The 54,047-nt window shown below is 68.5% G+C and carries 57 protein-coding genes, 1 other RNA gene and 5 pseudogenes (1 of these 63 running past the window's edge); 29 read left to right on the top strand and 34 right to left on the bottom strand.

All coding sequences use genetic code 11. From position 1 onward, the window contains the following. From psmA to dapA, 11 genes and pseudogenes are all read right to left on the bottom strand, one after another. A protein-coding gene (psmA, locus tag ACP99_RS13245; RefSeq protein ID WP_049987057.1) for an archaeal proteasome endopeptidase complex subunit alpha crosses the window boundary here: on the bottom strand, window positions 1-608 show its 5' portion. Its footprint begins 160 nt before the window's first position; 608 of the gene's 768 nt are visible here — the first part of the coding sequence; it begins with the start codon at window positions 606-608; its stop codon lies beyond the left edge, outside the window. A 4-nt stretch (window positions 609-612) separates the two neighbouring features. Further along, window positions 613-1,092: an Rpp14/Pop5 family protein gene (locus ACP99_RS13240; RefSeq protein ID WP_049987056.1), complete on the bottom strand. Its 480-nt coding sequence runs from the start codon at window positions 1,090-1,092 to the stop codon at window positions 613-615. 6 nt (window positions 1,093-1,098) lie between these two features. Continuing rightward, a pseudogene (locus ACP99_RS13235) lies at window positions 1,099-1,777 on the bottom strand (class I SAM-dependent methyltransferase). Continuing rightward, on the bottom strand, window positions 1,761-2,513 hold the full coding sequence (locus tag ACP99_RS13230; RefSeq protein ID WP_049987055.1) for an RNase P subunit p30 family protein: 753 nt from the start codon (window positions 2,511-2,513) through the stop codon (window positions 1,761-1,763). The pseudogene ACP99_RS13235 and the gene ACP99_RS13230 overlap by 17 nt, the downstream one beginning before the upstream one ends. Window positions 2,514-2,616: 103 nt before the next feature. Continuing rightward, window positions 2,617-3,105 carry a BGTF surface domain-containing protein gene (locus ACP99_RS13225; RefSeq protein ID WP_049987054.1) on the bottom strand — a complete coding sequence of 163 codons (489 nt, stop codon included), beginning with the start codon at window positions 3,103-3,105 and terminating at the stop codon, window positions 2,617-2,619. A 148-nt stretch (window positions 3,106-3,253) separates the two neighbouring features. Further along, complete coding sequence (locus ACP99_RS13220; RefSeq protein WP_049987053.1) at window positions 3,254-4,381, bottom strand: M20 family metallopeptidase; 1,128 nt, start codon at window positions 4,379-4,381, stop codon at window positions 3,254-3,256. Beyond that, window positions 4,382-5,284 carry a diaminopimelate epimerase gene (dapF, locus tag ACP99_RS13215; RefSeq protein WP_049987052.1) on the bottom strand — a complete coding sequence of 301 codons (903 nt, stop codon included), beginning with the start codon at window positions 5,282-5,284 and terminating at the stop codon, window positions 4,382-4,384. It abuts the gene before it with no gap. Further along, window positions 5,281-6,525, bottom strand: a pseudogene (gene lysA, locus ACP99_RS13210) (diaminopimelate decarboxylase). Before lysA ends, dapF begins: the two are co-directional and overlap by 4 nt. Continuing rightward, on the bottom strand, window positions 6,522-7,367 hold the full coding sequence (locus ACP99_RS13205) for a 2,3,4,5-tetrahydropyridine-2,6-dicarboxylate N-succinyltransferase (RefSeq protein ID WP_049987051.1): 846 nt from the start codon (window positions 7,365-7,367) through the stop codon (window positions 6,522-6,524). Before ACP99_RS13205 ends, lysA begins: the two are co-directional and overlap by 4 nt. Then, the gene (gene dapB / locus ACP99_RS13200; RefSeq protein ID WP_049987050.1) at window positions 7,364-8,194 is read right to left on the bottom strand and encodes a 4-hydroxy-tetrahydrodipicolinate reductase; all 831 of its coding nucleotides are present in this window, start codon (window positions 8,192-8,194) and stop codon (window positions 7,364-7,366) included. The genes ACP99_RS13205 and dapB overlap by 4 nt, the downstream gene beginning before the upstream one ends. Beyond that, window positions 8,194-9,108 carry a 4-hydroxy-tetrahydrodipicolinate synthase gene (gene dapA, locus ACP99_RS13195; RefSeq protein ID WP_049987049.1) on the bottom strand — a complete coding sequence of 305 codons (915 nt, stop codon included), beginning with the start codon at window positions 9,106-9,108 and terminating at the stop codon, window positions 8,194-8,196. Before dapA ends, dapB begins: the two co-directional genes overlap by 1 nt. Before the next feature lie 350 nt (window positions 9,109-9,458). Here dapA and ACP99_RS13190 point away from each other — a divergent pair, with 350 nt between their 5' ends. Together ACP99_RS13190 and ACP99_RS13185 are read left to right on the top strand one after the other, a co-directional pair. Next, complete coding sequence (locus ACP99_RS13190; RefSeq protein WP_049987048.1) at window positions 9,459-9,956, top strand: LabA-like NYN domain-containing protein; 498 nt, start codon at window positions 9,459-9,461, stop codon at window positions 9,954-9,956. Window positions 9,957-10,060: 104 nt separating this feature from the next. Beyond that, window positions 10,061-10,555, top strand: a complete 495-nt coding sequence (locus ACP99_RS13185; RefSeq protein WP_049987047.1) for a PUA domain-containing protein — start codon at window positions 10,061-10,063, stop codon at window positions 10,553-10,555. Between the two features lie 26 nt (window positions 10,556-10,581). Here the strand turns inward: ACP99_RS13185 and ACP99_RS13180 are convergent, their stop codons facing one another. Further along, entirely contained in the window at window positions 10,582-11,604 is a 1,023-nt protein-coding gene (locus tag ACP99_RS13180; protein ID WP_049987046.1) for a presenilin family intramembrane aspartyl protease PSH, read from the bottom strand. 58 nt (window positions 11,605-11,662) lie between these two features. Continuing rightward, on the bottom strand, window positions 11,663-13,471 hold the full coding sequence (locus ACP99_RS13175) for a cbb3-type cytochrome c oxidase subunit I (RefSeq protein WP_049987045.1): 1,809 nt from the start codon (window positions 13,469-13,471) through the stop codon (window positions 11,663-11,665). A gap of 166 nt (window positions 13,472-13,637) precedes the next feature. Between ACP99_RS13175 and ACP99_RS13170 the strand changes: the two genes are divergently transcribed. Both ACP99_RS13170 and ddh read left to right on the top strand, forming a co-directional pair. After that, entirely contained in the window at window positions 13,638-14,150 is a 513-nt protein-coding gene (locus ACP99_RS13170) for a molybdopterin-dependent oxidoreductase (protein WP_049987044.1), read from the top strand. Window positions 14,151-14,248: 98 nt separating this feature from the next. Further along, window positions 14,249-15,184: a D-2-hydroxyacid dehydrogenase gene (ddh, locus tag ACP99_RS13165; protein WP_049987043.1), complete on the top strand. Its 936-nt coding sequence runs from the start codon at window positions 14,249-14,251 to the stop codon at window positions 15,182-15,184. A gap of 28 nt (window positions 15,185-15,212) precedes the next feature. Here ddh and ACP99_RS13160 read toward each other — a convergent pair whose 3' ends face one another. Both ACP99_RS13160 and srp19 read right to left on the bottom strand, forming a co-directional pair. Then, window positions 15,213-15,440, bottom strand: a complete 228-nt coding sequence (locus ACP99_RS13160; RefSeq protein ID WP_049987042.1) for an H/ACA ribonucleoprotein complex subunit GAR1 — start codon at window positions 15,438-15,440, stop codon at window positions 15,213-15,215. 2 nt (window positions 15,441-15,442) lie between these two features. Beyond that, entirely contained in the window at window positions 15,443-15,724 is a 282-nt protein-coding gene (gene srp19, locus ACP99_RS13155) for a signal recognition particle subunit SRP19 (protein ID WP_049987041.1), read from the bottom strand. Between the two features lie 119 nt (window positions 15,725-15,843). Between srp19 and ACP99_RS13150 the strand changes: the two genes are divergently transcribed. Further along, on the top strand, window positions 15,844-17,037 hold the full coding sequence (locus ACP99_RS13150; protein ID WP_049987040.1) for a M24 family metallopeptidase: 1,194 nt from the start codon (window positions 15,844-15,846) through the stop codon (window positions 17,035-17,037). 68 nt (window positions 17,038-17,105) lie between these two features. Here the strand turns inward: ACP99_RS13150 and ACP99_RS13145 are convergent, their stop codons facing one another. Continuing rightward, window positions 17,106-17,609: a hypothetical protein gene (locus ACP99_RS13145; RefSeq protein WP_049987039.1), complete on the bottom strand. Its 504-nt coding sequence runs from the start codon at window positions 17,607-17,609 to the stop codon at window positions 17,106-17,108. Window positions 17,610-17,973: 364 nt separating this feature from the next. On the opposite strand from ACP99_RS13145, the gene ACP99_RS13140 reads away from it, so the two are divergent. The 3 genes from ACP99_RS13140 to surE all read left to right on the top strand — a co-directional run bounded on the left by ACP99_RS13140 (window position 17,974) and on the right by surE (window position 21,110). Further along, complete coding sequence (locus ACP99_RS13140; RefSeq protein ID WP_049987038.1) at window positions 17,974-18,735, top strand: prephenate dehydrogenase/arogenate dehydrogenase family protein; 762 nt, start codon at window positions 17,974-17,976, stop codon at window positions 18,733-18,735. Continuing rightward, a complete protein-coding gene (locus tag ACP99_RS13135; protein WP_049987037.1) occupies window positions 18,732-20,240 on the top strand; it encodes a small ribosomal subunit Rsm22 family protein in 1,509 nt (502 codons plus the stop codon). The genes ACP99_RS13140 and ACP99_RS13135 overlap by 4 nt, the downstream gene beginning before the upstream one ends. A gap of 66 nt (window positions 20,241-20,306) precedes the next feature. Beyond that, a complete protein-coding gene (surE, locus tag ACP99_RS13130) occupies window positions 20,307-21,110 on the top strand; it encodes a 5'/3'-nucleotidase SurE (RefSeq protein ID WP_049987036.1) in 804 nt (267 codons plus the stop codon). A gap of 20 nt (window positions 21,111-21,130) precedes the next feature. Here surE and ACP99_RS13125 read toward each other — a convergent pair. Further along, window positions 21,131-21,939: pseudogene (locus ACP99_RS13125) on the bottom strand (class I SAM-dependent methyltransferase). Between the two features lie 97 nt (window positions 21,940-22,036). Between ACP99_RS13125 and ACP99_RS13120 the strand changes: the two are divergent. Then, a complete protein-coding gene (locus ACP99_RS13120) occupies window positions 22,037-23,359 on the top strand; it encodes a HEAT repeat domain-containing protein (protein WP_049987035.1) in 1,323 nt (440 codons plus the stop codon). Window positions 23,360-23,419: 60 nt separating this feature from the next. Further along, a complete protein-coding gene (locus ACP99_RS13115; protein WP_049987034.1) occupies window positions 23,420-25,111 on the top strand; it encodes a phospholipase D-like domain-containing protein in 1,692 nt (563 codons plus the stop codon). Window positions 25,112-25,144: 33 nt separating this feature from the next. Here the strand turns inward: ACP99_RS13115 and ACP99_RS13110 are convergent, their stop codons facing one another. Then, a complete protein-coding gene (locus tag ACP99_RS13110) occupies window positions 25,145-27,070 on the bottom strand; it encodes a DHH family phosphoesterase (protein ID WP_049987033.1) in 1,926 nt (641 codons plus the stop codon). A 175-nt stretch (window positions 27,071-27,245) separates the two neighbouring features. Between ACP99_RS13110 and ACP99_RS13105 the strand changes: the two genes are divergently transcribed. After that, window positions 27,246-27,755, top strand: coding sequence for a Mov34/MPN/PAD-1 family protein (locus ACP99_RS13105; RefSeq protein ID WP_049987032.1), 510 nt, complete (start codon window positions 27,246-27,248; stop codon window positions 27,753-27,755). Beyond that, window positions 27,752-28,198, top strand: a complete 447-nt coding sequence (locus ACP99_RS13100; RefSeq protein ID WP_049987031.1) for an adenylyltransferase/cytidyltransferase family protein — start codon at window positions 27,752-27,754, stop codon at window positions 28,196-28,198. The genes ACP99_RS13105 and ACP99_RS13100 overlap by 4 nt, the downstream gene beginning before the upstream one ends. A 66-nt stretch (window positions 28,199-28,264) precedes the next feature. Here ACP99_RS13100 and coxB read toward each other — a convergent pair whose 3' ends face one another. Next, on the bottom strand, window positions 28,265-28,975 hold the full coding sequence (coxB, locus tag ACP99_RS13095; protein ID WP_049987030.1) for a cytochrome c oxidase subunit II: 711 nt from the start codon (window positions 28,973-28,975) through the stop codon (window positions 28,265-28,267). 135 nt (window positions 28,976-29,110) lie between these two features. On the opposite strand from coxB, the gene cyoE reads away from it, so the two are divergent. Together cyoE and ACP99_RS13085 are read left to right on the top strand one after the other, a co-directional pair. Further along, entirely contained in the window at window positions 29,111-30,517 is a 1,407-nt protein-coding gene (gene cyoE, locus ACP99_RS13090; RefSeq protein ID WP_049987029.1) for a heme o synthase, read from the top strand. Further along, window positions 30,518-31,200, top strand: a pseudogene (locus tag ACP99_RS13085) (DUF7546 family protein). A gap of 28 nt (window positions 31,201-31,228) precedes the next feature. Here the strand turns inward: ACP99_RS13085 and ACP99_RS20060 are convergent. Next, on the bottom strand, window positions 31,229-31,429 hold the full coding sequence (locus ACP99_RS20060; RefSeq protein ID WP_156105715.1) for a hypothetical protein: 201 nt from the start codon (window positions 31,427-31,429) through the stop codon (window positions 31,229-31,231). Window positions 31,430-31,547: 118 nt separating this feature from the next. Between ACP99_RS20060 and ACP99_RS13080 the strand changes: the two genes are divergently transcribed. Beyond that, window positions 31,548-31,778: a SelT/SelW/SelH family protein gene (locus ACP99_RS13080; protein ID WP_049987028.1), complete on the top strand. Its 231-nt coding sequence runs from the start codon at window positions 31,548-31,550 to the stop codon at window positions 31,776-31,778. A 38-nt stretch (window positions 31,779-31,816) separates the two neighbouring features. On the opposite strand, the gene ACP99_RS13075 is transcribed toward ACP99_RS13080, so the two are convergent. The 3 genes and pseudogenes from ACP99_RS13075 to ACP99_RS13065 form a co-directional block, all read right to left on the bottom strand. Further along, window positions 31,817-32,845 (bottom strand): aldo/keto reductase, encoded by a 1,029-nt coding sequence (locus tag ACP99_RS13075; protein ID WP_049987027.1) that lies wholly within the window; start codon window positions 32,843-32,845, stop codon window positions 31,817-31,819. 85 nt (window positions 32,846-32,930) lie between these two features. Beyond that, complete coding sequence (locus tag ACP99_RS13070) at window positions 32,931-33,335, bottom strand: OB-fold domain-containing protein (RefSeq protein WP_049987026.1); 405 nt, start codon at window positions 33,333-33,335, stop codon at window positions 32,931-32,933. After that, window positions 33,332-34,485, bottom strand: a pseudogene (locus ACP99_RS13065) (thiolase family protein). Before ACP99_RS13065 ends, ACP99_RS13070 begins: the two are co-directional and overlap by 4 nt. 150 nt (window positions 34,486-34,635) lie before the next feature. Between ACP99_RS13065 and ACP99_RS13060 the strand changes: the two are divergent. After that, window positions 34,636-35,058, top strand: coding sequence for a DUF7548 family protein (locus ACP99_RS13060; RefSeq protein ID WP_394324869.1), 423 nt, complete (start codon window positions 34,636-34,638; stop codon window positions 35,056-35,058). A 124-nt stretch (window positions 35,059-35,182) separates the two neighbouring features. After that, window positions 35,183-35,493, top strand: an RNA gene (gene ffs, locus ACP99_RS19345) — signal recognition particle sRNA. Between the two features lie 128 nt (window positions 35,494-35,621). On the opposite strand, the gene ACP99_RS13055 is transcribed toward ffs, so the two are convergent. The 3 genes from ACP99_RS13055 to ACP99_RS13045 form a co-directional block, all read right to left on the bottom strand. Continuing rightward, complete coding sequence (locus ACP99_RS13055) at window positions 35,622-36,854, bottom strand: DUF4382 domain-containing protein (RefSeq protein WP_081927467.1); 1,233 nt, start codon at window positions 36,852-36,854, stop codon at window positions 35,622-35,624. A 105-nt stretch (window positions 36,855-36,959) separates the two neighbouring features. Next, complete coding sequence (locus tag ACP99_RS13050; protein WP_049987025.1) at window positions 36,960-37,754, bottom strand: DUF2797 domain-containing protein; 795 nt, start codon at window positions 37,752-37,754, stop codon at window positions 36,960-36,962. A gap of 52 nt (window positions 37,755-37,806) precedes the next feature. Further along, window positions 37,807-38,760, bottom strand: a complete 954-nt coding sequence (locus tag ACP99_RS13045; protein ID WP_049987024.1) for an NAD-dependent epimerase/dehydratase family protein — start codon at window positions 38,758-38,760, stop codon at window positions 37,807-37,809. A gap of 144 nt (window positions 38,761-38,904) precedes the next feature. Between ACP99_RS13045 and ACP99_RS13040 the strand changes: the two genes are divergently transcribed. The 7 genes from ACP99_RS13040 (at window position 38,905) to ACP99_RS13010 (ending at window position 44,842) form a co-directional block, all read left to right on the top strand. Further along, a complete protein-coding gene (locus tag ACP99_RS13040; protein ID WP_049987023.1) occupies window positions 38,905-39,456 on the top strand; it encodes a tRNA (cytidine(56)-2'-O)-methyltransferase in 552 nt (183 codons plus the stop codon). Between the two features lie 64 nt (window positions 39,457-39,520). Beyond that, window positions 39,521-40,051: a transcription factor gene (locus tag ACP99_RS13035; protein WP_049987022.1), complete on the top strand. Its 531-nt coding sequence runs from the start codon at window positions 39,521-39,523 to the stop codon at window positions 40,049-40,051. Continuing rightward, complete coding sequence (locus ACP99_RS13030) at window positions 40,051-40,734, top strand: DUF2110 family protein (protein ID WP_049987021.1); 684 nt, start codon at window positions 40,051-40,053, stop codon at window positions 40,732-40,734. The genes ACP99_RS13035 and ACP99_RS13030 overlap by 1 nt, the downstream gene beginning before the upstream one ends. 56 nt (window positions 40,735-40,790) lie before the next feature. Further along, entirely contained in the window at window positions 40,791-41,585 is a 795-nt protein-coding gene (locus tag ACP99_RS13025; protein ID WP_049987020.1) for a DUF5803 family protein, read from the top strand. A 72-nt stretch (window positions 41,586-41,657) separates the two neighbouring features. Next, entirely contained in the window at window positions 41,658-42,353 is a 696-nt protein-coding gene (locus ACP99_RS13020; protein ID WP_049987019.1) for a competence/damage-inducible protein A, read from the top strand. Window positions 42,354-42,596: 243 nt separating this feature from the next. After that, complete coding sequence (locus ACP99_RS13015) at window positions 42,597-43,667, top strand: ATP-NAD kinase family protein (protein WP_049987018.1); 1,071 nt, start codon at window positions 42,597-42,599, stop codon at window positions 43,665-43,667. A gap of 143 nt (window positions 43,668-43,810) precedes the next feature. Next, the gene (locus ACP99_RS13010; RefSeq protein WP_049987017.1) at window positions 43,811-44,842 is read left to right on the top strand and encodes a phosphate signaling complex PhoU family protein; all 1,032 of its coding nucleotides are present in this window, start codon (window positions 43,811-43,813) and stop codon (window positions 44,840-44,842) included. A 28-nt stretch (window positions 44,843-44,870) separates the two neighbouring features. On the opposite strand, the gene ACP99_RS13005 is transcribed toward ACP99_RS13010, so the two are convergent. Beyond that, on the bottom strand, window positions 44,871-46,058 hold the full coding sequence (locus ACP99_RS13005) for an LEA type 2 family protein (RefSeq protein ID WP_049987016.1): 1,188 nt from the start codon (window positions 46,056-46,058) through the stop codon (window positions 44,871-44,873). Window positions 46,059-46,240: 182 nt separating this feature from the next. Between ACP99_RS13005 and ACP99_RS13000 the strand changes: the two genes are divergently transcribed. From ACP99_RS13000 to ACP99_RS12990, 3 genes are all read left to right on the top strand, one after another. After that, window positions 46,241-46,432: a DUF7525 family protein gene (locus ACP99_RS13000; RefSeq protein ID WP_049987015.1), complete on the top strand. Its 192-nt coding sequence runs from the start codon at window positions 46,241-46,243 to the stop codon at window positions 46,430-46,432. A gap of 49 nt (window positions 46,433-46,481) precedes the next feature. Then, a complete protein-coding gene (locus ACP99_RS12995) occupies window positions 46,482-46,706 on the top strand; it encodes a DUF7123 family protein (protein WP_049987014.1) in 225 nt (74 codons plus the stop codon). An 82-nt stretch (window positions 46,707-46,788) separates the two neighbouring features. Further along, window positions 46,789-47,217: an SRPBCC family protein gene (locus ACP99_RS12990; RefSeq protein ID WP_049987013.1), complete on the top strand. Its 429-nt coding sequence runs from the start codon at window positions 46,789-46,791 to the stop codon at window positions 47,215-47,217. 299 nt (window positions 47,218-47,516) lie between these two features. Here ACP99_RS12990 and ACP99_RS12985 read toward each other — a convergent pair whose 3' ends face one another. The 7 genes from ACP99_RS12985 to ACP99_RS12950 all read right to left on the bottom strand — a co-directional run bounded on the left by ACP99_RS12985 (window position 47,517) and on the right by ACP99_RS12950 (window position 53,103). Next, complete coding sequence (locus tag ACP99_RS12985) at window positions 47,517-48,320, bottom strand: RIO1 family regulatory kinase/ATPase domain-containing protein (protein ID WP_049987012.1); 804 nt, start codon at window positions 48,318-48,320, stop codon at window positions 47,517-47,519. A gap of 97 nt (window positions 48,321-48,417) precedes the next feature. Further along, entirely contained in the window at window positions 48,418-48,861 is a 444-nt protein-coding gene (locus ACP99_RS12980) for a universal stress protein (RefSeq protein ID WP_049987112.1), read from the bottom strand. A gap of 109 nt (window positions 48,862-48,970) precedes the next feature. Further along, complete coding sequence (locus ACP99_RS21330) at window positions 48,971-50,083, bottom strand: FlaD/FlaE family flagellar protein (RefSeq protein ID WP_081927466.1); 1,113 nt, start codon at window positions 50,081-50,083, stop codon at window positions 48,971-48,973. A 144-nt stretch (window positions 50,084-50,227) separates the two neighbouring features. Next, window positions 50,228-50,824: a chemotaxis protein CheD gene (locus tag ACP99_RS12965; protein ID WP_049987009.1), complete on the bottom strand. Its 597-nt coding sequence runs from the start codon at window positions 50,822-50,824 to the stop codon at window positions 50,228-50,230. A gap of 83 nt (window positions 50,825-50,907) precedes the next feature. Next, window positions 50,908-52,089 (bottom strand): chemotaxis protein CheC, encoded by a 1,182-nt coding sequence (locus ACP99_RS12960; protein ID WP_049987008.1) that lies wholly within the window; start codon window positions 52,087-52,089, stop codon window positions 50,908-50,910. Continuing rightward, window positions 52,086-52,454, bottom strand: a complete 369-nt coding sequence (gene cheY / locus ACP99_RS12955; protein ID WP_049987007.1) for a chemotaxis protein CheY — start codon at window positions 52,452-52,454, stop codon at window positions 52,086-52,088. Before cheY ends, ACP99_RS12960 begins: the two co-directional genes overlap by 4 nt. Before the next feature lie 91 nt (window positions 52,455-52,545). Further along, a complete protein-coding gene (locus ACP99_RS12950; RefSeq protein ID WP_049987006.1) occupies window positions 52,546-53,103 on the bottom strand; it encodes a DUF7500 family protein in 558 nt (185 codons plus the stop codon). Window positions 53,104-53,266: 163 nt separating this feature from the next. Between ACP99_RS12950 and ACP99_RS12945 the strand changes: the two genes are divergently transcribed. Continuing rightward, window positions 53,267-53,605 carry an ArsR/SmtB family transcription factor gene (locus ACP99_RS12945; RefSeq protein WP_049987005.1) on the top strand — a complete coding sequence of 113 codons (339 nt, stop codon included), beginning with the start codon at window positions 53,267-53,269 and terminating at the stop codon, window positions 53,603-53,605. Between the two features lie 318 nt (window positions 53,606-53,923). Beyond that, a partial coding sequence (locus ACP99_RS12940; protein ID WP_331280778.1) for an archaellin/type IV pilin N-terminal domain-containing protein occupies window positions 53,924-54,047 on the top strand: 124 nt, incomplete at its 3' end.

Genomic DNA, 54,047 nt, shown 5'->3' with positions numbered 1-54,047 from the left:
TTGGCCGAAGCGATCGCCCGGAGCGCGAGACCGACTCCCTCGTCGAGCGTCAGGTCGTCGTCGTAGTTCTCTTCGAGGTGCTCCTGGAGGTCGCTTCGGTCCGCGCCGATCGAGACGGCCTTCCACTCGTAGGGCGTGCCCGAGGGGTCCGTCTCGTACAGTCGGGGTTCGCCGTTCTCGACGCCGCCGATGAGCAGCGCGACGCCGAACGGGCGCGCGCCGCCGACCTGGGTGTACTGCTGGATGTGGTCGGTGACGTTCTTCGTCAGCGTCTCGATGCCGACCGCCTCGCCGTAGCGGAGTCGGTTGACCTGCGCCTGCCGCCGCGCGAAGTCGATGAGCTGACGCGCGTCGGCGACGTGGCCCGCGGAGGCGATGCCCGCGTGGTCGTCGGCCTTGTGGATCTTCTCGACGCTCGTCGGTTCCATAAGCGGCGACCGAGAGCGCTTGTCCGCCGCGAGAACGACTCCCTCGGGCGTTCGGACGCCGACGCTTGCTGTCCCTCGCTTGACTGCCTCTCTGGCATACTCCACCTGATAGAGGCGACCGTCGGGCGAGAAGATCGTGATTCCACGGTCGTATGCCTGCTGTTGGGCTTGTCCCTGCATAGTATCACTCGAAATCGAGCCGCGTCGCGCCCGCGAACCCGTCCCCGAGGTCGACATCGACGCGGTCGCCGCGAACGACGGCGGGGGAGGATTCGGTCTCGAACACGACGTCTCTCTGTTCTCCATTTCCGGTCCGGCCGTTCAAATACCTTTCCTCACAGGCGCGGACGGTGCCCGAGATCCCGCGGACCCGCAGGCCGACGGGGTGGCCGTCGACGCGGTCGAGCGCGGCGACCGCTGCGCGGGCGCGGTCCTCGGTTCCGCGGTGGGCGCGAACGATCGTCTCCCCGTCGCCGTCGCCGAAGTGGAAGGCCAGCACCGTCAGGTCCGTCTCGGCGCTCCCGGCGTCGCCGTAGAGGTTCTGCGCCGCGTACCACAGGTCGCGCTGGAAGGACCCGCGGTCGAGGTCGGCGTCGGGCCACGCCTCGATCCCGACCGCGAGGTATCGCCAGCGCGGTTGGAGGTGTTTCGGGAGGTGTTTCACGCGCGCTCACTCCTCCCGCGTCTCGTCGGGACCCCGTTCGCGGTCCGTCGGCGTGACGCCGACGCGCTCGCTGGCGTTCCCGAAGCGCTCGGCGACGAGGACGCCCACCTGATCGTGGACGCGCTCGACCGCGGTCAGGACGAACCCCTCGTCGGTCAGCGCGTCGACGAGCGTCCCGACGGTCGCGGGGTCGTCGACCGCGGGGTCGTAAAAGGGCTCGTCGGGGTCGGGCGTCCCGAAGAACATCACGTCGCCGAGGACGAAGCGGCGCGGGTTCAGATCGGCGACGACGGCGATCGCCTCGCGTTTCTCGGCGTCGGAGAGGTGGTGCATCGCGAAGTTGGAGGTCACCAGATCGACGTCGCCGTCGTAGTTCGGCTCGCGGAACCGCCCCTCGCCGAACTCGACGTTGTCGAGTCCCGCCGCGGCGGCCTTCTCGCGCGCCGCGTCGAGCATTCCCTCGCTGATGTCGCGCCCGATCACCCGCTTCGCCTTCGGCGCGAGCGCCAGCGCGATCGCCCCCCGTGCCCGTCCCGAGGTCGAGGACGACGTCGTCGGGGCCGGGCGCGGCGTGTTCGACGACGAGATCGGCGCAGGCGAGGTACTCCGCGGAGTCCTGCTCGTCGTCGTACGAGGAGGCCAGTTCCGAGAAGCGCTCGGCGTGCTCGTCAATCGTCTTCTTCATACCGGCCCCGTTCGACGCCCGGGGCAATGAACGACTCGGACAGGCGCTCGCGGTTGCGGGCGACGAGCCGCCCCCACTCGTCGAGCCCCTCGCGGGTCCACTCGCGCCCGAGCCCGATCTCCTCGCCGACCGCGGCCACCTCCCGCGGCGCGCGGAGTTCCAAGTGGGACGTCGGGTTCGCGCTCACGACGTACGGTGCGTCGTAGTGATCGAGGATGCGCTTGAGCTTCCGGAGTTTGGTGAGGTGACGGACGCGGGTGCCACCGCGCGAGCGCAGTACCGGTCCGAGGTTCACCTCGATCCGGACGTCGTTGTCGCGGGCGGCCTTCGCGAGCACGTGGTTGACGTCGCCGTCGGCGCTCCCGTTGCGGGCGGTTCGCCCGCCGTTACCGCCGTCAGTCCCGCCGTTCGACCCCTCGAACGGTCGGGCGAGGACGTCGACGCGCGCCTGTTCGACCGCGAAACGGTTCAGCGCGTTCGTCCCCCCGGCGACGATGACGACGGTGTGCTTCGTCCGGGCGTTCCCGACCGCGCCGCTGGCGTGCTGAGGGTCCTCGGCGACGATCTCGGCGGCGTCGACGACGTCGACGGCGAGCGAGTCGCGGAGGCTCCCGTAGTCGGGGCGGGCGTCGTCGGCGCGGACGACCACGCCGTCGTACCCGTAGCGGTCGGCCGTCGCCGCGAAGCGAGCGGCCGTGCTCTGTCCGTCGGGGTGGGCGTGGACCGCCTCGTACATAGCCGAACGCACGCGTCCGGGGGGTATGGTGGTTACGGATCCGCGATCGACGCGGGCGGCGGTCGCCAGATCGGGGGTCGACTCCAGAGGAAGAAGCGACGAATCAGCGTCGCGTCCGGACGAGCGCCGCGCTCCCGACGAGGGCGACGATCGCGACGACGCTCCCGAACCCGGGCGCAGACACTGGTGAATCGCCCGTCTCCGCCGGCGTCGTCCGGTCGTTTTCGATCGGGATCTCGAAGTCCGCGCCGCGGTCGTCGTCCCCGCTAGCGACGACCACGGACACCCCGACGCTGTCGTGCTCCTCGATCGCCGAGAGATCGACCGTCGCGTTCCAGTCTCCGTCGCTCCCGACGGTCGTCGTTCTCGTCTTCAGGAACTGCGGGCTCGTCTCGCCGGTCGAGGAGAGTCGAACCTGGATCTCCGTCCCGGCATCGAGCGTCGACGTCCCGCTGACTGTCGCGTTCTGGACCGACTCGACGGCGTCGGTTTCCAACTCGACCGGCGCGTCCCCGGACTGGGCGGCGACCGGGGCTCCGACGGCGGCCACCGCAGCGACGGCGAGGGCGGCAACGAGCGCGAGCGCGGTCACTCTGTGGACGTTCGGTGGTGATACGAGCAGTCGATCGAAAGGCTTCGATGGAGGGCCTCTCATCACAGCCGAACCGACGGACGGACGGCTCAAGTAGCCGAGGGAAACTTAAACGCTAGTTTGAGGCCGCACTCGTTTCGGTCGGCCGTTACCGATCTCGGCCGACCAACCGCTGCGTCGCGTCCGAGAGCGCCGACGCGGCGCGCCGGACGTCGTCGACGTCGACGTACTCGCGCTCGGCGTGGGCCACAGCCCCCTGGTCGTCGGCGAGGACGCCCGGCCCGAAGACGACGACCGGCGCGGGCGAGAAGTACGACGCCTCCGTCGCCGCGGTGAACGGGCGCACGACGCCTGACCCGCCCGCCCGCTCGGCGGCCCCCGCGAGCGTCCGGACGAGTTCGTGGGACTCGTCGGTCGCGAACGCCTCCAAGAAGGGCGTCGGTCGGTCCGTGAGGTCGAACGCGACGCCGACGTCCTCGGGGACGGCCTCGCGGACCGCCGCCTCAAGTTCCGCGCGGAACCCCGCGGCCGTCTCCGGCGGGACGCTCCGTCGGTCGAGGACGAGTTCGCACTCGGCGGGCACCTGATTCGTCGATTCGCCGCCGGAGACGACCGTCGGCGTCAGCGACGCGGAGCCGAGTTGCGGGTGGGACGCACGATCGTCGTCGAACGTTCGGATCGCCGCGAGCGCGCCCTCGAGTCCGGCGATCGCGTTGATTCCCGAGTCGGACTCGGCGGCGTGGGCGGCCGAGCCGGTGAGCGTCAGCGTGCCCTGGAACCGGCCTTTGGCCGCGGGACAGACGTCGAGTCCGGTCGGCTCGCCGACGACGTAGAGGTCGGCGTCGAGGTCGAGCGCGGCCGCGCCGGTCGAGAGTACCTCCTCGTCGGGCGTCACCGCGAGCGTAACCCGGGCGTCCGCTGCGGGTTCGACCGCGAAGAAGGCCGAGAGCAGCGCCGCGAGCGGTCCCTTCGCGTCGCAGGAGCCGCGACCGCGGATCCGCACGAGGTGGCCGTCGATCTGGTCGCGCTCGAACGGCACGTGCGGCGAGACGGTGTCGATGTGCGTGTTGAAGACGAGGTGCGTCTCGGGGTCGGCCGCGCCCTTCGAGGCCAGCGTGTTCCCGGCGTCGTCGACGCGGGCGTCGACGCCCTGTGATTCGATCGTCTCCACGAGGAACTCGCGCATCTCGGCGACGTCCTCGTTGGAGGCGATCGGGACGGCGGCCTCGAGGAAGTCGACCGGGTCGAACGTCGCCGCTTCGACGGTTCCGGCCATCTACGTCGACCGCATCACGGTGTCCAGTTCGCCGGCGAACTCCCGTTCGGCGGGGCCGGCGAGCGTCGCCGACTCCCCGTCGGGGACGGTGATCCGGAGGTCTCCGCCCGGCGGGCTGACGGTCACTTCCTCGTCCCCGTCGATGAGGCCGAGGCGCTTCGCGACCGCCGCGACGGCGACCGCGCCGGTGCCGCAGGAGCGCGTCTCGCCCTCGACGCCGCGCTCGTAGGTGCGCTGACGGAAGTGCGGGCCGTCTACGTGCGCGTCACCGCCCGCCTCGTCGGGATCGACTCGCGAGGCGATGGTGACGTTTGCCCCCTCCGGGAACACGTCCGCGTGACGGACCGCAGGCGCGATGGTCTCTAGGTCCACCTCGTCGACGTCGTCGACGACGGCGACGGCGTGGGGGACGCCCGTGTTCACCGCGGTGACGGTGAGTCCCTCGACGTTCTCCTCGATCAGTTCCGTGTCGCGCGCGAGCGGAACGTCGCGCGGGGCGAAACTCGGTTCGCCCATCTCGATGGTGACGTCGTCGCCGTCGACGACCGCGTGGCGCGTGCCAGCGGGCGTGTCGATCATCAGTTCCGCGGAGCCGGTTCGCTCGGCGGCCCACGCGGCGGCGACGCGCGCGCCGTTGCCGCACATCGCGGCGACGGAGCCGTCCGGTTGGACGAGCGTCATAACCACGCGCGGCGGCGAGTAGTGCGGCTCCAAGGCGAGAAAGAGCACGCCGTCAGCGCCCGTACGCTGGGCGGCCTCGTGCTCGACGCCGGTGCTCCGGTCGCAGTGCGTCGTCGCGAACGCGGGCCGGTCTGGGATCGATTCGACGGCGTCGACGACGATGAAGTCGTTGCCGGTGCCGTGGTACTTTTCGACTGCTACTCGGTCGTGCTGTACGCTCATTGTTCCAGGCTGGTCAGGTCAGTCAGGGTCTCTCGCCGTCGGGCGAGGCGGACGGTCGTGCCGGACAGCGCGACCTCCGCCGGTCGCGGCCGGGTGTTGTAGGTGCTCGACATCTCGTATCCGTACGCGCCCGCGTTCCCGACGGCCAGGAGGTCCCCCCGGTCGGGACGCGAGAGCGGTCTGTGTTCACACAGTACGTCCGCGGACTCACATATAGGTCCCGCTACCGTCGCGTCGATCGTCTCGGCGTCCTCGGCCGCGGAGAGGTTCGAGATCGCGTGATAGGCGTCGTACATCGCTGGGCGGAGCAACGTCGTCATCCCGGCGTCGATACCGACGACGGTCGCGTCGCGGGCCTCCTTGACCGTGTTGACGGTCGCCAAGAGGACGCCAGCGTCCGCGACGACGTAGCGGCCGGGTTCGACGGCGAGCGTCGCCTCGACGTCGCCGAGCGCCTCGCGAGTCGCGTCCGCGACCGCTTCCAGGTCCAGCGGTGGCTCGTCCTCCTCGTAGGGGACGCCGAAGCCGCCGCCGACGTCGACGAACTCCAGCGGACCGACGCGCGATTCCACCTCGCGGGCGAGGTCGCCCATCCGACTCACCAGTTCGCGGTGCGCCGAGAGGTCCTCGCCGGAGATGCCGCTGCCCGCGTGGGCGTGGACGCCGACGAGGTCGAAGTCGTCGGCCCACCGGGTGGCAAGATCGGCGACGCGCTCGATCGGGATGCCGAACTTCGCGTTCGCGCCCGTCGACACCTTCTCGTGGTGACCCGCGCCGACGCCGGGGTTCGCCCGGATGCAGAGCCGCCCGTCGAAGCCGCGTTCGCGGAGCCGCTCGACCGTGTCTTCCGCGCCGACGGTGATCGTCAGGTCGGGGTGCTCACGCCAGCGCTCGACGACGAGGTCGAGGTCGTCGGCGGGGGGGATTGACCGCCGTGTACTGAACCCGGTCACCGGGGAAGCCGGCGGCGAGCGCGCGCTCGACCTCTCCGGCGGAGGCGCACTCGGCATCGAGCCCCGCCTCGCGGACCGTCCGCAGGACCGCCTTGCCGGTGTGGGCCTTCAGCGCGTAGCGCACGTCGCGTCGGGGAACGCGCTCCGGAGTCGCGCGCAGTTCTCCTCGACTCTGTCGAGGTCGACGACGTACAACGGGGTCCCGTACTCCTCGGCGAGCGCGACGAGCCGCTCGTCGTCCCACTCGTCGAGCCGGCGGACCGCCGGTCCGCCGTCGCCCTCGCTCATTCCCGCAGCGCCTCCTCGCGGCGTGTCTTGTCCAGCGTGTCGTCCTCGATGTCGAGGGCGACGACCGCGGGCTTGTACGCGCCCGACTCGAAGAGGTCGTGGTCGCCCAGCGACGATTCGACGTAGCGGGTGAACGCCCGGCGGTTCGACGGGAGGTGGCCGTAGATGACCTCCTCCTCGACGAGGTCGTAGACTGGGATCCGCGGGCTGAGCAGCGTATTCTCGCCGACGACGGAGTTCTCGCCGACGTGGAACCCGGAGGTGACGCGGCAGCCGGCTCCGAGGGAGACGCCGTCCTCGACGATCACCGGCGCGTCCTCGACGGGTTCGAGCACGCCGCCGATCAGCGTGTTCGCGCCGAGCTTGACGCCCTCTCCGAGCTGGGCGCAGGAGCCGACGGTGTCGCAGGAGTCGACGAGCGTCCCGTCGCCGACGTGCGCGCCGATGTTGACGAACGACGGCGACATCATGATGCAGTCGGAGCCGAGGTACGCGCCGCGACGGATCGCCGTCCCGTCGGGCGTGTTGCGCGTCCCGCGACCGCCGAGGTCCGTCGTCGAGCGCAGCGGGAGGACGTCGTAGTAGGTGACGTCGCCGTACTCCCGCGGGAGCGTCTCCCGCAGACCGAAGTTCAGCAGGATACCGCGCTTGACCCACTCGTTGACGACCCAGCCGTCGGGGCCGCTCTCTCCTACCTGCTCGGCCGCTCGCACGTCGCCCGTTTCGAGGGCTTCGAGGAACGCGTCGAGCGTCGAGCGCGCCGCCGACCCCGCGCTCGCGGCGTCGACCTCGTCGTCCTGATAGCGCTGCCACAAGTTCTCGATCTCGGATTCCAAGCTCATTGTGAATCGGTGTCCCTGTCGTCGCCGTCTCCGCCGGCGTCTAAGACTTCGTCGAAATCGTATTGGCCCGCGTCGCAACCGGCCAGCCACGTCGCGGCGTCGAGCGCGCCCGCGGCGAAGATGCCGCGTGAGCCGGCGCGGTGAGTCAGTTCCAGCACCTCGTCGTTGCCGGCGAGCAGGATCTCGTGCTCGCCGGTCACGTCCCCCGCACGGCGGGCGTGGACGCCGATCTCGTCGCCCTCGCGGGGCTGTTCGCCCTCGCGGCCGTGGACCCGCTCGGCGTCGGGGTTCCCGCGCGCCTCGTCGATGTCGTCCAGAATCGTCAACGCGGTCCCGGACGGGGCGTCGCGCTTGCCGTTGTGGTGCGTCTCCGTGACTTCGACGTCGTAGCCGGGCAGGGCGGCGACCGCTTCGCGGACCGCGCGCCGGAGCGCGGCGACGCCCCGGGAGAAGTTCGATGCGCGGAGGAACGGGACCTCGCTGGCGACCGAATCGAGCGTCGCCTCGCCGGACTCGTCGTAGCCGGTGGTGCCGACGACGACGGCGACGCCCTCGTCCGCGGCCGCGCGAAGGTACTCGACGCTCGCCTCGGGGACGGTGAAGTCGACGAGGACGTCGACGTCGTGCGCTGCGAGTGCCTCACTGAGGTCCTCGTCCGCGACGACCGCGTCGGGGGCGTTCGGGGCGTCGCCGCTCGGGACGGCCTCCGGAGTTCGGCTGGCCGCCAGCACGAACCCGACGTCGTCGCTGTCGGCCGCGGCGGCGAGGAGTTCGCCCCCCATCCGACCGCTCGCGCCGGTGATCGCGACGGAGAGACCGCCGCCCATCAGATCGCCTCCGTTACCTCGGGTTCGTCGGCCTCGTCGAGTTCCGCGAGGACGCGCTCGAGTTCCGCGCGGTTCTCCGGCTCGATCTCGGTCAGCGGCGGGCGGAGCGCGCCGGAGTTGTGCCCGCGGATCTCCATCGCGGCCTTCACCGGGATCGGGTTGGTCTCGACGAACAGCTGTCGGAACAGCGGCGAGAGCTCGAAGTGGAGCTCGCGGGCGCGTTCGAGGTCTCCCGAGAGCGCGGCGTCGACGAGCGCGACGTTCCGCTCGGGTTCGACGTTGCCCGCGACGGAGATGACGCCGCGACCGCCGAGCGAGCAGATCGGCAGCGTCAGCGCGTCGTCGCCGGAGAGCACCGCGAGGTCCTCCCCGCGGGTGTACTCGATCACTTCCGAGATCTGGCCGACGTCGCCGCTTGCGGCCTTGTACGCTCGAACGTTCTCGTGGCTCGCGAGGTCCGCGACCGTCTCGGGTTCGACGTTCTGGCCCGTGCGGCTCGGGACGTTGTAGACGATCTGCGGGAGGTCGACCTCGTCGGCGATCGTCCGGAAGTGCTCGTAGAGGCCGGCCTGCTCGGGCTTGTTGTAATAGGGAGAGATGAGGAGGAGGGCGTCAGCGCCGGCGTCGGCGGCGCGTCGCGAGAGGTTCAGCGCCTCGCGGGTCGAGTTCGAGCCCGACCCGGCGATCACGGGGACGTCGTCGACGGCCTCGACGACCGTCTCGACGACCTCGATGTGTTCGTCGTGCGTCAGCGTCGCGCTCTCACCCGTCGAACCGGCGGGAACGAGGCCGGCGACGCCGGCGTCTTCGAGCCGCTGTGCGTCCGCGGCGAGCGTTTCGTGGTCGATTTCTCCGTCCTCGTCGAACGGCGTGGTCATCGCGGGGAACACGCCGGTGAAGTCGATCTGTGTCATCGTTGTGGTGGTGTAGGGGTCTCTACCGTGTAGGGTGTGTCGGTTCGCCCGACCGTCTCGGTCGAGCGTCGGTCAGCGAGCGGTGCGCGCCCGGTCGGTGGGTCGCCAAGAACGGGGTTGCTACTCCCGCTCAGAGCGTCGAGGGCGCGCGTTTTTTACCGCGGAAAAGAGGGCCACGCACGGCTGCCTGACGGGGCGTATCCGTCGGCGTCGACGTGGCTCGGGTCACACTGGGGATTGGACGCTCCTGAATGATATACGTTTCGTCGTTCGTACGAGTCATCGGCGGTACGGTCGAGTCCGAACGACGGGACCGGACATTCATGTACCATGGCGACCCCAGGGACTGTATGACCGAGATCCACCCGAGTCAGCGCGTGGCGATGCTCGCCGACGCACAGAACCTCTATCACACCGCTCAGAGCCTCTACTCGCGGAACATCGACTACGCGTCGCTCCTCGAGAAGGGCGTCGCGGGCCGGGACCTCACGCGGGCGATCGCCTACGTCGTCCGGGCGGACTCGCCGGACGAGGAGAGCTTCTTCGAGGCGCTCGTCGACATCGGATTCGAGCCGAAGATCAAGGAGATCAAGACGTTCGGCGACGGCTCGAAGAAGGCCGACTGGGACGTCGGGATGAGCCTCGACGCCGTCACGCTCGCGAACCACGTCGACACGGTCGTCCTCTGCACCGGCGACGGCGACTTCTCCAGACTGTGCTCGCACCTCCGCCACGAGGGGGTCCGCGTCGAGGTGATGGCCTTCGAGGAGTCGACCGCCGAGGAGTTGATCGAGGCCACCGACACGTTCATCAACCTCTCTGAGCGACAGGACACGTTCCTGCTGTAGTCGCCCGCGGAAGGAGCCAGACGCCGAGAGACGCGGATCGCGACTGTCGGCGGTGAGCGACGCAGACCGCGACTGTCTTGACGCTCGACCGGAAACGACGAGGTATGAGCGACGCAGACGGCGAGACGCTGGCGGAGCTGCGGACCATCGCCGACTACCAGTTCGGCGCGGGCGCGGGCGAGGCGCTGTTCCCGAGCGACGGCGACGAGTCGCTGACGGTGCACCGGTCGACGAGCGGCCGGCCGCGACAGCTCGTCGCGCCCGGCGGCCGCATCGCCTCCTACCTCACCGACGGCCGGTTCACCCTCGGCGTCGCGGGCGGGCGTCGCCTCGTCGACGCGCTCGAGTACCCCGCGGCCCGCGTCGTCGTCGGCGACGAGAGCGAGCCCTTCGTCCGCGACGGCAAGAACGCGTTCGCGAAGTTCGTCCGCGGCGTCGACCCCGACGTCAGGCCGGGCGACGAGGTCGCCGTCGTCCGCGAGGACGACACCGTGCTCGCGGTCGGGCGCGCGGAACTGTCCGCGGACGCGATGGCTGACTTCGAGACGGGGATGGCAGTTCACGTCCGCGAGGGAGCCGGCGCGGGCGACGAGGAATAGCTACCGGCGACGTCGCATCCGACCCCTCACAGCCCGATCGCGGTGAGGATCGGCACGCCGCTGGCGAGCGCGCCGACCAGATAGCCGCCGATCGCGCCGCCGTTCAGGAGCGGCAGACCGGCGTGCGCGCGTCCCTTCAAGACCATCCAGAGGAGCGCGAACAGCCCGGCGAACGTCCCGACCATCGCCGTCAGCGCCGGCAGGGTCAGCGCCGGCAGCCACGCGACACCGAGCGACGGCGTCAGCTCCGCCGGGAGGAAGAAGGCCGCGCTCGCGATCATCACCGTCGGCATCACGGCGTCCCCGAGGCCGATGAAGAACGCGTCGCGGACGTCGTCCTCGTCGGACGCGGCGTCTTCCGACGGGTCGTCGTCACCGTCGTCAGCAACCGACGCCTCGGCGTCGGCATCCGCCGCCGGTGCCTCGTCGCCACCGCCGTCCCGCTTCGCGTCGGAAACCGTCTTCCCGGCGTCGGTCTCGCGCAGGGAGTACGACAGCGTCGTCGGCACGACGAGCACGACCGGCAGTTTGAGGTCCATCACGCCGGAGGCGAGATCGAGCATATGTTCGGTGCCGTAGACGCTGATCGCGTCGTAGACCGCGAGCACCGAGAGGAGCAGAATCGCCGGTAAGAGGCCGAAACTGATGCCGAACAACCCGGCCGCGCCCGCGCCCATCACGACGCCCGCGGCGTCGATAACGTACCACTCGGGGTGGAGGAGAAGCAGCGCCGCCAGCGCGACCGACGCGCCGATCGCCAAGAGCGGCGGGAGCAGCACGGCGAACACGTACCACGAGATCGACGCGGCCGCGAGGACGACGAACGCGCGGACGACCCAGTCGAGGTCGTACTTGAACGCCGCGAGCATCGCCGCCGTGGCGACGAGGATCGCGACGATGTACACGAGGCTGTTCGTCGGATCGGAGGGGTCCTCGACGGTCTGATACCCCGATTCGTAGAACGTCGGGACGAGCGCCAGCGCGCCGAGTTGCACGAGGAGGAACAGGAGAGCCGCGAACCCGACGCCGGCGGCGACGCGTCTTCGCATACCGGGCGTTGCGACCGCGTCACTATGGGGGTTGTGTTTCGGAGAGCCGCGACGCCGGTCACTCGACAGCGGCCGACTTGTCGGCGTCGGATCCGTCCCCAGGCGATACCGAGGATCCGGTTTCGTCTGTCGCGTCGCTCCCGCCGTCGGCGACCGTCTCGAACCGCATCCTGTCGAGCCAGTCCCACTCGTTGGTGACCATCCCGTCCCGTTCGAGGTCCCACGGGTCGGCGTCCGCGACCTCCGGGCCTTCGAGCCACGAGGTGACGACGTTCCACACGAAGATCAGCTGGCCGACGACGAGGACGTACACGCCGAGCGTGGCGAGCTGGTGGAGGTCGGTGAAGTACGCCACCGGGCCGACCGTCAGGTCGTAGCCCGCGTAGCGGCGCGGCATCCCGCCGTAGCCGAGGAAGATCATCGGGAAGAACGTGAGGTTCGTCCCGATCATCGTGAGCCAGAAGTGCCACTTCCCGAGGGTTCGTTGGTACCACCGACCCGTGAAGAGCGGGAACCAGTAGTACACCGCGGCGAAGATCGCGAAGGCGATGCCGCCCATGATGACGTAGTGGAAGTGCGCGATGACGTGGTAGGTGTCGTGGAGCACGAGGTCGATCGGGATCGACGCTTCGAAGACGCCCGTCACACCGCCGATGATGAAGTTCGCCACGAAGCCGACGCAGAACAGCATCGGCGTCATAAGCCGGATCCGCCCGCCCCACATCGTCGCCATCCAGTTGAACGTCTTCACGGCGCTCGGTATCGCGATGGCGATCGAGACCGCCATGAAGGACGCGCGAAGCCGCGGGTCGATCCCCGTCGCGAACATGTGGTGCGCCCAGACGCCGAACGAGAGGACCCCGAGCGCCAGCGTCGAGTAGACGACGAACTTGAACCCGAAGAGCCGGCGGCCCGTGAACTTGGGGAGGATGTAGCTGATCAGCCCCATCGGGGGTAACACGAGGATGTACACTTCGGGGTGACCGAAGAACCAGAACAGGTGCTGCCAGAGGATCGCGCCGCCCTCGCCCGCGAAGAACGTCGTGCCGAAGTTGCGGTCGAACAGCAGCATGATCAGCGCGCTGCCGAGCAGCGGGAACGCGAACAGGATCTGTCCCGACTGGACCAGCACCGTCCACGAGAAGATGTCGAGGTTCGCCCACGTGACGTTCTCGCCGCGCTCGGTGAAGATGGTCACGACGAAGTTGATCGCGCCCATCGTCGCCGACACGCCGGTCAGGTGCAGCCCCAGAAGCATCAGATCGATCCCGGCGTTCGACTGCTGCGTCGACAGCGGCGTGTACAGCGTCCACGCGGTCTGTGCGCCCTCGATCCCGAGGTCGAACGGCGCGAGGAGCAGGCCACCCCAGATGAGGAGTGCACCGGGGGGCAGCAGCCAGAACGCGATGGCGTTGATCCGCGGGTACGCCATGTCGTCCGCGCCGATGAGAAGCGGGATCAAGTAGTTCGAGAACGCCGCCAGCATCGGCGTGCCGAACAGGAAGAGCATCGTGACGCCGTGGGTGGTCATCAGCGCGTTGTAGAAGTTCGCCCCGAGGAGGTCGATCGGGGGCGTGAGCAGTTCCGTCCGCATCAGCACGACGGCGATCCCGCCCCACGCGAACGAGAGGAGCGCGAACACGCCGTACAGCAGGCCGATGTCCTTGTGGTCGACCGTCGTCAGCCACCGCAGCAACCCGCTCGGTTTCTCCGCGTGCTCGACGCCCTCTTCGCGTCCGAATCCGGTGCCTCCGGCCGAGGTCGAATACGAGCGCCAGTTCTCGACGCGGAGAATCCACCGGAACACGATCAGCAGGAAGAGCCCCATCACGACGGCGAGCGCTGCCTCACCCGTTGCGACGTCCATACGGTACGGTGGACTGCTACGGTAGTATGGTGGTTACCGCGAACATCTTCGCTCCGGGAGTCGCCGGGCGATGACCCACTGACCGGAGGCCGTCGACCCGCGGTGCCGACCGGTTCAGACACGTTCGGCTCAACCGTTTTGTCCGTTCGTCGCGCAGATAGCGACGATGACCGAACTCGAACGACACGAGGTCCCGGAGGACGTTCCGACCGAGATCGAACCCGTCGAGTGGTCGCTCGACGTCACCGGGCGCGTCCGGGAACCGGTGTCGCTGTCGCGCGGCGATCTCGCGTCGCTCCCCTCGGAGACGTTCGTCGGCGACTTCGCCTGCGCTGAGGGGTGGGTCGCCGACGACTGCTCCTGGCGCGGCGTCAGGGTCGAATCCGTCCTCGACCGCGCCGGAGTCGACGACGGTGTCGCGTACGGGCTCGTCCACGCCGCGGACGGCGATTACGCGTGTGCGCTGCCACTCGACCGCCTCTCCTCGGCGGTGCTGGCGTTCGAACTCGACGGGGCCGCACTCGATCGGGCGCACGGCGGTCCCGCGAGGCTCGTCCCGACCGACGAGGGACGGGACTGCTGGGAGAGCGTCAAGTGGGTGGCGGAGATCGAACTCCGTCGACGGCAACCGACGGATGCGGACACCGCCAGAGAGCGCGCGCTCTCGCGGATCGAGTGACCGGCGGTGTCGCGGTCGAGCAGACCGCCTGCCGCGACAGACGCTGGCCCGTGAGCGGTTGCGAACGACTGAAATATCCGCGCGCTGACTCCTCGTCTATGCGTTTCGATGTCCTCGGCGTCGACCGCTCCGTCTCGGCGTTGTTCCCGCCCGAAGTGCTCCTCGAAAAGCTGGGAGACCTCCCGGTCGAGACGGTCCTGATCGACGGCGACTCCGAAACGGTCGCGTCAGCGCGCTGCGACGGCGTCGTCACGTTCGAGTACCGACCGGCGCTCCTCGAATGCGACTGGGTGCACTCGGTGCAGGCCGGCGTCGACCGGTTCCCGCAGGAGCGCTTCCGCGAGGAGGGGGTGCTGCTCACGAACAGCACCGGCATCCACGGGGACGCGATCGGCGAGACCGTCGCCGGCTATATGCTCGCGTTCGCCCGACGCCTCCACGAACACGTCGCGAACCAGGAGTCGAAGCGCTGGTCGCGACCGGCGTGGGACGAGCCGTGGACGATCGCCGGGGAACGCGCCTGCGTCGTCGGCCTCGGGAGCCTCGGACGCGGGGTCGTCGACCGCGCCACCGGGCTGGGACTCGACGTCGACGGCGTCCGACGCACGCCCGTGCCGGAACCGGGCGTCGACCGGGTTTTCACGCCGGATTCGCTCGAAGCGGCGGTCGCAGACGCCCGGTTCGTCGTCCTCGCGGTGCCGCTCACGCCGGCGACCGAGGAGATGATCGACGCCGACGTGCTCGCGGCGATGCGCGAGGACGCGTACCTCATCAACGTGGCCCGGGGCTCGGTCGTCGACCAAGCGGCGCTCGTTCGGGCGCTCGAAGACGGCGAGATAGCGGGGGCGGCGCTGGACGTGTTCGAGACCGAACCGCTCCCGGAGTCCTCGCCGCTCTGGGAGATGGACGACGTCGTCGTCACCCCGCACGCCGGGTCGGCCACGAGGCGGTACTGCGATTATGTCGCGTCGCTCGTCGCCGAGAGCGTCCGTCGCGTTCGCGAGGGAGAAGATCCGGCGAACCGAGTCTGTTGATAACAGCCGCGTCAGTTGCAGACGCCGCTCACCGCGCGTACAATCGCTTTCCGACGACCGACGCGGCGCTGACGTCTCCGGTGGGCGAGACCGCCACGTACGGACGCGAGACGGGCCCGAAGACGTCGACGACGCGGCCGACCGTCGACAGCGACTCGTCGACGGCTTCCGCGCCGATTCCGGGGTGTTCCTCGCCGTCGCAGCGGACGATGAGGAGGTTCTGCGCCGTCCGCGAGACGGTTCCGAGTCGCCGCATCGTCAGTCCCGCAGGATGCCGACGTAGGCGGCGACGGCCTGCACGAGGTCGTTCTTCGTCGAGTCCTCTGCGCCCTTCACGAGCACCCGCCCGCGCGACTCCCACTCCCGCGGGTGCGTCACGTCGCGTTCGATGACGGCGTCGTAGCCGATCTGCTGGACGGCCTCGGCGATCTCGTCGACCGTCGGCTCTTCGACGGCGTCGTCGAGCGGGACCCGGCGACCGTCGCTCCGAGAGACGGACGCGTCGAGGTAGCGCGGCCAGATGACGTTCTCGACAGCCATAGTCGAACCACCGCGGCGCGCCCGTAATACGGTTGTGGTCCGGTCGCGGCGCGAGGCGATGTCGGTACTCCGATTCGTCGATGCGACATTCTTTATCCGGACGCGCCCGATCACCGGGTATGGAACCGGACTTCTCCTCGCTCGACTCGTTCCTCGCCGACGAGGGCCTCGACGGCTACCTCGTCGACGCCGACAGCTCGGACTCGACGCAGCGGTACCTCTCGGGATTCGACGCGCCGGACCCGTTCGTGACCGTCTACACGCCGGAGCGGACCGCGCTTCTGGTCTCGTCGCTGGAGTTCGGCCGTGCGAGGAAGGAGAGCCGCGCCGACGACGTGTCGCGGCTGGCCGACTACGACTACCGCGAACTGGCCGCAGAGCACGGATCGAACGCGGCGAACGCGCGCGTCGTCGCCGCGTGGCTCGACGACCTCGGCGTCGAACGCGTCGCGGCGCCCGACCGCTTCCCGCTGGGGCCCGCCGACCGGCTCCGCGAGCGCGACGTCGGCGTCGTCCCCGAGACCGAGGACGTCGTGACCGAGATCCGCGCGCGGAAGACGCCCGAAGAGATCGAGCACGTCCGCGCGACCCAGCGCGCCAACGAGGCGGCGATGGACGCCGCCGAGGCGCTCCTCCGCGAGTCCGAAATCGACCGCGGTGGCGGCCCCGACGGCGGCGACGTGCTCCGCGTCGGCGACGAGGTGCTGACGAGCGAGCGCGTCCGCGAGGAGATCGAGCTGACGCTCCTGCGACGCGGCTGCGCGCCCGACGAGACGATCGTCGCCTGCGGGGCCGACGCCGCAGATCCCCACGACCGCGGGAGCGGCCCGCTCGCGCCCGACGAACCGATCATCGTCGACATCTTCCCCCGCTCGAAGCAGACGAAGTACCACGCGGACATGACGCGGACGTTCGTGAGAGGCGAGCCGAGCGCGACGATCGAGGAGTGGTTCGACCTGACTCACGAGGCGCTCGACGCCGCGATCGACGCGCTCGAACCCGGGGCGACCGGCGAAGCCGTCCACGACGTCGTCTGCGACGTCTACGAGGACGCCGGCCTCCCGACCTTACGGTCCGATCCGCGGACGGAGACGGGGTTCATCCACTCGACCGGCCACGGCGTCGGCCTCGACGTCCACGAACTGCCGCGGCTCTCGCCCGACGGCGGCGAACTGGAGCCGGGACACGTCGTCACGGTCGAACCTGGGCTGTACGACCCCGACGTCGGCGGCGTCCGCATCGAGGACCTCGTCGTCGTCACCGAGGACGGTCACGAGAACCTGACCGAGCAGCCGATCGAGCTGCGGCTCTGAGCTAGAAAGGACGCAGGTATCGGAACGCGTTCAGGGCCGTAGAGTGCGGTCAGGCCGACAGAATTCGATCAGACCGACGACTCGCCCGCGCTCTCGGTGCCGTTCGACCGGCGGTTCTTCTCGTCGCGGTAGGCTTCCAGCAGCGATTCGAGCGCCTCCCCGGTCTTCGGGGTGAGGACGCCCGCGGCCTGCCGGACCACGTCGCCGTCCTCGACGAGGAAGGCGTAGATCGTCTGCTCGCCGAGGATGCCGAGTCGACGCTTGAACGGCTCCTTGTCGACAGAGAGGAAGACCGTGTTGTCGTGGACCCGCTGTCTGGCGTTCGTCGGCGACATCCCGCCGGCGACGTTCGGCGGGAGCATCCCGCCGGAACTGCCGACGACGAGTTCGTAGTACGCGAAGTGCTCGAACTGGTCGCACAGCTCCTCGGCGAACTGTCGCCACGAGTTGACCAGCGACCGCTGTCGCAGGTGAAAACTCACGACGACGAGCGTCTGCTCGCCGTCGAGGTCGTCGGGCAACGTCAACCGACGACCGTGCGTGTCTCTCCCAGCTACTGCGGGAAATTTCATCAGTACCTGCAGTCCTTACGTTCGTATTGTTATAGGGCGATTAAGCGCGCACTCCTCCCCATACTCGCCGGACCGGGTCGTCCAGCGGTCGGCGGAGGGCCCCCTCGATTCGATCGACCGGTCGGTGCCGTTGCGGTGCAGATTCCGTTCCCCCGGATGAGCTACCTCCGGGACACCGGTTAAACGTACGTATCAAAGTATCAAAGCCGATAATTCGGTGTCGGTGTCGTAACACGAATCCTCCCTACGAACGTCGGACGCGGCCGTTCGGCGGGAACGCGTGAGGAGATTCCAAAGCCGATTCGACGGGAACCGACCGCCGCACCGAACCCCTTTTGAGTGCGGCGGCGCGTAGTCGGCGGCGATGGAGGTACTCGTCGTCGGGGCCGGCGCGATGGGGCGCTGGACCGGCGAGACGCTCGCGACGGAGTTCGATATCGCGTTCGCCGACAGAGACGCGACCGCGGCGGCGAACGCCGCCGACGACGTCGGGGGTCGCACCGTCGAACTCGACACCGACGAGGCGTTCGACGTGGTCTGTGTGGCCGTGCCGATCACCGCCGCCGAGGCGGCGATCGAAGCCCACGCCAACCGCGCCGAACGCGCGATGATCGACGTGACCGGCGTGATGGAGGGGCCCGTGGCCGCGATGCGCGCGTACCTGCCCGACCGCGAGCGGGTGAGCCTACACCCGCTGTTCGCGCCGGAGAACGCCCCCGGCAACGTCGCCGCCGTCGTCGACGAAGGGGGGCCGGTAACCGAAACCATTCTGGAGGAGGTCGGCGACGCCGGGAACCACGTCTTCGAGACCGACCCCGACGAACACGATACGGCGATGGAGACGGTACAGGCGGGCGCACACACCGCGGTTCTCGCCTACGCGCTCGCCGCCGACGACGTCCGCGAGGAGTTCGCGACGCCGATCTCGGAGGTGCTCTCGGACCTCGTCGGAACCGTGACAGACGGCACGCCCCGCGTCTACCGGGAGATCCAAGAGTCGTTCGAGGGAGCCGACGACGTCGCCGACGCCGCGCGTCGCATCGCCGACGCGGACGGGGAGACCTTCGAGCGGCTGTACGAAGAGGCGGGAAGTCGCCACCGCGGAGCGGGAGATTCCGACTCGTGATCGACCGCGAGGCCGTCCGCGCGAACGCGAAGTACCTGCGCAACGTTCGCCCGATCGACCCAGAGGAGATCCACGAGTACGTCGAGGGGACGCCGCACCCGGCGGTCGTCAGGCAGACGCTCAGGGAGGAGGCGTTCGATCTCCGCCTCCGCGAACGCGAGGACGGAACGTTCGTCCCCGCGGGCGAGGAACCCGCGCCACAGCCCGGTTGGGTCCCCGAGGCGTTCCCCGAGCGGTACGCCTTCGCCGTCGAGGATCTGCTGGTCGAACGCCACGGCGCGAACTGGCACCGCGGCGAGAGCGGCGACCGGCTCAGGGAGACGATCCGACGCCTGAAGGAGGACTACTACCGGCAGAACGCCGTCGAGTACGACGAGACGGCCGCGCTCGGCTACGCGATCTACCACCTGCCGGACTACTACGCGGCGATCGGCTACGTCCTCGACGACCTCGCCGAGCGGGCGCTCCTCCCGCGGACGCTCCGCGTCCTCGACGTCGGCGCGGGGACGGGCGGGCCCGCGCTCGGACTGCACGATTACCTCCCCGAGGACGCCGTCGTCGACTACCACGCCGTCGAGCCGTCGGCGTCGGCCGACGTCCTCGAACGGATGCTCGAAGAGACCGGGCGGAACTTCCGGACGACGATCCACCGCGAGACCGCCGAGGCGTTCGACCCGACGTCGATCGCCGAGCGCGACGGCGGGGGAATCGACCTCGTCCTCTTCGCGAACGTGTTGAGCGAACTCGACGATCCGAAGACGGTCGCCGAGCGCTATCTCGATGCGGTCGACGACGACGGATCGTTCCTCGCGCTCGCGCCCGCCGATCGGAACACGAGCATCGGACTGCGGGAGGTCGAACGGTCGCTCGTTCCCGCCGATTCGCCGCGCTCGGTGTACGCGCCGACGCTTCGACTGTGGCCCGGCGAGGCCCCGAGCGACCGCGGCTGGTCGTTCGACCGCCGCGACGACGTCGCGGCCCCCGCGTTCCAGCGGCGACTCGACGAGGCGGGCGAAGCGGACGCGGACGCGGCAGATGCGAGCGCGACGCACGCTGACGGGAACGTCGGCGCGGTCGACGGTCGGGGGAGCGGCCGAGAGCCGGGCGACGGAACCTTCACCAACGAGACGGTGCAGTTCTCCTACGCGATCGTCCGGCCGGACGGCGCGCGCCGCGCCGACGTCCGAGCCGACTCCGACCGGCACGCGAAGATGGCCGAGATGGAGCGACACGTCACCAACCGGATCGACCTGCTGGCGGTCAAACTGAGCCGTGACCTGACCGACGACGAGGGCCGAAATCCCCTGTTCAAAGTCGGCGACGGCAGCGAGTCCGTCGAGCACTACGCCGTCTCGACGGCCCGGGACTCGTTCAACGAGGCGCTGCTGCTGGCGGACTACGGCGACGTCCTCGCCTTCGAGAACGTGCTCTGTCTGTGGAACGACGACGAGGGCGCGTACAACCTCGTCGTCGACGACGAGACGTTCCTCGACCGCGTCGCCTGAGCCAGCCGGACGGCGTGGGACTCGTTCGAGCGGTACACATTTCTTTCGTCACGCAAAGCAGCGCGTATGAGCGATACCCTCTCGGTTCTCCTCACCAACGACGACGGGATCGACGCCGTCGGCTTCCGGGCGCTGTACGACGCCATCTCCGAGTTCGCCGAGGTGACGGCCGTCGCGCCCGACGACGATCAGAGCGCGGTCGGTCGGCAACTCTCGGCCGACGTCACCGTCCGGGAACACGAACTCGGCTACTCCGTCGCCGGGACGCCGGCCGACTGCGTGGTCGCCGGACTCGAATCGCTCTGTACGGACGTCGACGTCGTCGTCGCCGGCTGTAACAAGGGAGCGAACCTCGGCGCGTACGTCCTCGGTCGTTCCGGGACCGTGAGCGCGGCGGTCGAAGCCGCCTTCTTCGGCGTTCCGGCGATCGCCGCCTCGCTGTACGTCCCGGGCGGCGGCGACACCCCGTGGCACGAGCAGGCCACGGACCCCGCCGACTTCCGGAACGCGACGCGGGCGACGACGTACCTGCTCCGGCACGCGATCGGCGCGGGAGTGTTCGAGCGGGCCGAGTACCTGAACGTCAACGCGCCGCTGGCCGAGGGCGAGGACCCCGCGCCCATCGAGATCACCGAGCCGTCGACGGTGTACGAGATGACCGCCGAGCACGACGGTAACGGGACCGTAACGCTGCACGACGGCATCTGGGATCGAATGCGGGCGGGCGACCTCCCCGACCCCCCGGGCACCGACAGGCGGGCCGTCGTCGAGGGGCGCGTGTCGGTCTCGCCGCTCACCGCGCCGCACACGACGGAGCACCACGAGGCGCTCGACGCGCTCGCGGCGACGTACCTAGAGACGCAGGAATAGGAAACGAGGCCAAGCAGCGCTCACGTGCGTACTGCGACGAACCTGAGCCGCCGGTAATCGGCGGTCCAGACGCCGGCCTCGTCGTCGTATAGTTCCTCGCGCAGTCGGTCCTCGACGCCGGCGACGACGTCCGGACGTCGGTCCTCGGGGACGTCAGCGAGCAGGCGGTCGCCGAACACCCGATCCACGCGGCCATTCCCTCCTCGCCGTCGTCGAGTTCGGTCGGCCGATCGAACAGCCGCGCGTAGCGGACCTCGAAGCCGTGCGCTTCCAGCGTCGTCGCGTGCTCGCCGACCGTCGGGAAGTACCACGGCTCCGCGGCGGGTTCGTAGCCCCGCTCGGTCAGTTCCGCGGCGACGGCCTCGACGATGCGAGCGACGTTGCCGCTGCCGCCCAGTTCGGCGACGTAGCGGCCGCCGGGGGCGAGCGCGTCGGCGACGGCCTCGGTGACGGCGTCCTGCTCGTCGATCCAGTGCAGCGCCGCGTTCGAGAAGACCGCATCGACGGGCTCCTCGACGTCGAAATCGCGGGCGTCAGCCCGTCTGAACTCGAGGTCGGGATACGTTTCCCGGGCGGTCTCGATCATCTCGTCCGACTGGTCGATCCCCACCACCTCGGCGCCCGCGTCGGCGATGCGCTCGGTCAGGTGACCGGTGCCGCAGCCCAGATCGAGGATCCGCTCGCCCGGCGTCGGATCGAGCAGGTCCACGACGGACTCCCCGTACTCGTAGACGAACGCGTGGGAACCGTCGTAGGCGTCCGAGTCCCACTCCTCGGCCGCGTCGTCGGTCTCGACCCCGTCGATCGCGTCTTCCGTCGGCGTCGTCATCGATCGACGATGCGGCCGCGCGGGCTTAGAACGTGCCGGTCCCGACGAGAGACCAGAAGGGAAACGCTCTTTTCGGGTACGGACGGATATCAGCCATATGAGCGACGGGGACGACGAGACGGCCGCTGATTCCGACGCGGCGGCGTCCGACGAGACCGAAGACGTGACGCCCGACACCCTGAACGAGCGCCTCGACGGCGTCGAATCCGCCTTGGAGGACGCCGAGACCGAGGCCGACCTCGACGACGTCGAAGCCGACCTCGACGCGATCGAGGCGGATCTGGACGCCGCGAACCTGCCGGAACCGGACGAGGACGACGAGGACGCCGAAGACCCGCGCGAGGAACTCGAATCGCGCGTTTCGGACCTCCGAGACGACCTCGAATCGCAGCGCGGCCCCTACGCCAGCGACGTCGTCGACGACGTCGAGGCCGCCCGGTCGACCGTCACCGACACGCGCTGGACCGAGCAGGGCGCGGGCGAGATCGTCGACGTCGTCTCGGCGTTCGCCGACAGCGTCAGTGCCACGCTCGACGCCGACGTCGCCGTGGAGGAGGACGCGAGCGGCGAGGAACAGGAGGACGCGCTCGTCGCCGCTCTCGACGCCGCGATCGAGGCCGTCGAGGGCGCGGATCTCGACGCCGACGAGGACGCCGACACGATCGCGTCGCTCCTGGAGGCGACCGAGGAACTCGAAGCGGGACTCGAAGACGCCCAGGAGTGGGACGACCTCGAGACGAACGAGCAGCTGCGGGCGGAGGGCTTCTACGACGTCCTCGGGCACTACAAGGACTACCCGCCGGAGCTGTCGGCGCTGAAGGAGTGGGAGAAGCGCGACCGCGTCGACATGATCTTACTCGCGAAGGACAGCCTCCAGTCGGAGTTCATGCAGGAGCACTGTATGGACGCGCTGATCCGGATGGCGAACCCCGAGGCGTTCGAGGAGATGCACGAACTCGCCCAGCGCCGCGACAAGCCCGCGATCACGGCGCTCGGCCGGATGGGCGCGGACGCCGAGGAGGCCGTCGAGACGCTCGTCGAGTACGTCGACGCCGACTCCGACCCGGCGCTGCAGAAGGTGACGCTCCGCGCGCTCGGCGAGATCGGCTCGACCGAGGCGACGCAGGCGATCGCTGACAAACTCGAGATGGACAACGACAACGTCCGGCCGTACGTCGCCCGCTCGCTCGGGCTGATCGGCGACACGCGGGCCGTCGACCCGCTCGTGGACACGCTCGCCGAAGACGACAGCGACACCGTCCGAGCGGCCGCCGCGTGGGCGCTCCGCCAGATCGGTACCGAGGACGCACTCGAAGCCGTCGCGGAGTACACCGACGAGCACTCGTATCTCGTCCAGCACGAGGCCGAACTCGCCGCGGAGGCCCTCGGCGAAGGCGACGCCGAAGCGCCCACCGCGTAAGGGACCGCTCCGCGCTTCTCCGCCCACGAGTTTATATCCGATCGGGGTGCCAGACGCCCCGTGTCACCCCGACTGCGACAGGGCCGTCTCGACCCCGAAGCGACGCGGCCGCCGAGCGACCGCGCTGTGCGCGCGTTCCTCCTCGCAGTCGTCGTCGCGCTCGCGGTAGTCCCGTCCGCGGGTGTCGTTTCCGCCGACGCCGGAACGCAGGGCGTCGGGACCGACGCGGGAGTGCAGGACTCCTCAAACGACGGACCCCGGATCGTCGCCGTCTTCCCGGACCCGGTCGCCGAGGGCGACGCCGGCGAGCACGTCGTCGTCGACGCCGCGGGCGCGCCGAACCTGACGCTGTCGGACGGAGAGACGACCGTCTCGGTCCCGCCGGACGACGTCGTGGCCCTCTCCGCGACGCCGAACGCGACGCGCGAACTCGTCGACGTCCCCGTCGCAGAGGCCGGGCTCTATCTCTCGAACGCCGGCGAGACGCTCGAACTCCGACGCGACGGAGCCGTGGTCGACCGACTCGAATACGAGCGGGCGAACGAGGGCGAGCGGCTGAACGCCTCGACGGGCGAGTGGACGCCGCGGGGGCTGACGCCGCGTCCGGTCGTCGCGACCGGCCCCGCGACCGCGACGGCGTTCGTCCTCCCGGACGCGCCCGGCGTGCCCACCGAGACGCTCGAACGCGCCGACGAGCGAGTGCTCCTCGCTGGGTACACGTTCACCTCCGTGCGGGCGACCGACTCGCTCGTCGATGCCGCCGACCGCGGCGTTCGGGTCCGCGTGCTGCTGGAGGGCGGGCCCGTCGGCGGGATGACGACCGCCCAGCGCGAGCGGCTCGACCGACTCGTCGCCGGCGGGGTCGACGTCCGGGTGATCGGCGGTCCGCACGCGCGGTACGTCTTCCACCACCCCAAGTACGCCGTCGCAGACGACGCGGCGCTGGTGATGACGGAGAACTGGAAGCCCTCGGGGACCGGCGGCCGAAGCAGCCGCGGCTGGGGCGTGCGCGTCGATTCCGAGGCGACCGCCGACGAGCTGGCCGCCGTCTTCGCTCACGACGCCGACGGGATCGACGCCGTCCCGTGGCGTCGGTACCGAGCGAACGCCACTTTCGTCGAGGAGTCGGCAGCGAGCGGATCGTTCGACGCCGAGTTCGAGCCGCGGGCGGTCGACGTCGAGGGGGTTCGCGTCCTGACCGCGCCCGGGAACGCGGGCTGCGCGGTTCGGGGATCGATCGCCGGCGCGGAGCGGCGCATCGACGTCCTCACGCCGCGGCTCGATCCCGACGGCGCGTACTTCGCCGCGCTCGTCGACGCCGCCGAGCGGGGCGTTCGCGTCCGTGTCCTCCTCTCGAACGCGTGGTACGATCGAGACGCGAACCGGAGGGTTGTCGAGCGGGTAGACGCGCTGCGCGAGCGAGGGGTACCCATCGAAGCGCGGATCGCCGAGCCGAGTGGCCGCTTCGGGAAGGTCCACGCCAAGGGCGCGGTGATCGACCGCGAGACGGTGCTGGTCGCAGTCTCAACTGGAACGCGCACGCGACGACGGAGAACCGGGAGGTCGTGCTCGCACTGGTGGGGGCGGAGCCGGCGGCGTACTACGGGGAGACGTTCGAGGCCGACTGGGCGGCGTCGGCCGGAAACGGGAGACAGACCGCACCCGACTCGGACTGGAAGACACGGACGACGCTGGCGCTCGGCGCGCTGTCGGGCGTCGCGATCGCGGGGTCGCTGCTCCGGCGGACGGTGAGGTTCGAGTGAGAAGAGCGCTGCGGACGCGGTCTCAGACTTCGGTGTCGACGATCGCCTGCGAGGAGAGCTCCTCGTCGAGTTCGGCCTCGGCCATCTTCTCGACGAGGCTGTCGATGACCTCCTCGCGCATCCCCTTGACGAACTTGATCGAGCCGACGACGAGGTGGCCGCCGCCGGAGACGCCGCCGCCGACGACCTCCTCGTTCAGTTCGGCGACCATCCGCGGGATGTCGAGGCGGACGCCGTCCGAGCGCAGGACCGCGAAGTCCGGCCCGTAGCCGATCGTGATGACCGGTTCGCCGTGCTCGCGGACCTTCCGGTCGTGGAGCTTGCCGGTCGTCTTCCCCGGCGCAGGGTACGTGAAGCGGTGGGCCCACTCGTCGAGGTCGACCGTGTAGAGGTGCGCGTCAGAGTCGAGCCGCTCGTGTTCGAGGTGCGGCGCGGCGGCGTCCATCTGCCGTTCCACGTCGCGCTCGGCGCGCGTCGCGAGGAACTCGACGAGTTCCCGGTGGCGGGACTCGTCGTCGCAGCCGACGTTGAGGACGTCGTTGACGAGCGACTGCCCGTCGTTGTAGCGCAGCCAGTGGGCGGCGTAGTCGAGCGCCTCACCGACGTCGAGCAGGCGGTCGCGGTCGTAGCCCTCCGCCTCCGCGAGCGCGATGTACTTCTCCATCGCGCCGGCCTTCGAGCGGTCGGCCAGGCCCGCGACCGCGGGGACGTGCCGCAGTTCGTCCGTGAGGTCGGGATCGATCATCCGCGCGAGTTCGACGCACATCATCCCGGTGGTGATCCGGTAGTCCTCGTCGTACAGATAGGGGTTGACGTGCGCGTCGAGGAGGTCCTCGACGGCCTCGGGGTCGGGGTGGTGGTGGTCGACGACCGCGATCGGCATATCGTAGTGCGCGAGGTTCTCGTAGGCGGGGACGTCCTCCTCCGTCGACCCGTTGTCGAGCATCAGCAGGAAGGGGAGCCGCTGGCCGTGTCGGGCGCGACCCTCCAGCGCGAAGTTCAGATCGCGCGTGACGTCCTCCATCTCGTAGAAGGGCGCTTTCGAGGGGAGCCGCTTGACGAGGTGCCGGGAGGCGTCCTCGTCGTCGTGGACGGACTCGATGAAGTTCTCCAGCGCCAGTTGGACCGGCACCGACGCGCACATCCCGTCGCCGTCGGCGTGGTGTCGGACGCGGATCGGCCGCCCCTCGAGGACCGTCCGGCGGAGCAGCCCCGCGAGCGCTTCGAGGTCGTCTCGGAGTTTCTCGAAGGCGGGCCACTCCACGAGCGGCTCGACGCTCGGCGGGGCGGCGCGCTCGTCGAGGGCGGCGTCGAGTCGCTGGCGGGCTTCCGTCGCGTCCTCGTCGTCGAGGCGAGTCAGCGAATCGACCTCGATCTGGACGGAGCCGTCGTGGGACTCGACGGTGCCGCCGACGCGGACGACGTCCTCGACGTCGACCGCGGGGAACGCGCGGACGCCGGCCTCTCGGAACGCCGCCGCGGAGACGATGCCGGTCTCGTCGACGACGCGGAAGAGCGTCGGGCCGCCCGTCTGCTTGATCTGTGCGACCTGCCCCTCGACGTGGACGGTGTCGCCCGCGCTCAGTTCCTCGATCGGCGTGATGTCGGGTTCGTGGTCGACGACGACCGTCTGGTAGGTCGACTCCTCGAAGACGTCGAACGCGATGTCGCCGTTCTCCTTGACCTCCTCGAGCGTCACGGTCAGGCGGTCGCCGACCTCGTAGGAGCGGCTCAGGTTCGACTCGTGGACGAGCCCCGACACCTCGTCGGAGACGTCGACGAAGATGCCGTACTCGACGACGCCGTTGACGACGGCGTGGTAGTTCGCGCCCGCTTCGACGTCTTCGAGCGTGCAGTTCGGTGCGAGATCGTAGACGACAGGTCGCGAGTCGCCCTCCGAATCCGGAGCGGACTCGCCGCCGGAATCCCCGGCGTTCTCGGCAGTCATACTGGCGAAAAGTGGTGCGTGGCGGTTAAGACTTTACAATCGGCTGCGGGCGTCCAGCACGTCCGGCCCGCTCGGTGGCGTCCGGGCGCGTTCTGCTGGCTATCCACTGGGGGTCTGATAGCGCGCTCCCGTCGGCCTCGAAAGCTTTAGAAGGAGACGAACCCGAAATCCGGCTATGCGACTCTTCCGGTCGAGCGGCGTCCTCGGCATCGCAAAGGACGCGCTCGACTTCGCGCGGGAGGCCTCCCAGGAGACCCACCCGAACGAGTACATGGGGTTTCTCCGCGGCGAGGACGCCCGCAACTTCGATCTGGACCGCTCCGGCACGGTCATCACCGAGGTGTTGATCGTCCCGGGGACGCGCTCGAACCCGGTGAGCGCCACCGTCGACAACAACATGATCCCGAACGACCGCCGCGCGGTGGGGTCGATCCACTCGCACCCGAACGGCGTCCTGCGGCCGAGCGACGCCGACCTCGACACGTTCGGGCAGGGCGAAGTCCACATCATCCTCGGGCACCCGTACGGACCGGACGACTGGAAGGCGTTCGACCAGAACGGCGACGTCCGCGACCTCGAGGTGCTCGACGTCGACCTCCCGGAGCCCGAGGAGTTCTTCGACTTCACCGAGGCGGACCTCGACGTCGACTACACCGAGACCGACTTCGGAGGGGACCGCTTTTGACCCGACGCGTCGTCGCGCAGGGGACGTTCGACCTCGTCCACCCCGGACACGTCCACTACCTCTCCGAGGCCGCCGCGCTGGGCGAGGAACTGCACGTCATCGTCGCCCGGCGGCAGAACGTCACCCACAAGGAACCGCCCGTCCTCCCCGACCGACAGCGCCGCGACGTCATCGACGCCCTCGGCGTCGTGACCGAAGCACACCTTGGTCACACCGAGGACATCTTCGTGCCGATCGAGCGCATCGACCCCGACGTGATCGTTCTCGGCCACGATCAACACCACGACGACGACGCCATCCGCGAGGCGCTCGCCGCCCGCGGGATCGACTGCGAAGTGACGCGCGCGACGCCCAGGGAGAAGCGCTACGAGGAGGAACTGCTCTCGACCGGCCGGATCGTCGATCGGATCCTCGAATCGCGCGGCTGCGAGAGCGACGAGTAGCCGCGGGCCGTCGGGATCGAAACAGAAACCGAGAAGAGACGTTCGTCCGCCGCCGGGGCGAACGCGTTATTCGCTGCTCTGCTGCTCGTCGAGCCAGTCTTGGTACTCGTCCTGTGAGACGACGTCGACGGTGAAGTACATCTGCGAGTGGGCGACGCCGCAGTACTCAGTGCAGTAGCCCTGGTAGGTGCCCTCCTCGTACGGGACGGTCTTGATCGTGTTCACCTGGCCGGGCATCGCGTCCACCTTCATCGCCATTTCCGGCACGTGGAAGCCGTGGATGACGTCCCGCGAGGTCACCTCGATCACGACCGGGCGGTCCTTCGGCACGACGATCTCGGTGCCGGTGGAGAAGTTGCCGCTCTCGGGGTAAGACATCTCCCAGCCCCACTGGTACGCCTCAGCGTGGACGACGACCGGGTCGCCGGAGGCGTCTTCGACCTGCGGCGCGCCGGCGACGTTCTCGTTGGCGAGCACGCCGTAGGAGGCGACGCCGACGAAGAGCAGGATGATCGCCGTCGCGATCGTCCAGGTGATCTCCAGGCGACGGTTCTCCTTGGTCGGGGAGGGGTCGTCGTTGTTCCGGAACTTTACGATCGTGTAGATCAGAATGCCCTCGACGAGGAGCGTCACGGGAACGGCGATGTACAGCAGCTTCCCGTTGAGCCCGTTGATGAGCTCCGCGCTGGCGGACGCCTGCGCGGCGACCGGGTCCGCAGCGAGGCCCGCCACCAGGACCGTGAGCAGTGAAACGAGTGCCAAACGCGTCTTTCGCATCGGTCCGAGGTTAGGAAGAGGAACGTAAATAGTTGCTGACTTTCGCCATCGGTTCGCCCGTTCGGGAGCCCCTGACTCCCGCCGAAAGCGAGGTTTCTAAGTACGGCGATTCCTAACGGCCCGTAGGTGCATTTCGTGGCGTCGACCACAACTCACAACCGGTTTCACGGCCTGCTCGCGGCGACGGCTATCGGCGTCTATCTCCTCTTGCTCGTCGGCGCGACGACCGCGCTGACGGACGCCGCGGCGTCGTGTGCAGCTTGGCCCGCCTGCGGGAACGGGTGGACGACGCCGGACTCGACGGTCGGCTGGCTCGCGCTGGGCCACCGGCTCGCCGCGGTCGCGGTCGGACTGCTCGGTGTCGCGACGCTGCTTTCGGGCGTCCGAGCGAACGTGGACCGCCGCGTCCTCGGATCGATGCTTCTGGCCGGCACGCTCTACCCCGTGCAGGCTGCCCTCGGCGCGTTCGTCGCGGTCGACGGCGCGAGCGCGACGCTGTCGGCGGTCCACTTGACCGTCGGGATGGCGATCTTCGCCTCGCTCGTGGCCGCGCTCGCGTGGACGCTGGAGTCCGAGACCGGCGATCCGAACGAGGAGCCGGTCGACGGCGTCGACCTCTCGCCGCCGCTGGAGGCGACGTACGAACCGGAAATTCCGACCGACCGCCGGGAGCGACTCGTCGCGACGGGGAAGGCGTATCTCCGATTGACCAAGCCCCGCCTGATGTGGCTGCTCTGTCTGGTCGCGGCCGCGGGGATGGCGCTGGCGGCGACGACTGCGAGCGGGCTGACAGTACCCGTCGTGCTCGCGACGCTCGGCGGCGGCGTCCTCTCGATCGGGGCGTCGGGGACGTTCAACCACGTCTTCGAGCGCGACATCGATCGAAGAATGCAGCGGACCAGCGACCGGCCGCTCGCGACCGACCTCGTCCCGGTCCGGAACGCGCTGGCGTTCGGCCTCCTCTTGGCGGCCGGTTCGATCGCGCTGTTCGCGTGGGTCAACGTCCTCGCGGCCGTCCTCGGCGTGGCGGCGATCCTGTTCTACAGCGTCGTCTACACGCTGCTTCTCAAGCCCAACACGGTCCAGAACACGGTCATCGGCGGCGCGGCCGGCGCGCTCCCGGCGCTGATCGGCTGGGCGGCCGTCACCGGCGAGATCGGCCTCGGCGGGCTGGCGCTCGCGGCGATCATCTTCCTGTGGACGCCCGCGCACTTCTACAACCTCGCGCTGGCGTACAAGGACGACTACGAGCGCGGCGGCTTCCCGATGATGCCCGTGGTGCGCGGTGAGACCGAGACTCGAAAGCACGTCCTGTGGTACCTCGCGGCCACGCTCGTCGCCGCGGGCGCGCTGGCGTCGATGGAGGCTCTCGGTCTGCTGTACGCGCTCACGAGCGTCGTCTTCGGCGGCCTGTTCCTGTACTTCGCGGTCCGCCTGCACTACGAGCGGGACGAGTCCGCGGCGTTCCGCTCGTTCCACGCGTCGAACGCCTACCTCGGGGCGCTGCTGCTCGCCGTCGTCGTCGACGCGCTGGTGGTGTAGATGTCGGTCGCCACGCGGGCCCGCGGCGTCGACACCCGGGACCTGCTCTACGGGGCGCTCCTCGGCAACACGCTGGCCGCGCTGGCCGTCGCGTACCTCCTGTTCGCGGGCATCACGGTCACCCAGCCCCGCTACGCGCTCTACGGCCTGCTGTGGGTCTTCGTCGGCGTCCTCGTCTTCTGGAAGACGGATCCCGCACCGACCGACGAACGGACGCGGCGTCGAGCGCTGGCGATCGCCGGGCTCTACGTCGTCGTGCTCGCGGTCGCCGGCGGCGTCGTCGTCACCGCAATGCGTCCCGGAGCGGGCGAGTTCGGCGTCCGGCTGGCGACCTCGCGCCCGGTTGGGGCCCCGCGCCCGTGTTCTCGACGCCGTGGGCGGCGCTCGTGTTGATGCCGGCCCGCGTCGTCGGGTACCTCGCGCTCGGGTATCTCGTCTACGCGACCGTGATCGACGCCGCCGGAGCGGCCGTCTCCGGGATCGTCGGTCTCTTCTCCTGCGTCTCCTGCTCGTGGCCGATCCTCGCGTCGCTGCTCTCGGGCGTCGCCGGCGGCGGCTCGGCGCTCGTCGCCGCCACGTTCGACTTCTCCTACGACATCTCCACCGTCGTCTTCCTCGTGACGGTCGCGCTCCTGTACTGGCGGCCGCTCGTCGGGAGCCACTTCGGGCCGTCGGAAAAATGATCGGGTGCGGCCGAGGTCGAACGGGGCCTCAGGCGAAGCCCACCGGTTCGGGACGTCGCGTCCGGTCTGGAGCCGCCCGCTCCGGGCAATGCTCTTCGTCGGCGCCCGCGTCCGCATCCTCGCGTAGTTCGCGTGCCTCGGCTCGGTCAGTCCGGTCCGCCGCTTCTCGCAGGCCAGTCTCGTGTTCCAACCTCGCCAGCGCCTCCCGCCGCCGGGAATGGTAACACATACCAAATTAGTTATTAACGATAGATGAGTAAAAACCTGTCGTCGCATCTGCGATCGGCTGTTCGACCGCCGCCGACAGACGCAACGCGCTTATTCCGGTTTGGGCCGAAGAGACGTGTATGACGGCCATCGAAATCGAGTACTGCGTGCCCTGCGGCTTCCTCGAACGCGCGGAGGACATCCAACACGCGCTGCTCGAACAGTTCGGCGATCGATTGGACCGCGTCGCGCTCGTGACCGGCGACCACGGGGTTCTGACGGTCGCCGTCGACGGGGACGTCGTCTGGGACAAAGCCGAGGACGACTACGACGTCGACGAGATCACCCGTCGCGTTCGCGACGCGGTCTGAAATCGGCACGACGTCGCCGACGATACCGCGGCGGAGCCTCAGTCGCGGTGGCCCCAGCGCCGGCCCTCGTCGTCGTAGCGCGCGGCGAAGATGCGGTTCCACTGGTCGTGGCTCAGGTCGACGTCGGCCGCGCCGAGGTTCTCGTCGAGTTGGTCGACCGTCCGCGCGCCGACGATCGGCACGACCGTCGCGTCCGGGTAGTCCATCAGCCAGCGGAGCGCGACCTGCGCGGGCGAGGCGTCGACCTCGTCGGCGACCGACCGGACGGCGTCGAGGACCTCCCAGCCGCGCGCGGAGAGGTAGTAGTCGCTGAACTGCTCGTCCATCGAGCCGCGCGAGCCGTCCGGCGCGATCACCTCCGTCGGGTCGTCGGGGTCGGCCCGCTCGTACTTGCCCGTGAGGAACCCGCCGGCGAGCGGCGAGTACGGACAGACGGCGAGGTCCTGATCGCCGCAGACGTCGAGGTACTCCTCGACGTCCTCGTAGTAGCCCGCGTGGAACAGCGGCTGGGTGACCTCGAAGCGCTCCCAGTCGTTGACGTCGGACTTCCAGAGCGCCTTCGTGAGCTGCCAGGCGGCCATCGTCGACGCGCCGAGGTAGTTGACTCTCCCCTCCTCGACGAGTCGGTTCAGCGTCGAGAGCGTCTCCTCGATCGGCGTCTCCTCGTCCCAGCGGTGGATGTAGTAGAGGTCGAGGTAGTCGGTTCCGAGTCGGTCGAGCGTCCCCTCGATCTGGTTGCGGATGTGCGTGCGAGAGAGCCCCGACCCGTTCGGGTTGTCGGGGTCGAAGCCGAAGTACACCTTCGAGGCGACGACGTAGTCTGAGCGGTCCCGTTCGTCGAGCCAGTCGCCGATCCAGGACTCGCTGCGGCCGCTCGGCGTGCCGTAGACGTTCGCGGTGTCGATGAAGTTGCCGCCGCGCTCGGCGAACGCGTCGAGCAGTTCGTGGGCGTCCGACTTCTCCGTCTCCACGACGCCGTCGGTCTCGCGGCCGAAGCGCCACGTGCCGAAGCAGAGTTCCGATACCTTCGTGCCGGTCGATCCGAGTCGCCGGTAGTCGAGGCTCATACGCGAATTGACGGACGGCGACGGCAAAAACGTGGGTGGTGAGCGGCTCCGACCGGCCGGGTCGCACCCGGTCGGCCCGAACGGGCTACTCGGTCGGCTCGAACCGGAAGCCGTCCCACTCCTGGCTGGCGGGCTCTCGGATGCCCGCGCCGGGTTCGCGGAGTTCCTCGCAGTAGACGGGGCGGACCTCGTCGCCGACCTCGACCTCGTCGGTCGTGACCTGGCCGATCGCGCGGACGGGTTCGCCGTCAACGTCGAACTCGACGATCGCGAGCGTGTTCGGCTCGCGGACGCCGGGCGGTGTCGCCGTCGACGTCGTCCACGTGATCACCTCGGCAGCGTACTCGCTGAGGTCGACGGTGCCGGTCGGCTCCTGTCCGCCGGGACCGAGCGGGTGGCCCGGGTAGGTGATGCTGCCGTCGGGGTAGCGGTACGCCTCCATCGTCCGTTCAGTCGTGTCGGGTGTAGATTCGTTGCCGTCGTCGCTCATTGTCGCCCCTCCAGAATCGCGGTGGTCACGCAGTTGCCGAACCCGCCGACGTTGCAGGCCAGTCCCGTCTCGGCGTCGACCTGTCGCGCCCCGGCCTCGCCGACGACCTGCTTGTAGACCTCGTACACCTGTGCCACCCCGGAGGCCCCGAGGGGGTGTCCCTTCGATTTGAGCCCGCCGGACGTGTTGATCGGCAATTCGCCGTCGCGATCGGTGACGCCCTCCTCGACGGCCTTCCAGCCCTCGCCCTTCTCGAAGAAGCCGAGGTCTTCGGACTGGAGGAACTCGAGGATGGTGAACATATCGTGCAGCTCCGCGACGTCGACGTCGTCGGGGCCGATGTCGGCCATCTCGTAGGCCTGCTCGGAGGAGTGGACGACGCCGCCCATCGTCGTCGGGTCCGCGCGCTCGTGGACGACGTGGGTGTCCGTCGCGCCGCCGATGCCCGAGATCACGGCGTAGTCGTCCGCGTACTCGCGGGCGACCGACTCGGGGCAGAACATCAGCGCCGCCGAGCCGTCGGTGATGGGGCAGAAATCGTAGAGCCTGAGCGGATCGGCGACGATCGGCGATTCGAGCACCGTGTCGAGATCGACTTCCTTGCGGAACTGCGCGTGGGGGTTGTCGACGCCGTTCTTGTGGTTCTTGACCGCGACCTTCCCGAGCGACTCCCGCGGGGCGTCGTACTTGTCGAGGTAGTGCCGCGCGGTGAGTCCAGCGAACGAGGGCAGCGTCACGCCGTGTTTGTACTCGACGGGATGGGTCAGTGAGGCGATGACGTCCGTCGCCTCGGCCGTCGAGCGGTGCGTCATCTTCTCGCCGCCGACGAGAAGCGTCATCTCGGAGCTCCCGAGGCGACAGACTGCCAGGCGGCGTAGACGCCCGCGCCGCCGGAAGAGGACGTCTGGTCGATCCGGGCCGTGTAGGCCGGGACCGCCGAGAGGTCGTGCGCGAGGGCGTTCGGGACCCCGGTCTGGCCCTCGAACTCCCCGCTGGCCATATTCGAGACGTACAGGTGTTCGACCGCGTCGGGTGCGACGCCAGCGTCGTCGAGACAGGCGCGACCGGCCTCCGCGAGCAGTTCGCGGATCCACTCCTCGCGCTGCCCGAACTGGGTCATCGACGCGCCGATGATCGCTACGCGCTCCATAGTCACACACGATGGGGCGGTGGCTTACCGGTTTCCCTTTCGGGGAAGTCGAGCGTCCGAGGGACGGGCGACCGAGCGGTCCGAGACGCGCTGGCGTCTCCCGAAGCGCGTATAGTCACTATTACACTCCCGCCGCGTGGACTCACCGATATGGACGTGGATCTGGACGCAGTCGCTCCGAAGGTCGGCGCAGTGGCGTGTCTTCTCCTCGCGGTGGCGGTGTTCGCACCCGCGCTCGTGATCACTACGTCGGGAACCGGGGTGGCGGCGTACTACGCGGCCGGCCCCTTCGGCGTCTCGATCGTCGGCGCGCTCGCGCTGTTCACCGTGATCGTCCTCCTCGCGGGCGCACAGGAGCGCTCGGACCCGGTCACGCTCTCGGGCGTCGCGCTCGTGGCCGGGCTCGCGATGCTCCTGTTCTCGCTCGTCTGGGCGCTCTCGATCGACTCGACGCTCCTCTTCAGCTTCCCCGCGGAGTACGCGTGGATCGAGAACCACCGCTGGGTCGTCGTCGGGAGCGCCGCACTCGTCGCCGTCCTCACCGGCGCGTACGCGCGAGCGATCCTGGAGTGAGAGGAGAGCGGCGGTCGGTCGCGGGGCGGAACCGACTCTCCCGCGTGGCCGAGGACCCGCGCGGCGTCCCCCGATCACGAGGTGAGTGAGTCGAAAGCCCCTTATGTGGCCCCGGACTATCTCGACACGGACTAGGTCGGGCAGCTAGGCCCTGCTCTCCACCCGCATCTTTGGCCTTCAGCGGGGACCGAAACCGAGGGCGTCCGGTCAGACCGACGCGGGCCCCGGAAGCCAACGTAGAAACCTCGTCCTTCGGGGACGGCGGTTCACCGACACCGGCCGCAGGGTCGGCTCGAGGTGATTCGTCGCCGGCACCCCGCCAGGCGCGGAAGCGAGCAGCGGACCTGCGAACGTTCGTCGCTCGGAGGATCGCGGGGTGGAGGAGGCGACTGGGACTCCCCGTGCCGGAACGCCGGGCAATCTCGCTGTCCACCATTCATACCGTATTCTCGTCGCCAGCGACGGCGCTCGATCGAGTAACGAGCGGCGGAGAGCCGCTCACGACGTCGCACTGAAAAGAACAGAGTACGTGAGAAACCGACCGATCCCGGTCGACGCGTCGGCTATGCGTTCGCCGTTGACTGCGCCGACTGTCCCTGTTCGGTCTGTCCGTCGGTGTCGTCGTCCGTACCGTCTTCCTCGGCCTCGTCGAACTCGAACTCCAACTCGGTCTCGGCGCCCTCGTGGGCGACCGTCACTTCGAGTTCCTCGGCGTCGTCGGGGATCGAAACGACGTACTCGCCGTTCGCGTCGGTCGTCCCGCTCGGACCGTCGTCGACGTCGACGGTCGCGTTCGCGACCGCGGAGCCGTTCTCCGTCACGCTCAGCGTGGCGTTCTCGCCGGGGGCGACGTCGTCGACGAAGGTCGCATTCAGCATCGACTCGGCGTCGTCGTCGCGCTCGCGTTCGTCCTCGCGGTCGTCGTCATCGTCGTCGACGCGTTCGATTTCGACGTCGGTGCCGGATTCGGAGATCACCGGCTTGAGGATGTACTTCCCGCTCTGTCCGGCCTTCACGGCGGTGATGTCGAAGACGAAGTCGACGGACTCGCCGTCACCGACCGTGAACTCGGAGTTCAACTGGAGTTTGCCGCTCGGCAGTTTCACGCGCTGGTCGCTGCCGTCTTTCAGCGTGCCGTCGACCTCCGAGACGTAGACGAACACCTTCTCGTAGGTGCCGTTCGGGACGTCGAGCGTCGAAAGCTGCGTGGCGTTCGCGCCCTGCAGGCGCGTCAGGTCGACCGTCCGGTTGTCGACCTCGTACTCGACCCACTCGCCGTCTTCGGCGTCGTCGTCCTCGTCCGCTTCGGCGTCGTCGTCTGCCTCAGCGTCGTCCTCGGCGTCGTCGTCACCGTCACCCTCTTCGACGGCGGTCGACGTTTCGTCCGCGTCCGCAGTCTCGTTGCCGTCATCGGGTTCGGCGGTCTCGGTCGTCTCGTCGCCGTCGTCCGATTCGTCGTCGCCGTCGTCCGATTCGTCGTCGCTATCGTCCGATTCTTCCTCACTGTCGTCCGCCGCCTCGCCGTCTTCCTCATCGGCGTCGACGTCACCGGCGGGCTTCAGCCCCACCTTCGAGATCGTGACGTTGAGGTGTTCGAAGTCACTGATCGCGTTCTGTTCGTCGCTGATGTAGAGGTTCACCGTGCCGGTCGACCCGTCCGCGGCGCCGGCGGTCGACTCTCCGTCCGCGGTCCCGCCGTCCATCGCGGTGGAGGGCGACCCGCTCATCCCGCCGGAACAACCGGCTAAGAGGACGAGGGACGCGACGAGCACGCTCGCGATTGCGTTTCGGTTCATTGCACTCCGACCCAGGAACCACTACCTCATTTATACGACAGTTCTTGACCTCGGATTCACCCGATTTTGTTCCAATTGCTCGGGTTTACTGCGGTGCTCGGAGCGTCAACCCCACGCGCCGAGACTCGCCTGCAGGTCGCGCGTCGTCGCCTCGGGGGTCGCCTCGTAGCCGACGAGGTCGCGCAGGTCGACGGCGTAGGTGCTCCCGGCGTGATCGAGGACGAGCAGTCGGCCCTGGACGCCCCGCACCGTTCCGGTCGCGATCGTCTCCGCGACGGGCCGGTCACGGAGGTCGAGGCCGTAGTCGAACTCGAAGCGGTCAGCGTCATCGACCTCGAACCGGGCGAGGAGGACCTCCCACGCGCCGGCGTCAACATCGCGGTGGAGCCCTGCCCGCTTCGTCGGCACGCGGATCCGGTCCGGAACCTCCGTCGCGATCTCGGCCTCGCGCTCCCGAGCGATGCGGCCGTCGGGGACCGTCTGCAACAGCGCGCCACGGTCCGCCCCCTGCTCACGGAGTCGCGTCTCCAGTCGCCACTCCTTCGTGACGCCCACTTTGAACACGTCGGGGGCGAACGCCGCGAGGTAGATCGCGTGCGGTTCGACGCAGTCCATCTCGTCTTTGAGACACGTCCCGGTGCACTTCGCACAGACCCACGTCGAACGGTGCTGCGGGCAGTACGGCGCGGCGGGGTCCGAGCAGGCGAGGTGTCCATCCTCGGTGATGGTGCCCGCGCAGTGACGCTCGCCGAGCGTGTAGGCGAGTTCGGTTCCGGGACCGAGTGCGACGAAGTCGACGTCAGCCGGTTCGTCGGTCTTCCCGGCCTCTCCGTCGGTCCCGGCGGACGCGTCGCTCACGTAGAGTCCCGGATTTCCGGTGTCGTAGCCGACGAACTGCACGCGAGGGAGTTGTCGATCCGCGGTAAAAGCGGTGCCGTTCTGGGGAGATCGGTCAGGAGTCGGGGGACTCGTACTCCGTCCGCAGTTCCGCGTACAGTTCCTCGGCAGCCCGGCGGACCGCGTCGTCGCTGGAGGAGTCCGCGTCCCAACCGAGCCCCGAGAGCTTCTCGACCGAGAGGCGCATCCGCGGAACGTCGCCCTCCCAGCCGCGGTCGCCGCCCGTGTACTCGTACGCCGGGTCGAGGCCCATCACGTCGGCGACGATGTCGGCGATTCGCGTCACCGAGGTGGTCGTCCGCGTGCCGAGGTTGTACGTGTTCATCGCGCGGTCGGCGTGCTCAACGACGTGACAGATGGCGTCGACGCACTCGGTGACGTGGAGGTAGGACTTCTCCTGCCGGCCGTCGCCGAGGATTTCGAGGGTGTCTGGATCGTCGAGCAGTTTCTCGATGAAGTCGGGGACGACGTTGCCGCGCTGGTGCGGCCCCACGATGTTGGCGAAGCGGAAGCACCAGACGGTGAAGTCCTTCGAGTGAGCGTACGTCGAGAGCAGCCCCTCGTCGGCCAGTTTCGACGCGCCGTAGACGCTGATCGGCTCCAGCGGGGCGTAGTCCTCGGGCGTCGGCCGCGGCGCTTCGCCATAGACAGTCGACGAGGAGGTGAACGCGAGGTTCGAGACGCCGACCTCCGTCATCCGTTCGAGGACGTTGTACGTCATCTCGGTGTTCTCCTCGAACAGCTTCCGGGGCTCGGCGTAGTTGGTGTCGGTGTAGGCGGCCAGGTGGAAGACCAGGTCGACGTCGGCGGTGATCGAGTCGGCGACGTCGGCGGGGTCGGTCATGTCGGCCCGCACGAACTCGACGCCGTCGGGGACGCGCTCGCGGGTCCCCTTCGAGAGGTCGTCGGCGACGACGACGTCGTTGTCCTCTCGGAGCCGACGCGCGAGGTGCGAGCCGACCAGGCCCGCGCCGCCGGTGACGACGACGCGCTTGTCGCTGAGGTCCATAGCGGTGATGTAACGGGCGGGGGTAAGTGCGTTCTCCTTTGGCCCAAGTCGTTCTCCCGCGAGGACGCTGCGGCATCGATATGGAAGCGCAGCACCGGCCACGGAAGCGAAGGGCCTTAGCGCCCACCGGGCCTGCGGGAGAGTATGCACGAGGAACGCGAGGTGGCCGTCCTGCGCTACGGCCACCGCCCCGGTCGGGACGACCGGATGACGACGCACGTCGGTCTCACGGCGCGAGCGCTCGGCGCGGACCGGGTGATCTTCCCCGACAACGCCGGGCAGTCGCTCGAGACCGTCGAGGACATCACCGGCCGCTTCGGCGGTCCCTTCGAGGTGGAACTGACGGGCGAACTGGACGCGACGATCCGGAACTGGGACGGCGCGGTCGTCCACCTCACGATGTACGGCGAGCGGGTGCAGGACGTCGAGGGCGACGTCCGCGAGGCCCACGGCGAGCAACCGCTGCTCGTCGTCGTCGGCGGCGAGAAGGTCCCGTTCGAGGTGTACGAGGCGGCCGACTGGAACGTCGGCGTCACGAACCAGCCGCACTCGGAGGTCGCGGGGCTCGCGGTCTTTCTCGATCACCTGTTCGAGGGCCGGGAACTCGACCGGGAGTGGGTGGACGCCGAGCGGCGGGTGATCCCGCAAGAACGGGGGAAGCGCGTCGTCGACGGAGACACTGGGGAGGACGCGTGACTGCGCGCGTCGGCTGGCCCCGCATCCGCAACTTTAAAACGACTGAGCGGCGCAACTGTTTATAATGGCTTTTGAGGAGCTGCTGAACGACCCTGTCATCCAGAAGTACCTCCACGAGCTCGTCGGCCCGACGGGGATGCCGGTGGCGGCGGCCCCCCCGGACGGCGAGGTGACCGACGAGGAACTCGCCGAGGAGCTGGGTCTGGAGCTCAACGACGTCAGGCGGGCGCTCTTTATTCTCTACGAGAACGACCTGGCCGAGTACCGCCGGGTACGCGACGAGGACTCGGGGTGGCTCACCTACCTCTGGACGTTCCACTACGAGAACATCCCGGAGAACCTCCAGGAGGAGATGCTCCGCCTGCTCGACGCGCTCGAAGAGCGTCTCGAATACGAGCGAACTCACGAGTTCTACCTCTCGGAACCGGCGGGCATCCGCTTCGAGTTCTCCGAGGCGATGGAGCAGGGCTTCCAGTGCCCCGAGACCGGCGCGCCGCTGGAACCGATGGAGAACGACGACATGGTCGAGGCGATGGAACTGCGGATCGAGGAACTCCGCGACGAACTCAACGTCGACGTGGGACGAGACGACTGATGGTCGTACTCGCAACGAAGTGCTACGTCGACGGCGACGCCCGCGAGCGTGCCCTCGACAGCTTCGACTCGCTCGTCCGCAACGAGATCGGCGAACTCGACGTCGCGTGGACGATCGACGTCCGCGAGGACGACTTCCTCGACGTCGACCTCGACGGCGAGGACGCGACCGCCGCCGGCAACGTCCTCGCCGATTCGTGGGGCGAAATCGCGACCGATCACGAGGACGGCGAGACGTACGTCGGTACGCTCGACGCCTGGGACGAGGACGGCTGGGTGCTCGACGTCGGTAACGACAACCGCGTCCGTATCTCGGTCGACGACCTCGGGCTGGGAACGGGCAGCCCCTCGCAGATCCGCGATCGCTTCGGCGTCGTCCAGCACACGCCGCTTCGGTTCGTCGCCGGCGAGACGCCGCGACTCGCCGACGAGACGCGGGATCGGCTCTACGACTGGACGCGCGAGGAGGGACGCAGCGGCCGCGTGAACGTCAACAGCGCGACCCGCGGCGAGGTTCGGGCGACGGTCAACCGCGCCGGCCACGCCGACGACATCATCACCGTCGAGCGCCTCGGGCTGCTCGAACAGAGCATCGTCTGCCCCGAGAGCACCGACCCGCCGGGGCTGCTCGCCAGCATCGGTTCGTACCTCCGCTCGGAGCTGAAGTGCGTCCTGACCGGCTGAGACGGCCAGATGATTGATCATCGCCCAGACGAACGCACCACTACCCGCTCACGATCATGAACCGACGACTCCTGCTCGCGGCCGGGTGTCTCGCCCTCCTCGCGCTCACCAGCGGCTGTCTCGGCATCGGCACCGGCCCCGTCGACGCCGAACAGCTGGACAGCGAGCCCGCGGCCCCCTACGACTGGGAGACCAACCGGACCGCCCACATCACGGTCCAGGAGAACACGCAGTTCCGCGCGGTGTTCGAGACGAACTCGACGACAATCGAACTGTACCGCGAGGACGGGTTCGGCGGCACGAACCCCATCCCGGTCGAGTCCGTCCGGTACCGCTACCCCGACGGTACGGTGCTCACCGGCACCGAAGTCCGCGAGGCGGGCGGCGAGATCCGACGGACGCGCGACGAGACGGTCGTCTCACTCCCCGAGGACGCCCCGGCCAGCGGCGGGTCGCTGGCGTTCACGAGCAGCGGGTCGCCCAAGCGCTTCACCCTGCCGACGTACGTCGACGGCACCTACGAGGTCGTCCTGCCGCCGGACCGCCGGGTCGACTTCCCGGTCTTCGGGCAGGTCACGCCGAGGAACTACGACGCCACGATCGACGATGAGAGCCGCGTCCACATCGTCTGGACAGAGCCCGTGACGACGGACATCGTCTCGGTGCGGTTCTACCTCCAGCGGGACCTCTACATCTTCGGCGGGATCGTCGCGCTCGTCGGCCTCGTCGGCGGCGGCGGGCTCCTCTACTACCGACGGCAGATCGACCGTCTCCGCCGGCAGCGTCACGAGATGGGCATCGACGTGGAGATCGAAGACGACGACGACGGACCGCCGCCGGGGATGCGCTGACGCCGTCGACGGCGCTCCGTCGCGGCCCCGAGAATACGCTGTGCTTTTGTCCGCCTCGCGGTTACGGGAGGTATGCGAGTCGCAATCGTCACTGTCGGAGACGAACTCCTCTCCGGGGACACCGTGAACACCAACGCCGCGTGGCTGGGCGAGGAGCTGACGGACCGCGGCGTCAGCGTCGAACGCGTCACGACCGTCCCGGACGACGTCGCCGACATCGCCCGCGTCGTCAACGAGTACCGCGCCGAACACGACGCGGTCGTCGTGACGGGGGGACTCGGCCCGACCCACGACGACGTGACGATGGCGGGCGTCGCCGCGGCGGTCGGACGCGACCTGGAATCCCACGCGGAGGCCCGCGAGTGGCTGACCGGCGAGGGCGGCTACTCGGCGGACGGTTTGGTCGAGGGGACGACAGAGTTGCCGGCGCGCGCGCGGATGCTCCCGAACACCGAGGGCGTCGCGCCGGGCGCGGTCGTCGAGGGGATCTACGTCCTCCCGGGCGTTCCGAGCGAGATGAAAGCGATGTTCGGGCAGGTGGCCGGGGAGTTCGACGGGACGGAGACGTTCACGACCGTCGTCGACGTCGACGAGCCCGAGAGCGAGTTGATCGATCGGCTCGACGAGGTGCGGACGCGGTTCGACGTCACGGTCGGGAGCTACCCCGGCGACTCGGTCCGAGTGAAGTTCACGGCGACGGATCCGACGACAGCCGAGGACGCGGCCGCGTGGCTCGGCGCTCGGGTCGATCTCGTCGAGGAACGGTGAGCGGTCTCGCGCCGAGTTACCGGTAGAGGTAGTACAGCCAGCCGGCGGCCATCGCGACGCTCAGGAGAAGGATCACCGCGCCGGTCTCTGCGATCGGGAGGGACGCGCCCTCGGTAGCGAGTGGGAGCATACCTCTCAGTTCCGAGACGGAGTTGATAAGCGTTCATACTGCTGGCGGCGGTTCGGTACCCGGAGACGGGACGCACCGGCGGGCTTTTGCGCGCCCCGCCGTTGGGTTCGGGTATGCGAATCGGGTTCGTCGTCAACCCCATCGCGGGGATGGGCGGTCGCGTCGGTCTCAAGGGCACGGACGGGAAGGTCGAAGAGGCGCGCCGACTCGGCGCGGAACCGCGCGCGCCCGACCGAGCGAAGCGCGCGCTCGAACGCCTCCGCGAGTTCGACGGCGGGATCGAACTGCTCGCGTGGGGCGGCCAGATGGGTGCCGAGGTCGCACGTGCGGCAGGCTTCGATCCCGAGGTGCTCGGCGAGCCCGACGGTACGACGGACTCGACCGCCGACGACACCGTCAGCGCCGTCGAGGCGTTCCTGGCGGCCGGCGTCGACCTCGTGCTCTTCGTCGGCGGCGACGGGACCGCCGCGGACGTCGCCGAAGCGGTGGAGGGAACCGAAACGCCGATCCTCGGCGTGCCGGCCGGCGTGAAAGTGTACTCCTCGGTCTTCGCGGTCTCGCCCGAAGACGCCGCGCACGTCGTCGCGACGTTCGAGCGGACCGAGCGCCGGGAGGTGCTCGACATCGACGAGGACGAGTACCGCGAAGGCGAGGTCCACCCCGAGCTTCGGGCGATCGCACACGTCCCCGTCGCGGAGGAACTGCAGTCGTCGAAGCAACTCGGCGGCGGCAACGTCGAAGCGCTGGCGGCGGGCGTCGCCGAGGACATCCGCGCGAGCGAGAAGACGTTCGTGCTGGGCCCGGGGAGCACCGTCGGCGCGATCAAGGCGGAACTCGGCTTCGAGGGGTCGCCGCTGGGCGTCGACGTCTGGCGCGACGGCGAGGTCCTCGCGCTGGACGCCAGCGAATCGGAGATTCTGGACGCACTCGGCCCGGAGGGCGAGAACGTCGTCGTCGTCTCGCCGATCGGCGGACAGGGATTCGTGTTCGGCCGCGGTAACCCCCAACTGTCGCCGGACGTGATCCGCCGCTGCGACGTCGAGGTCGTCGCCTCGCGCTCGAAACTCGATACGATCGGCGAACTCCGCGTCGACACCGACGACCCCGACCTCGACGCCGAACTCCGCGGGTGGACGAAAGTCCGGATCGGTCGATTCGAACGCCGAATGATGCGAATTGTATGATTCTCGCGTAGAAATTTCGAGGAGTACTCGACTCCGCCGGATAATTTTAATATACGGATCTAATTGCCGGTGATACGATAGAGATGTGAAATATATAATCCACATATAGTGAGGATTAAGGTCACTCAAGGCCAGGGTGTGATATGGAGACGCGTAAGGTACAGCGGCTGGGGCCATCCACGCTGGCGATGACGTTACCCGCGGAGTGGGCGAAGGAGCACGACGTCAACAAGGGCGACGAGGTGTCACTGCGGATGGGCGGGAAGGGCACGCTGACGGTCCTCCCCGAATCGGCGAGCCAAGAGGACTCCTCGGCGACGATCAGGGCCGACAGCCTCGACGCCGACTCGCTCGAACGGGCGATCGTCGCCCAGTACGTCCTCGGACGCCGGGTGATCCACATCGAGAAGAGCGACGGGGCGCTGGACTCGGAACACATCAACGCGGTGTACAAAGCCGAGACCCAGCTGATGGGTCTCGGCGTCATCGAGGAGACGCCCGAGCGGATCGCGATCCGCTGTTCGGTCGACCCCGAGGACTTCACCCTCGATAACCTCCTCGAACGGCTGGAGAACACCGGAAGCACGATGCGCGGCGAGGCGGTCAAGGCGCTGGCTCACGGCAACACGGACCTCGCCCAGCGCGCGCTGAACCGCGAACGGCAGGCCAACAAGATTTTCGTGCTCCTCCTGCGGCTCATCTTCACCGCCTACCAGAACCCGAACCTCGCCCGGGCGGTCGGCCTCGATTCGGGCTTCCCGCTGATCGGGTACCGATCGGTCGCGAAGAACCTCGAACTGACGGCGGACAACGCCGAGGACATCGCCAACATCGCGATGGACGCCGAGGGCCACACCCTCGACGTCGATTCGGGGACGATGCGTCGGATCAGGGAGTTCACCGACCAGGTCGACGAACTCACCCGGACGGCGGTCCAGGCGGTCGTCGAGCGCGACTACGACAAGACCGTCGAGTGCCGGACGCGCTTCAGACAGCTGCGCGACCGCGAGCAGGAGATCCTCGGCGACCTGCCCGAGATGGACAACAAGGAGCTCCTGCAGGTCCGCGAGGTGCTCGTCAGCCTCCAACAGACGGCGCAGTACGCGATGCGGAACGCCGAGATCGCGGCGAACCTGGCGCTCAACGAGGAGTCTGAACACGTCACGATCGGGTGAGGAAAATCGGGAAAAAGAGCCGGCGACGTCAGCCGAGCAGGCCGCCGTCGTCGGTCGTCGTCTCCCCGTCCGCCGACGTGGTCGTCTCGCCCGACGACGTCGCGGTGTCGGTCTCGTCGTCGCTTTCTGTCGCCGTCGGCGGACTCGACGTCGCGGTGTCGGTCTCGTCGGAGGGCGCTTCCGTCGCGGTGTCCGTGCGTTCCGTCGTCGTGTCCGAACTGTCCGATCCGTCGTCGCTCTCCGATCCCTCACCCGCGTCGCCGTCGGTCGGCTTCGTGCCGAAGATGTCAGTCTCGATCGTCTCCGTGTACGTGAGCGAATCGAGCGGAACGGTCACGGTCGTGCTCTCCAGGTCCAACCGCGCGTCGAAGTCGATCCGGAGGTCCGTGACCTGATTCCGTTCGAGGTGCGTCACCCACCACTCGTCGATGTTCTCGTTGCGGATGTAGACGGTCGCCTTGATCGTCTCCGTCGACTTCGGCGGCACGACGTACTCCGACTCGGTCGACCCCTCGCCGACCTCGACGTCGTTCATCGTGATGTTGTACCCCAGTTCGCTGACGCCGATGGGGTAGGACTTGGGGTTGTACACGACGAAGGTGAGGTCCATCGCCGTCCGTTCGTCGGTCACCTCGCCCCACTGCGCGCTCGTCTCGTTGATGTAGAGGACCGGATCGGACACCAGCGCCCGATTGGCGTCGACCGGCCGCGTCTCCGTCGAGTTGAACTGCGAGAGCAGATCCGTCTCGACCTGCCGGGTGACGTTCGGCGGATCGATCGTTCGACCGAGCGTCCCCGACGTGACCGCGGTGTCGACCGTGACGGTCGTCTGCTCGTCGTTTCGCACGTGCGAGACCCACCACGGCGGGATCTGGCCGTTGTCCGCGGTCGTCGTGAAGTTCAACGTCGAGTTCCCCGAGCCGACGGAGACGCCTTCTTTGGTGCCGCTCGCCAGTTCAACGTCGTTCATCAACACGTCGTAGTCGACGGTGAGACCGCCCAGCGAGGCTCCGATCGGGTTCGGATTCGAGACCGTCAGATCCGTCTCGATGACCGTCGACGTCTCGTTGACCGGGCCGAAGGAGTTCTCGACGCCGGCGACGGAGGGCACGCCGATCACGCCAGCCGCGAACGCGCCGCCGCCGAGGAGGCCGGCGACGGCGAGGACGGCCACAACGGTGCGAATTCGACCGCCGAGCGACAGGAGCGATAACATCCTGTGCGTCCAAGATCCCGGGAGCCACATAGCTCTCACGACTGCGGACAGTTCCTGTTAGACGAATTATCAGATGCGTTGGGCACAAAGGGAGCCTCAGCCAACAGGGAACCGTCCGCCAGGGGGGAACGTCACCCGTGCGGAGTCGTATGAACTAAGTCAGAACCCGGACACCACCAAGTATGGAAACTGCAGCCGCCAGTTCGGATACGGGAATCGGGCTCACCGTGCTCTTTTCGATCGTCGCGCTTCTCGGCGTCGTCGGGATGTTCGTCGCGGGGCTGACCGGCGACCAGTTTATCGCCGGCGTCGGCTTCGCCGCCGCCGTCATCGCCGCCTCGCTGGCCGTCTCGGCGACGCACCTCTTCGGATAGCGTCGACCGGACGAGAAACTTAAGACCGAACCGCCCGTACTCTGAGCCAATGAGCGAGTTCACCGAGGAGGAACAGCGCATCGTCGCGTACCTCCGCGAGAGCGTCTCCGCCGGCGAGCGGTACTTCAGGGCCAAGAACATCGCCGACGCGATCGGTCTGACGGCCAAGCAGGTCGGTGTGCGGCTCCCGCGACTCGCAGAGAAGTCCGAGGACGTCGAGATCGAAAAGTGGGGCCGCGCCCGCTCGACGACCTGGCGCGTGACGCGAAGCTAACGCGTCGGACCGCCACCCGCGCCGAACGCCCTCGAACGGCGCGATACAGGACCTTTTTTGTCTCGCCCTCCTACCAGCGCGTATGACGGTACGCGTCCGGCGGGTCTTCGAGTTCGACGCCCCGCCCGAGGCCGTGTGGGATTTCATCGCCGACCCGTCGAAGCGGGCGGAGTCGATCAGCGTCGTCGAGCGCCACGAGGTCGACGAGGAGACGGGCGAGGGAACGTGGCACGTTCGGCTGCCGATTCCGTTCGTGAAGTCGACCGCGCGCGTCGAGACCGAAGACGTCGCGCGTGAGCCGCCCCGCCACGTCAAGTTCGTCGGGAAGTCGTCGGTGCTGCGGGTCACCGGCGAGCACACGATCGAACCGACGGAGACGGGATCGCGACTGATCAACGAGTTCGTCGTCGACGGGCGGGTCCCCGGAGTCGAGCGGTTCTTCGAACGCAACCTCGATACGGAGTTAGAGAACCTCGAACGCGCGCTCCGCCGCGCCGTCGAGACTGCGTGAGGTCCCAATCGCCGGGTCGCGAGCGCCGAAAGGTAGCACCCGTCCCGGTGGGTTTATCAACGCCCCGCCGTTACCGACAGGTGCCGACGACCGACGCTTTTCTCGTCGAAGTCGGCACAGGCCCGCCGCACATCGCCGCAGTGTTTCGGGGTCCGCTGCGGCTTACCGCGACCAGCGCTCCCGCCTCCCGGAGCGGGACCGACTGGCCGCATCACTCCCGCCTCCGCCTTCCACTCACACCCAGCGACGACACCTGAGCCTGCGGCTTACGGGGCAAAGCGGTTACGCGTTCGGGAGCGCTACGGCGAGGAGGCGCGCTTCTCGATCTCGCCCCTGAGCAGGGCGGCGTCGAAGTCGTGGTCGGGGCGGATGTTGACGAAGTCGAGAAACCGCGTCGCGGTGAGCAGTTCGTCGGGACCGTACGCCGTCAGCGCGGCTTCGACCGTCCGTTTCGCGCCGATGAGCGGTTCGAGCGCGCCGAGCGCGCAGGCGACGTCGTAGGCTTTCGCGTCCGCCGCGCCCTCCTCGCGCACGTTCGTCGCGTCGATGAAGTAGATCTCCTCGTCGAGGATGAGCACGTTCTCCGCGCGGAGGTCCCCGTGCAGGAGGTCGTGTTCGTGCATCTCGCGGAGCGCCTCGAAGAGCCGCGGCGCGAGGTCGGCCTCGGTCTCCTCGTCGAGTTCGTCGAGCGTCCGGAAGTCGGGGAGGTACTCCAGGACGACGATCCCGAGCCCGTCGACCTCGAACGTCTCGACCGGTTCGGGCGCGTTGAGCCCGACCTCCCGCATCCGCTGGGTCGCTTCGAGTTCGTGACGGGCCATCTCGATCGGCGTCTCGAAGTGCTCGAAAAAGCCCTCCGTGCCCGAGGAGAACGCCCCCAGGTTTCTCCCCGTCGTGAACAGGCCGTGGACGATCGAGTTCTGCCGGGAGATGACCTTCACGAACCACTGGTCGTCGACGACCATGGGCGTCGACAGCCAGTTGTCGGCGTCGAGAAACTCCACGCGGACCTCCTCGCGGTCGTACCGATCGCAGAGTTCCCTGGCGACGGCCTCCAGCCGCGACCACTCGATGCGACCGCGCAGGAGACGGCGGAGCTCCATATCGCCGTGGAGGTTCCCCGGGCGTATATACCGTCGCCTTCGTGACGGCCGCGTTCGGAAGCGATAGCTCGCCACCGTGCGGCGACCGCCCGCGCTCTCAGCGCTCTTCCTCGTCGTCGCGGACCGTCAGCACCGGAACCGACGAGCGCCGAACGGTCCGCTCGGTCACGCTGCCGAGCAGGTACCGCTGGATGCCGGTCCGACCGTGCGTGCCCATCACGATCAGGTCGCAGTCGTTCTCCTCGGCGTAGTCGACGACGACGTCGTCCGGGATTCCGGGCTCGACCGCGGTCACGACCTGTACGCCCGCCTCCTCGGCCCGGTCTGCGACGTCCGCGACGATCGACTCCGCCCGCTCGCGGAGCGTCTTCTCGATCTGCTCGGCGCTGATCGCGGGCGCGCTGTGGCTCACGTCCCGGGAGTCGATGACCGAGAGGACGCGCAACTCGGCGTCGTACTGCGCCGCGATGTCCAACGCGTGCGCGACCGCGCGGTCCGCACACTCACTGCCGTCGGTCGGAACGAGTATTCTGTCGTACATATCTATCCCTTCGAGGAGCGGAAAGTAGGCGTTTCGGATGATCTCCACGTTGCGGGAATCGGACGGATCACTCGCCCGACGCAGAAAGCCAAGCGTCGCGGACGAGCCGTCAGGTCATCGAGGCCAGTCGCGCGATGTAGACGAGGCTCAGGTGGTGGTCTTCGACCTCGTACTCCCGCGTCGTAGAGACCTCTCCGGAGAACGCCACGAGGTAATCCTGGAGCTCCGCTTCGATGTCCTCGGTGAGCCACTCGACGGTGTGGTAGTAGCGGAGCGCGTCCATCGTCCGCTTGTACCCGCCGTTCAACACGAGGAACTCGAGCCAGTCGAAGACGAGCCGTTCGGCGACGTACGCGTCCGGCAGCGACGACAGGTACGGCTTCGCGAGCCCGTCGGCGGCGGCCGTCTCGTGAACGAGTAGCTGTTCGAGTTGGCTCGGCTGGAGCAGTTCGTTCGCTCGACCGCGCGGGCGCTCGCGGATCTCCGTGTCGAACTGGAAGCGGCCGACGTCCTCGGGGACGTCCGATCTGCGGTCGGTGTTCCGATCACGCCGATCAGCACGGTGCTGGGAATCCCGCGGCCGTTCTGCGTCCCGAGATCGTTCTAACCGATCCAACCGCGCTCGATCGAGCTCCGGCCGATCCGGGCGGCCTTCGGTGGGGGCGCTGTGAGAGTCCCGGCGCCGAGTCGGCGCTGGCCGGTTCAGTCGATCACCCTCCACACCAGCGGTGACGTCGCGAGCGTCGTCGCGGATCCGACCGCCGAACCCGAGGTCGCGAGCGATCCGATCGGCCTTCGCGACCTCGTCCTGCGCGCCCGCGTGGTCGGACTCCCCGTGTCGCGGGCGACTCACTCCGTTGCGCTCTCGTGGCCGGACCGACACGTCGTCGATCGCTCTCCGTCCGTCGTTCGAGGGCTCGGCCTGTCGATCGCTCCGCCGACGCTTCCCGTTACGTCGTCTCGCGTCTCGACTGGACTCCTCGCGATCCTGTGCGCCGTCGCGCTGTCCGCTGTCGTGTCGCTCGCGCCGTCGGTCGTTCCGGTCCCGTCGGAAGCGATGGGGGCGACCGGGCGACTCCTCGCCGCGACGGCCGGGCGAACTCTCGTCGCTCGGCCCGTCCGCGTCTGCGGCGTCGCTTCGCTCGTCGGTCCGCCTGCCCCGTCGGTCGTCTTCGATACGTCTGCGCTCTCGGAGGTCGTAGTCATCGGGGTCGCTTGTCATAGCCAGTCTCCCGTTGTCGCGGCGACGATTTCCGTCCCCGCGCCGTCGTACTCCGAGAGTCAGATAGCTCGCGCATAAACGTGCCCCCGCGATTATCAGAACGGATAGCTCGGAACGGGTGGACGGACGCGTCCGCGAAGGGCCTCAGAGAACCCGCGTTTCGCCGTGGGCCCGCCGAACCGAGAGTTCGCCGGTCGCGATCTCGAACGACAGGGAGCGTCCCTGATCGCCGCCGACGTCGCTGGCGACGAGCGGAATCGCGTTCCGATCGAGCGTCTCGCGGGCCGCGGCGACGTTCCGCTCGCCCACGGCCCCGGCGCGGGAGGTGAACTCGAACATCGCGCTCCCGCCCGCGAGACGCGCGTCGATCCGACCGCGGGAGGCCCCCTTGTCGACCATCTCTCGCAGGAGCGCCGGGACTGCCGTGTCGACGTACTTCGCCGCTCTGGGGCGCGTATCCCCGTCGAGATCCGCATCCCCGTCGAGGTTCGCTGCCGAAGCGTCGTCCGTTCCACCGGATGCGCCGCCCGAAGAGCGGTCGGCGTCTGCCGCGGGCAACATCGCGTGCGCGAGGCCGCCGACGCCGGCGTCGACGTCCGCGAGCGCGATCCCGACGCAGGAGCCGAGCCCGCTGGTCACCAGCTCCGATCCCGCCTCCGCGACCGCGTAGTCGGCGACGCCGACTTTGACTCGCGTGCTCGACGCCCGCGCGTCCGAACGGTCGGTGGTGTACACTTTCATAGCGTGGGTGAAGGGTCACAGACGGCGGCCGTTGTCCGTTGCACGCGTCGACTAGCCCCGGGTCCAGCGCGTTCGCATCGGCGTCAGTGCGCCTCCGGCGCGAGTTGGTCGAACGCCGCCCGAAGCTCCCGTTCGTCGGGGAGCGCGTAGATGTCGCAGGTGAACGTCTCGTCGGGCGTGACGATCGCCGAGTCGATGAGGAACGCATAATCCTGCGTCCGCGCGAGTTCGGTCACCAGCGGATCGACGATCGCCGAGGCGATGTCGTCGACGTACGTCGGCGGCGAGATCTCGATCGTCGTCTCGAGGGCGTTCGCCCAGCCGTCTAAGAATCCGGAGGTGACGATGTTCCCGATTTCCTGTATCGCGCTCTGGCGCATCGCCGCGTCCGCCTCCATCCCCGGCATCAACGCGTCGGCGACGCTCTCGGCGGACTCCTCGTCGAAGAGGATCGCGATGTAGCCCGACGGCGTCCCGCTGAACTCCAAGACGACGCCGCGTCTGGCCTCGTCGGTCAGTTCCATCGGCACGCCCTCGACGGGCACGAAACTCAGCCGGCTCACGTCGACGTCGGTCTCGATGCCGGTCATCGCCGTCAGGTCTTCGGAGGCCTGTCCGGCCCCCTCCGAGATCATCTGAGAGAACGACGTGAACGTCTCGACGGGGATCGCGTCGTCGGCCTCGCCGGCGGCGTCGACGATCGTCTCCACGGATTCGCGCGTCGGCAGCATATAGATGTAGAAGCCCGCCTCCTCGTCGACGGTCTCGAGGTGGTTCCGGAACGCGAGGACCTGCTCGGCGTCGACCGCCGGCTCGTCGACGGCGTCCTGAAGGGACCGACCGGCGTCCAACTCGACGTACGTCGGCGTCGTGATGTCGATTCCCTCGCCGAGGAAGTCCGCCCAGCCGTCGATGAAGCCGCCGAGCATAATGTTCCCGAGCTCTTTCAGCCCGCTCGTGGCGAGTTCGCTCTCGGGCTCTGCCGCCGCACCCGGGACGAGCGCGTCGACGAGCGTGACGGCGCGGTCGCGGTCGAACGCGAGAACCGTCCGCCCCTCGATCGCCCCCGAAAAGCCGATGTGGACGGTGACGAGGTCGCGCTCGCGGAACTCCCGTTCGACGTCCGCCCGGGTCGCCATCTCGACTTTCGTGACGGCGACGCGGGCGTCGAAGCCGGTCAGCGTCGTGAGCGATCCCGCGGCCTGTTCGGCTCCGGAGCGGGCCAGTCGGCTGAACGTCCGAAGCGACTGGACGTCGAGGTTCATGCCTCGACGCCCACCACGTCGTCGATGGCCTGGAGGACGTTCGGCTTCTGGAACGGCTTCGTGATGTAGCCGTCCGCCCCCGCTTCGACGGCCTCGCGCATCTTCTCTTCTTGGCCCACGGACGTGCACATAATGACCGAGGAAGCCGGATCGAGCGATTTGATCTCGGCGGTCGCCTCGATGCCGTTCCGGATCGGCATCACGACGTCCATCGTGACCACGTCTGGGTCGAGTTCCCGGTACAGTTCCACCGCCTCGACGCCGTTTTCCGCCTCGCCGACGACCTCGTGATCCTCTTCGAGTAACTGCTTCAGAAGGTTCCGCATAAACGCCGAGTCGTCCACGACCAGTACGGTGCGTGCCATACTCACCGTTCCGAGAATCGCTGTATAAACGCATCGCCCTCATTATCAAGGATGATACGAGATATCGGCCGTCTGAGAGCGGTGCGACCGTCTACTCGTCCGCCGGAAGCTGAAACTCCTCTTCGCGCAGGGCGTCGACGAGATCTCCGATGGAGTCGTCGAGAGAGAGCCCGTGCGTCTGGAGCACGGACGCGAGCGCGTTGGTCGGGTACGTCACCGAGGTCTCCGACGCGAGAAGGAGGATGCCGATAGCCTCGCTGGTCGAGGCTTCCGTGTCGATCTGATCGACGTACCACGTCACGAGGTCGCCGAAGGTGGTCGCGACGTCGTCGGAGACGCTCTCGTGGTGCCGGATCTCGCCGTCGAACGCCGCCGTGAGCGCGAGGCTGTAGTCGCCACCGCGCTCGGAGAGGTAGCGGCTCGTCTGCTGGCGTGCGAGCGTCCCCCTGTCGTCGGGACCCTCGGCTTCTTCGTCTCCGTCACCTTCGACCGACGGGGCGTCGTCGTTGTCGGTCGCGATGACGTAGCGGCCGTCGGAGAGTTCCGCGACACGTTCGGAACCGGTGTAATCGAGGTCGTCGGGCCTGACGACGCCCTCCTCGCTGCGTGCGCGGGCGGGAGTGTCGTCCTGTTGATCCGACGGAGCCATACCTCACGGTGTCGACGGCGCGATAATAAGCCCATCGCAGGACCCCGAAGTTGTCGAGCACACCTCCTTCGGTGTCGGCCACGGCCGCGGAGATTTCAGTATCAATATCGAAACTGCACGACCGTCACATTCATGTGATTTGGGTTAGAAGGTAGCGGCATCTATGGAGTCCGACAGGACGCTCGCAGCGCTCGGGAACGAATACAACCCGGACATCTTACGCGCTGCCGACGAAGCCCGTTCGGCACAGGAGTTCAGCGAAATGCTCGACATCCCGATCGCGACGTGTTACCGTCGCATCGAAGAGTTGACTGGTGCCGGACTGCTCGAACTACACGACCGCGTTCTCTCGGACGAACACCGACGCACGAACGTCTACCGGCGCGACATCGACGAGATCGTCATCAATTTCGAGGGACAGGATCTCAACGTTCAGGTCACGGACCGTCCCGAAGTGAAGAACAAACTCGACGACGTCTGGCGGACGATCTCGCAGGAGTAATCTGTATTTTCTCGGGAAGGGGTCGATCGCCGTTGTCGATCACGTTTGCCGTTGGCGTCGACGAAGTCGACCGATAGCACTCGCCATCACGCGAAGTGAATGAGTTCGGGTTCTCTCCGAGCTCGTGTCCGGTCGAGTTCTCGAACCGGTTTGGATCGATCTCTCGGATTGACGGCCTGTAACCCGATTTTCTCGCCAGTATGGCGAATATCATCGGTGATATCTGGGTACATACCGTTATGTACAGCCCGTTGATTGGTCCGCGTGACGGTCTCGCCCTCCGACGGGGAGTTCGGGACCAGACTGGAGACAACAACAATGTTCGAAGACAACGACGCCGACCGTGGTCAGGTCGGCATCGGCACGCTCATCGTGTTCATCGCGATGGTCCTCGTCGCCGCGATCGCGGCCGGGGTGCTGGTGAACACGGCAGGCTTCCTCC

The sequence above is a fragment of the Halobellus rufus genome, from assembly GCF_000739575.1.
In the GTDB taxonomy this organism is placed as follows: domain Archaea; phylum Halobacteriota; class Halobacteria; order Halobacteriales; family Haloferacaceae; genus Haloquadratum; species Haloquadratum rufum.
The sequence above is the reverse complement of the archived record's forward strand: the minus strand, read 5'-3'. Positions and strand labels throughout refer to the sequence as shown.

Coding starts and splice junctions, on each gene's coding strand:
- ACP99_RS12985 (WP_049987012.1), bottom strand. CDS start 48,320: ATGGAGCTCCGCCGTCTCCTGCGCGGTCGCATCGAGTGGTCGCGGCTG.
- ACP99_RS12965 (WP_049987009.1), bottom strand. CDS start 50,824: ATGAAAGTGTACACCACCGACCGTTCGGACGCGCGGGCGTCGAGCACG.
- ACP99_RS12990 (WP_049987013.1), top strand. CDS start 46,789: ATGACGGTACGCGTCCGGCGGGTCTTCGAGTTCGACGCCCCGCCCGAG.
- ACP99_RS13060 (WP_394324869.1), top strand. CDS start 34,636: ATGGACGTGGATCTGGACGCAGTCGCTCCGAAGGTCGGCGCAGTGGCG.
- ACP99_RS12950 (WP_049987006.1), bottom strand. CDS start 53,103: ATGGCTCCGTCGGATCAACAGGACGACACTCCCGCCCGCGCACGCAGC.
- ACP99_RS13105 (WP_049987032.1), top strand. CDS start 27,246: ATGCGACTCTTCCGGTCGAGCGGCGTCCTCGGCATCGCAAAGGACGCG.
- ACP99_RS12945 (WP_049987005.1), top strand. CDS start 53,267: ATGGAGTCCGACAGGACGCTCGCAGCGCTCGGGAACGAATACAACCCG.
- dapA (WP_049987049.1), bottom strand. CDS start 9,108: ATGACACAGATCGACTTCACCGGCGTGTTCCCCGCGATGACCACGCCG.
- dapF (WP_049987052.1), bottom strand. CDS start 5,284: ATGAGCGTACAGCACGACCGAGTAGCAGTCGAAAAGTACCACGGCACC.
- ACP99_RS13080 (WP_049987028.1), top strand. CDS start 31,548: ATGACGGCCATCGAAATCGAGTACTGCGTGCCCTGCGGCTTCCTCGAA.
- ddh (WP_049987043.1), top strand. CDS start 14,249: ATGCGTTTCGATGTCCTCGGCGTCGACCGCTCCGTCTCGGCGTTGTTC.
- srp19 (WP_049987041.1), bottom strand. CDS start 15,724: ATGGCTGTCGAGAACGTCATCTGGCCGCGCTACCTCGACGCGTCCGTC.
- ACP99_RS13175 (WP_049987045.1), bottom strand. CDS start 13,471: ATGGACGTCGCAACGGGTGAGGCAGCGCTCGCCGTCGTGATGGGGCTC.
- ACP99_RS20060 (WP_156105715.1), bottom strand. CDS start 31,429: ATGTGTTACCATTCCCGGCGGCGGGAGGCGCTGGCGAGGTTGGAACAC.
- ACP99_RS13015 (WP_049987018.1), top strand. CDS start 42,597: ATGCGAATCGGGTTCGTCGTCAACCCCATCGCGGGGATGGGCGGTCGC.
- ACP99_RS13145 (WP_049987039.1), bottom strand. CDS start 17,609: ATGAAATTTCCCGCAGTAGCTGGGAGAGACACGCACGGTCGTCGGTTG.
- ACP99_RS13150 (WP_049987040.1), top strand. CDS start 15,844: ATGGAACCGGACTTCTCCTCGCTCGACTCGTTCCTCGCCGACGAGGGC.
- dapB (WP_049987050.1), bottom strand. CDS start 8,194: ATGGGCGGCGGTCTCTCCGTCGCGATCACCGGCGCGAGCGGTCGGATG.
- ACP99_RS13005 (WP_049987016.1), bottom strand. CDS start 46,058: ATGTTATCGCTCCTGTCGCTCGGCGGTCGAATTCGCACCGTTGTGGCC.
- ACP99_RS13025 (WP_049987020.1), top strand. CDS start 40,791: ATGAACCGACGACTCCTGCTCGCGGCCGGGTGTCTCGCCCTCCTCGCG.
- ACP99_RS13040 (WP_049987023.1), top strand. CDS start 38,905: ATGCACGAGGAACGCGAGGTGGCCGTCCTGCGCTACGGCCACCGCCCC.
- ACP99_RS13205 (WP_049987051.1), bottom strand. CDS start 7,367: ATGAGCTTGGAATCCGAGATCGAGAACTTGTGGCAGCGCTATCAGGAC.
- ACP99_RS13075 (WP_049987027.1), bottom strand. CDS start 32,845: ATGAGCCTCGACTACCGGCGACTCGGATCGACCGGCACGAAGGTATCG.
- ACP99_RS13190 (WP_049987048.1), top strand. CDS start 9,459: ATGACCGAGATCCACCCGAGTCAGCGCGTGGCGATGCTCGCCGACGCA.
- ACP99_RS13230 (WP_049987055.1), bottom strand. CDS start 2,513: ATGTACGAGGCGGTCCACGCCCACCCCGACGGACAGAGCACGGCCGCT.
- ACP99_RS13185 (WP_049987047.1), top strand. CDS start 10,061: ATGAGCGACGCAGACGGCGAGACGCTGGCGGAGCTGCGGACCATCGCC.
- ACP99_RS12980 (WP_049987112.1), bottom strand. CDS start 48,861: ATGTACGACAGAATACTCGTTCCGACCGACGGCAGTGAGTGTGCGGAC.
- ACP99_RS13010 (WP_049987017.1), top strand. CDS start 43,811: ATGGAGACGCGTAAGGTACAGCGGCTGGGGCCATCCACGCTGGCGATG.
- ACP99_RS13030 (WP_049987021.1), top strand. CDS start 40,051: ATGGTCGTACTCGCAACGAAGTGCTACGTCGACGGCGACGCCCGCGAG.
- ACP99_RS13000 (WP_049987015.1), top strand. CDS start 46,241: ATGGAAACTGCAGCCGCCAGTTCGGATACGGGAATCGGGCTCACCGTG.
- ACP99_RS13140 (WP_049987038.1), top strand. CDS start 17,974: ATGGAGGTACTCGTCGTCGGGGCCGGCGCGATGGGGCGCTGGACCGGC.
- ACP99_RS12995 (WP_049987014.1), top strand. CDS start 46,482: ATGAGCGAGTTCACCGAGGAGGAACAGCGCATCGTCGCGTACCTCCGC.
- ACP99_RS13160 (WP_049987042.1), bottom strand. CDS start 15,440: ATGCGGCGACTCGGAACCGTCTCGCGGACGGCGCAGAACCTCCTCATC.
- ACP99_RS13110 (WP_049987033.1), bottom strand. CDS start 27,070: ATGACTGCCGAGAACGCCGGGGATTCCGGCGGCGAGTCCGCTCCGGAT.
- ACP99_RS13120 (WP_049987035.1), top strand. CDS start 22,037: ATGAGCGACGGGGACGACGAGACGGCCGCTGATTCCGACGCGGCGGCG.
- ACP99_RS13180 (WP_049987046.1), bottom strand. CDS start 11,604: ATGCGAAGACGCGTCGCCGCCGGCGTCGGGTTCGCGGCTCTCCTGTTC.
- ACP99_RS13070 (WP_049987026.1), bottom strand. CDS start 33,335: ATGAGCGACGACGGCAACGAATCTACACCCGACACGACTGAACGGACG.
- ACP99_RS12960 (WP_049987008.1), bottom strand. CDS start 52,089: ATGAACCTCGACGTCCAGTCGCTTCGGACGTTCAGCCGACTGGCCCGC.
- ACP99_RS13170 (WP_049987044.1), top strand. CDS start 13,638: ATGACCGAACTCGAACGACACGAGGTCCCGGAGGACGTTCCGACCGAG.
- ACP99_RS13020 (WP_049987019.1), top strand. CDS start 41,658: ATGCGAGTCGCAATCGTCACTGTCGGAGACGAACTCCTCTCCGGGGAC.
- ACP99_RS21330 (WP_081927466.1), bottom strand. CDS start 50,083: ATGACAAGCGACCCCGATGACTACGACCTCCGAGAGCGCAGACGTATC.
- ACP99_RS13055 (WP_081927467.1), bottom strand. CDS start 36,854: ATGAACCGAAACGCAATCGCGAGCGTGCTCGTCGCGTCCCTCGTCCTC.
- surE (WP_049987036.1), top strand. CDS start 20,307: ATGAGCGATACCCTCTCGGTTCTCCTCACCAACGACGACGGGATCGAC.
- ACP99_RS13045 (WP_049987024.1), bottom strand. CDS start 38,760: ATGGACCTCAGCGACAAGCGCGTCGTCGTCACCGGCGGCGCGGGCCTG.
- cheY (WP_049987007.1), bottom strand. CDS start 52,454: ATGGCACGCACCGTACTGGTCGTGGACGACTCGGCGTTTATGCGGAAC.
- coxB (WP_049987030.1), bottom strand. CDS start 28,975: ATGCGAAAGACGCGTTTGGCACTCGTTTCACTGCTCACGGTCCTGGTG.
- ACP99_RS13220 (WP_049987053.1), bottom strand. CDS start 4,381: ATGGCCGGAACCGTCGAAGCGGCGACGTTCGACCCGGTCGACTTCCTC.
- ACP99_RS13035 (WP_049987022.1), top strand. CDS start 39,521: ATGGCTTTTGAGGAGCTGCTGAACGACCCTGTCATCCAGAAGTACCTC.